The 55,103-nt window shown below is 69.7% G+C and carries 54 protein-coding genes and 3 pseudogenes (1 of these 57 cut by a window edge); 37 read left to right on the top strand and 20 right to left on the bottom strand.

Annotated elements, in window-relative coordinates; all coding sequences use genetic code 11:
• Window positions 1-41: 41 nt before the first annotated feature.
• The gene (locus ACFWXQ_RS05470; protein ID WP_383950207.1) at window positions 42-707 is read right to left on the bottom strand and encodes a TetR/AcrR family transcriptional regulator; all 666 of its coding nucleotides are present in this window, start codon (window positions 705-707) and stop codon (window positions 42-44) included.
• Between the two features lie 109 nt (window positions 708-816).
• Here ACFWXQ_RS05470 and ACFWXQ_RS05465 point away from each other — a divergent pair, with 109 nt between their 5' ends.
• The gene (locus ACFWXQ_RS05465) at window positions 817-1,764 is read left to right on the top strand and encodes an SDR family NAD(P)-dependent oxidoreductase (protein WP_383950204.1); all 948 of its coding nucleotides are present in this window, start codon (window positions 817-819) and stop codon (window positions 1,762-1,764) included.
• Window positions 1,765-2,234: 470 nt separating this feature from the next.
• Here the strand turns inward: ACFWXQ_RS05465 and ACFWXQ_RS05460 are convergent, their stop codons facing one another.
• Window positions 2,235-3,137, bottom strand: a complete 903-nt coding sequence (locus tag ACFWXQ_RS05460) for an endonuclease/exonuclease/phosphatase family protein (protein ID WP_383950202.1) — start codon at window positions 3,135-3,137, stop codon at window positions 2,235-2,237.
• Between the two features lie 342 nt (window positions 3,138-3,479).
• Here ACFWXQ_RS05460 and ACFWXQ_RS05455 point away from each other — a divergent pair, with 342 nt between their 5' ends.
• The 5 genes from ACFWXQ_RS05455 to ACFWXQ_RS05435 all read left to right on the top strand — a co-directional run bounded on the left by ACFWXQ_RS05455 (window position 3,480) and on the right by ACFWXQ_RS05435 (window position 8,321).
• The gene (locus tag ACFWXQ_RS05455; RefSeq protein ID WP_383950199.1) at window positions 3,480-3,734 is read left to right on the top strand and encodes a hypothetical protein; all 255 of its coding nucleotides are present in this window, start codon (window positions 3,480-3,482) and stop codon (window positions 3,732-3,734) included.
• The gene (locus ACFWXQ_RS05450; protein ID WP_383950196.1) at window positions 3,731-6,001 is read left to right on the top strand and encodes a heavy metal translocating P-type ATPase; all 2,271 of its coding nucleotides are present in this window, start codon (window positions 3,731-3,733) and stop codon (window positions 5,999-6,001) included. The genes ACFWXQ_RS05455 and ACFWXQ_RS05450 overlap by 4 nt, the downstream gene beginning before the upstream one ends.
• Before the next feature lie 32 nt (window positions 6,002-6,033).
• The gene (locus ACFWXQ_RS05445; RefSeq protein WP_383950194.1) at window positions 6,034-6,576 is read left to right on the top strand and encodes a copper chaperone PCu(A)C; all 543 of its coding nucleotides are present in this window, start codon (window positions 6,034-6,036) and stop codon (window positions 6,574-6,576) included.
• Between the two features lie 150 nt (window positions 6,577-6,726).
• Window positions 6,727-7,449 (top strand): hypothetical protein, encoded by a 723-nt coding sequence (locus ACFWXQ_RS05440; RefSeq protein WP_383950191.1) that lies wholly within the window; start codon window positions 6,727-6,729, stop codon window positions 7,447-7,449.
• 218 nt (window positions 7,450-7,667) lie between these two features.
• Window positions 7,668-8,321 (top strand): sigma-70 family RNA polymerase sigma factor, encoded by a 654-nt coding sequence (locus ACFWXQ_RS05435; protein WP_383957295.1) that lies wholly within the window; start codon window positions 7,668-7,670, stop codon window positions 8,319-8,321.
• A 79-nt stretch (window positions 8,322-8,400) separates the two neighbouring features.
• Here the strand turns inward: ACFWXQ_RS05435 and ACFWXQ_RS05430 are convergent, their stop codons facing one another.
• Window positions 8,401-8,871 (bottom strand): copper chaperone PCu(A)C, encoded by a 471-nt coding sequence (locus ACFWXQ_RS05430; protein WP_383957294.1) that lies wholly within the window; start codon window positions 8,869-8,871, stop codon window positions 8,401-8,403.
• A gap of 310 nt (window positions 8,872-9,181) precedes the next feature.
• Between ACFWXQ_RS05430 and ACFWXQ_RS05425 the strand changes: the two genes are divergently transcribed.
• From ACFWXQ_RS05425 to ACFWXQ_RS05360, 14 genes are all read left to right on the top strand, one after another.
• Entirely contained in the window at window positions 9,182-9,400 is a 219-nt protein-coding gene (locus ACFWXQ_RS05425; RefSeq protein WP_383957292.1) for a hypothetical protein, read from the top strand.
• 297 nt (window positions 9,401-9,697) lie between these two features.
• Window positions 9,698-10,435: a DJ-1/PfpI family protein gene (locus ACFWXQ_RS05420; RefSeq protein WP_386267594.1), complete on the top strand. Its 738-nt coding sequence runs from the start codon at window positions 9,698-9,700 to the stop codon at window positions 10,433-10,435.
• Between the two features lie 59 nt (window positions 10,436-10,494).
• The gene (locus ACFWXQ_RS05415) at window positions 10,495-11,247 is read left to right on the top strand and encodes an aspartyl/asparaginyl beta-hydroxylase domain-containing protein (protein WP_386267592.1); all 753 of its coding nucleotides are present in this window, start codon (window positions 10,495-10,497) and stop codon (window positions 11,245-11,247) included.
• A gap of 224 nt (window positions 11,248-11,471) precedes the next feature.
• Window positions 11,472-12,890, top strand: a complete 1,419-nt coding sequence (locus ACFWXQ_RS05410; RefSeq protein WP_383957405.1) for an MFS transporter — start codon at window positions 11,472-11,474, stop codon at window positions 12,888-12,890.
• A 128-nt stretch (window positions 12,891-13,018) separates the two neighbouring features.
• Window positions 13,019-14,092, top strand: a complete 1,074-nt coding sequence (locus ACFWXQ_RS05405; protein WP_386267590.1) for a beta-ketoacyl-ACP synthase III — start codon at window positions 13,019-13,021, stop codon at window positions 14,090-14,092.
• Window positions 14,089-14,328, top strand: coding sequence for an acyl carrier protein (locus tag ACFWXQ_RS05400; RefSeq protein WP_383947501.1), 240 nt, complete (start codon window positions 14,089-14,091; stop codon window positions 14,326-14,328). Before ACFWXQ_RS05405 ends, ACFWXQ_RS05400 begins: the two co-directional genes overlap by 4 nt.
• A 56-nt stretch (window positions 14,329-14,384) precedes the next feature.
• The gene (locus tag ACFWXQ_RS05395) at window positions 14,385-15,275 is read left to right on the top strand and encodes a TauD/TfdA dioxygenase family protein (RefSeq protein WP_383947512.1); all 891 of its coding nucleotides are present in this window, start codon (window positions 14,385-14,387) and stop codon (window positions 15,273-15,275) included.
• Entirely contained in the window at window positions 15,272-15,769 is a 498-nt protein-coding gene (locus tag ACFWXQ_RS05390) for an FcoT family thioesterase (RefSeq protein WP_383947499.1), read from the top strand. The genes ACFWXQ_RS05395 and ACFWXQ_RS05390 overlap by 4 nt, the downstream gene beginning before the upstream one ends.
• A gap of 18 nt (window positions 15,770-15,787) precedes the next feature.
• Window positions 15,788-17,323, top strand: a complete 1,536-nt coding sequence (locus tag ACFWXQ_RS05385; RefSeq protein ID WP_383947496.1) for a long-chain-fatty-acid--CoA ligase — start codon at window positions 15,788-15,790, stop codon at window positions 17,321-17,323.
• A 31-nt stretch (window positions 17,324-17,354) separates the two neighbouring features.
• On the top strand, window positions 17,355-17,612 hold the full coding sequence (locus ACFWXQ_RS05380) for a phosphopantetheine-binding protein (protein ID WP_383947493.1): 258 nt from the start codon (window positions 17,355-17,357) through the stop codon (window positions 17,610-17,612).
• Between the two features lie 25 nt (window positions 17,613-17,637).
• Window positions 17,638-21,972, top strand: coding sequence for an amino acid adenylation domain-containing protein (locus ACFWXQ_RS05375; protein ID WP_386267793.1), 4,335 nt, complete (start codon window positions 17,638-17,640; stop codon window positions 21,970-21,972).
• 90 nt (window positions 21,973-22,062) lie between these two features.
• The gene (locus ACFWXQ_RS05370; RefSeq protein WP_383947490.1) at window positions 22,063-23,106 is read left to right on the top strand and encodes an ABC transporter substrate-binding protein; all 1,044 of its coding nucleotides are present in this window, start codon (window positions 22,063-22,065) and stop codon (window positions 23,104-23,106) included.
• A gap of 74 nt (window positions 23,107-23,180) precedes the next feature.
• Window positions 23,181-24,155: a FecCD family ABC transporter permease gene (locus ACFWXQ_RS05365; protein WP_383947506.1), complete on the top strand. Its 975-nt coding sequence runs from the start codon at window positions 23,181-23,183 to the stop codon at window positions 24,153-24,155.
• A 46-nt stretch (window positions 24,156-24,201) separates the two neighbouring features.
• The gene (locus ACFWXQ_RS05360) at window positions 24,202-25,023 is read left to right on the top strand and encodes an ABC transporter ATP-binding protein (RefSeq protein WP_383947487.1); all 822 of its coding nucleotides are present in this window, start codon (window positions 24,202-24,204) and stop codon (window positions 25,021-25,023) included.
• 23 nt (window positions 25,024-25,046) lie between these two features.
• Here ACFWXQ_RS05360 and ACFWXQ_RS05355 read toward each other — a convergent pair whose 3' ends face one another.
• The 3 genes from ACFWXQ_RS05355 to ACFWXQ_RS05345 form a co-directional block, all read right to left on the bottom strand.
• Complete coding sequence (locus ACFWXQ_RS05355; protein ID WP_383947484.1) at window positions 25,047-25,670, bottom strand: DJ-1/PfpI family protein; 624 nt, start codon at window positions 25,668-25,670, stop codon at window positions 25,047-25,049.
• Window positions 25,663-25,881 (bottom strand): hypothetical protein, encoded by a 219-nt coding sequence (locus tag ACFWXQ_RS05350; RefSeq protein WP_383947481.1) that lies wholly within the window; start codon window positions 25,879-25,881, stop codon window positions 25,663-25,665. Before ACFWXQ_RS05350 ends, ACFWXQ_RS05355 begins: the two co-directional genes overlap by 8 nt.
• A 191-nt stretch (window positions 25,882-26,072) precedes the next feature.
• Window positions 26,073-26,480, bottom strand: a complete 408-nt coding sequence (locus ACFWXQ_RS05345) for a hypothetical protein (RefSeq protein ID WP_383947479.1) — start codon at window positions 26,478-26,480, stop codon at window positions 26,073-26,075.
• Between the two features lie 202 nt (window positions 26,481-26,682).
• On the opposite strand from ACFWXQ_RS05345, the gene ACFWXQ_RS05340 reads away from it, so the two are divergent.
• The gene (locus tag ACFWXQ_RS05340; RefSeq protein WP_383947476.1) at window positions 26,683-26,907 is read left to right on the top strand and encodes a heavy-metal-associated domain-containing protein; all 225 of its coding nucleotides are present in this window, start codon (window positions 26,683-26,685) and stop codon (window positions 26,905-26,907) included.
• A 222-nt stretch (window positions 26,908-27,129) separates the two neighbouring features.
• Here ACFWXQ_RS05340 and ACFWXQ_RS05335 read toward each other — a convergent pair whose 3' ends face one another.
• On the bottom strand, window positions 27,130-28,032 hold the full coding sequence (locus tag ACFWXQ_RS05335) for an MBL fold metallo-hydrolase (protein WP_383947474.1): 903 nt from the start codon (window positions 28,030-28,032) through the stop codon (window positions 27,130-27,132).
• Between the two features lie 217 nt (window positions 28,033-28,249).
• On the opposite strand from ACFWXQ_RS05335, the gene ACFWXQ_RS05330 reads away from it, so the two are divergent.
• Window positions 28,250-29,080, top strand: coding sequence for an aldo/keto reductase (locus tag ACFWXQ_RS05330; protein ID WP_383947471.1), 831 nt, complete (start codon window positions 28,250-28,252; stop codon window positions 29,078-29,080).
• A gap of 28 nt (window positions 29,081-29,108) precedes the next feature.
• Window positions 29,109-29,552, top strand: a complete 444-nt coding sequence (locus tag ACFWXQ_RS05325; protein WP_386267587.1) for a 4-oxalocrotonate tautomerase family protein — start codon at window positions 29,109-29,111, stop codon at window positions 29,550-29,552.
• 30 nt (window positions 29,553-29,582) lie between these two features.
• Here ACFWXQ_RS05325 and ACFWXQ_RS05320 read toward each other — a convergent pair whose 3' ends face one another.
• The 3 genes from ACFWXQ_RS05320 to ACFWXQ_RS05310 form a co-directional block, all read right to left on the bottom strand.
• Complete coding sequence (locus ACFWXQ_RS05320) at window positions 29,583-30,221, bottom strand: alpha/beta hydrolase (protein WP_383947466.1); 639 nt, start codon at window positions 30,219-30,221, stop codon at window positions 29,583-29,585.
• On the bottom strand, window positions 30,221-31,099 hold the full coding sequence (locus tag ACFWXQ_RS05315) for an alpha/beta fold hydrolase (RefSeq protein ID WP_383947463.1): 879 nt from the start codon (window positions 31,097-31,099) through the stop codon (window positions 30,221-30,223). The genes ACFWXQ_RS05320 and ACFWXQ_RS05315 overlap by 1 nt, the downstream gene beginning before the upstream one ends.
• 103 nt (window positions 31,100-31,202) lie before the next feature.
• Window positions 31,203-32,069 (bottom strand): alpha/beta fold hydrolase, encoded by an 867-nt coding sequence (locus tag ACFWXQ_RS05310; RefSeq protein ID WP_383947460.1) that lies wholly within the window; start codon window positions 32,067-32,069, stop codon window positions 31,203-31,205.
• A gap of 144 nt (window positions 32,070-32,213) precedes the next feature.
• On the opposite strand from ACFWXQ_RS05310, the gene ACFWXQ_RS05305 reads away from it, so the two are divergent.
• Complete coding sequence (locus ACFWXQ_RS05305; RefSeq protein ID WP_383947458.1) at window positions 32,214-35,033, top strand: AAA family ATPase; 2,820 nt, start codon at window positions 32,214-32,216, stop codon at window positions 35,031-35,033.
• On the opposite strand, the pseudogene ACFWXQ_RS05300 reads toward ACFWXQ_RS05305, so the two are convergent.
• Window positions 34,996-35,190: pseudogene (locus tag ACFWXQ_RS05300) on the bottom strand (hypothetical protein); the annotation flags it as partial. The gene ACFWXQ_RS05305 and the pseudogene ACFWXQ_RS05300 sit on opposite strands and share 38 nt — an antisense overlap.
• Window positions 35,191-35,293: 103 nt before the next feature.
• On the opposite strand from ACFWXQ_RS05300, the gene ACFWXQ_RS05295 reads away from it, so the two are divergent.
• The 8 genes from ACFWXQ_RS05295 (at window position 35,294) to ACFWXQ_RS05260 (ending at window position 42,241) form a co-directional block, all read left to right on the top strand.
• Window positions 35,294-35,917 (top strand): HAD family hydrolase, encoded by a 624-nt coding sequence (locus tag ACFWXQ_RS05295; protein ID WP_383947456.1) that lies wholly within the window; start codon window positions 35,294-35,296, stop codon window positions 35,915-35,917.
• On the top strand, window positions 35,910-36,929 hold the full coding sequence (locus ACFWXQ_RS05290) for a LacI family DNA-binding transcriptional regulator (protein WP_383947453.1): 1,020 nt from the start codon (window positions 35,910-35,912) through the stop codon (window positions 36,927-36,929). The genes ACFWXQ_RS05295 and ACFWXQ_RS05290 overlap by 8 nt, the downstream gene beginning before the upstream one ends.
• Before the next feature lie 166 nt (window positions 36,930-37,095).
• Window positions 37,096-37,935: a carbohydrate ABC transporter permease gene (locus ACFWXQ_RS05285; protein ID WP_383947451.1), complete on the top strand. Its 840-nt coding sequence runs from the start codon at window positions 37,096-37,098 to the stop codon at window positions 37,933-37,935.
• 1 nt (window position 37,936) lies between these two features.
• A complete protein-coding gene (locus ACFWXQ_RS05280; protein WP_383947448.1) occupies window positions 37,937-38,764 on the top strand; it encodes a carbohydrate ABC transporter permease in 828 nt (275 codons plus the stop codon).
• Between the two features lie 130 nt (window positions 38,765-38,894).
• Window positions 38,895-40,286, top strand: coding sequence for an extracellular solute-binding protein (locus tag ACFWXQ_RS05275; RefSeq protein WP_383947445.1), 1,392 nt, complete (start codon window positions 38,895-38,897; stop codon window positions 40,284-40,286).
• Entirely contained in the window at window positions 40,283-40,939 is a 657-nt protein-coding gene (locus ACFWXQ_RS05270; protein ID WP_386267585.1) for a 2'-5' RNA ligase family protein, read from the top strand. Before ACFWXQ_RS05275 ends, ACFWXQ_RS05270 begins: the two co-directional genes overlap by 4 nt.
• A 224-nt stretch (window positions 40,940-41,163) precedes the next feature.
• Complete coding sequence (locus ACFWXQ_RS05265) at window positions 41,164-41,355, top strand: hypothetical protein (protein ID WP_383950290.1); 192 nt, start codon at window positions 41,164-41,166, stop codon at window positions 41,353-41,355.
• 409 nt (window positions 41,356-41,764) lie between these two features.
• A complete protein-coding gene (locus ACFWXQ_RS05260) occupies window positions 41,765-42,241 on the top strand; it encodes an RICIN domain-containing protein (protein WP_384084460.1) in 477 nt (158 codons plus the stop codon).
• A 402-nt stretch (window positions 42,242-42,643) separates the two neighbouring features.
• On the opposite strand, the gene ACFWXQ_RS05255 is transcribed toward ACFWXQ_RS05260, so the two are convergent.
• The 6 genes and pseudogenes from ACFWXQ_RS05255 to ACFWXQ_RS05230 all read right to left on the bottom strand — a co-directional run bounded on the left by ACFWXQ_RS05255 (window position 42,644) and on the right by ACFWXQ_RS05230 (window position 47,495).
• Entirely contained in the window at window positions 42,644-42,775 is a 132-nt protein-coding gene (locus tag ACFWXQ_RS05255) for a hypothetical protein (protein WP_383950293.1), read from the bottom strand.
• A 183-nt stretch (window positions 42,776-42,958) separates the two neighbouring features.
• The gene (locus ACFWXQ_RS05250) at window positions 42,959-43,705 is read right to left on the bottom strand and encodes a dienelactone hydrolase family protein (RefSeq protein WP_383950296.1); all 747 of its coding nucleotides are present in this window, start codon (window positions 43,703-43,705) and stop codon (window positions 42,959-42,961) included.
• 522 nt (window positions 43,706-44,227) lie between these two features.
• Window positions 44,228-45,631 (bottom strand): erythromycin esterase family protein, encoded by a 1,404-nt coding sequence (locus tag ACFWXQ_RS05245; RefSeq protein WP_383950298.1) that lies wholly within the window; start codon window positions 45,629-45,631, stop codon window positions 44,228-44,230.
• A gap of 414 nt (window positions 45,632-46,045) precedes the next feature.
• A pseudogene (locus ACFWXQ_RS05240) lies at window positions 46,046-46,144 on the bottom strand (AraC family transcriptional regulator); the annotation flags it as partial.
• Between the two features lie 12 nt (window positions 46,145-46,156).
• Window positions 46,157-47,026 carry a DNA-binding protein gene (locus tag ACFWXQ_RS05235; RefSeq protein ID WP_383950301.1) on the bottom strand — a complete coding sequence of 290 codons (870 nt, stop codon included), beginning with the start codon at window positions 47,024-47,026 and terminating at the stop codon, window positions 46,157-46,159.
• 337 nt (window positions 47,027-47,363) lie between these two features.
• Entirely contained in the window at window positions 47,364-47,495 is a 132-nt protein-coding gene (locus tag ACFWXQ_RS05230) for a hypothetical protein (protein WP_383950304.1), read from the bottom strand.
• 267 nt (window positions 47,496-47,762) lie between these two features.
• Here ACFWXQ_RS05230 and ACFWXQ_RS05225 point away from each other — a divergent pair, with 267 nt between their 5' ends.
• The 3 genes from ACFWXQ_RS05225 (at window position 47,763) to ACFWXQ_RS05215 (ending at window position 48,722) form a co-directional block, all read left to right on the top strand.
• Window positions 47,763-48,008: a hypothetical protein gene (locus ACFWXQ_RS05225; RefSeq protein WP_383950307.1), complete on the top strand. Its 246-nt coding sequence runs from the start codon at window positions 47,763-47,765 to the stop codon at window positions 48,006-48,008.
• Window positions 48,005-48,346, top strand: coding sequence for a hypothetical protein (locus ACFWXQ_RS05220; protein WP_383950310.1), 342 nt, complete (start codon window positions 48,005-48,007; stop codon window positions 48,344-48,346). Before ACFWXQ_RS05225 ends, ACFWXQ_RS05220 begins: the two co-directional genes overlap by 4 nt.
• An 82-nt stretch (window positions 48,347-48,428) precedes the next feature.
• Window positions 48,429-48,722, top strand: a complete 294-nt coding sequence (locus ACFWXQ_RS05215; protein WP_383950312.1) for a hypothetical protein — start codon at window positions 48,429-48,431, stop codon at window positions 48,720-48,722.
• 27 nt (window positions 48,723-48,749) lie between these two features.
• Here the strand turns inward: ACFWXQ_RS05215 and ACFWXQ_RS05210 are convergent.
• Together ACFWXQ_RS05210 and ACFWXQ_RS05205 are read right to left on the bottom strand one after the other, a co-directional pair.
• A pseudogene (locus ACFWXQ_RS05210) lies at window positions 48,750-49,957 on the bottom strand (IS110 family transposase).
• A 483-nt stretch (window positions 49,958-50,440) separates the two neighbouring features.
• Window positions 50,441-52,060 carry an amidohydrolase gene (locus ACFWXQ_RS05205; protein ID WP_383950315.1) on the bottom strand — a complete coding sequence of 540 codons (1,620 nt, stop codon included), beginning with the start codon at window positions 52,058-52,060 and terminating at the stop codon, window positions 50,441-50,443.
• Between the two features lie 136 nt (window positions 52,061-52,196).
• On the opposite strand from ACFWXQ_RS05205, the gene ACFWXQ_RS05200 reads away from it, so the two are divergent.
• Entirely contained in the window at window positions 52,197-53,174 is a 978-nt protein-coding gene (locus ACFWXQ_RS05200) for an Lrp/AsnC family transcriptional regulator (protein WP_383950335.1), read from the top strand.
• A 1,197-nt stretch (window positions 53,175-54,371) separates the two neighbouring features.
• Here the strand turns inward: ACFWXQ_RS05200 and ACFWXQ_RS05195 are convergent.
• Window positions 54,372-54,827, bottom strand: a complete 456-nt coding sequence (locus tag ACFWXQ_RS05195) for a peptidase inhibitor family I36 protein (protein ID WP_383950318.1) — start codon at window positions 54,825-54,827, stop codon at window positions 54,372-54,374.
• A gap of 181 nt (window positions 54,828-55,008) precedes the next feature.
• On the opposite strand from ACFWXQ_RS05195, the gene ACFWXQ_RS05190 reads away from it, so the two are divergent.
• Window positions 55,009-55,103: the 5' portion of an XRE family transcriptional regulator gene (locus ACFWXQ_RS05190; protein WP_383950321.1), read on the top strand. 3,745 nt of this gene lie beyond the right edge of the window; the window shows 95 of its 3,840 coding nt (coding positions 1-95); it begins with the start codon at window positions 55,009-55,011; the stop codon falls past the right edge of the window.

Raw genomic sequence — 55,103 nt, 5'->3', positions numbered from 1 at the left:
GCGGCTCTGTACACCTCGGGGCCTGTCCAGTGCAGCGCAGGTCAGCTGCGGGGCAGCACGCCCAGGAGGGTTGCGGTCAGGGCCAGCTTCAAGGAGTCCTTCAGCTCGAAGTGGAAGCGGGCCAGTTCGGGCTCGGCCTGGTAGGCCGCCTGCAGGCTGGGCGGGGGTGTGCTGTACGCCGACAGCGCGCCGGCCATGACCATGGTTTGCAGGCTGAACAGTGTTGCGTTCTCGCCCAGCTCCGGCAGGTACTTCTGGATCAGGGCGGTCATGGTTGTCAGGCGGTCCAGGGAGGCGCGCTTGTAGCGTGCTACGACCTCGACGGAGACGTTGTGTTCCAGGACGCCGCCCTGTGCGCCGAAGAGGTCGCACAGCACCACTCGGCCGGAGAGTGAGCCGCTGAGGATCTCGGCCACCGCTGCCGCTCGCTCGGCCATGGGCAGGTTTTCGTCGACGCCGGCGGCCAACTCGCCTGCCAGTTCCGTCAGCCACTCCTGCAGGAAGTGGTCCAGCAGTTCCAGCAGCACCGCCTCGCGGGACTCGAAGTAGCGCAGCACGTTCGGCTTCGCCAGGCCTACCCGGCGGCTGAGCTCGTTCAGGGTGACCGCGGCCACGGGCATCTCGTCGAGCATCGCCGACGCCGTGTCGAGGATCGCCCGTCGGCGGATCTCCCGCTGCTCTTCGGTTCGCGCCCGCTGGAACGTCACGATCGCCACCCTAACTTAGGTACCTGCGGTACGTTGACAATGTACCGAGAGTACTTTAATGTCGTCGACACAAGATACCTTCGGTACGTTAGTTAGTCGGGAGCTTGACATGATCAAGAAGTGGACGACGGCGAACATTCCGGACCAGCGCGGGCGGGTGGCCGTGGTGACCGGGGCCAACACCGGACTGGGGTACGAGACCGCCAAGGCGCTCGCCGAGCGCGGGGCGTCCGTGGTGCTCGCCGTGCGCAACGTCGAGAAGGGCGAGCAGGCCGCGGCCCGCATGACCGGCGATGTGACCGTGCAGGCGCTGGACCTGACCTCGCTCGACTCCGTCCGGACCGCGGCGGCGGCGCTGCGGTCCCGGCTCGACCGGCTCGACCTGCTGATCAACAACGCCGGCGTGATGTACACCCCGAAGCAGACCACCCGGGACGGCTTCGAGATGCAGTTCGGCACCAACCACCTCGGCCACTTCGCGCTCACCGGACTGCTGCTGGACCTGATGCTGCCGGTGCCCGGCTCGCGCGTGGTGACGGTCAGCAGCACCGGCCACCGCATCCGGGCCGCGATCCACTTCGACGACCTGCAGTGGGAGCGGTCGTACAGCCGGGTCGCCGCCTACGGTCAGTCCAAGCTGGCCAACCTGATGTTCACGTACGAGCTGCAGCGCCGGCTCGCCACGCACGGCACCACCGTCGCGATGGCCGCGCACCCCGGCCTGTCCAGCACCGAACTCGCCCGCAACAGCCCCGCGGCCCTGCGGCTTCCGCTCACCTGGCTCGCACCGCTGATCACCCAGACGCCGGCGATGGGCGCGCTGCCGACCCTGCGCGCCGCCACCGACCCCGCCGCGCTCGGTGGCCAGTACTACGGTCCCGGCGGACGCAACGAGGTCAAGGGCCACCCCCGGCTGGTCACCTCCAGCCCGCAGTCGTACGAGGCAGCTGTCCAGCAGCGGCTGTGGGCTGTCTCCGAAGACCTCACCGGGGTGACGTTCCCCGTCGTTCAGTCCAAGCAGAACTCGCTTCCCTCCGGATCGGCCACCACGATGTAGCCCGCGACGGCAGAAGGCGCTGGACCAGGGTGGTGAGCCGACGCGCCAAGGTCGGGCGGGGCACGTTCGTCTCCGCGGCCAGGCGGTCGTTGCTCCACGGCGCGGCGGGTTTCGAGTGCAGCGCCGGCAGGGCGGGGCGGTCACCGGGTCGCCCAGTGCGCTGGGCCAGACTCCGCTGGTGGTCTCGGTCATCCAGGAGCGGATCATGTAGACGAGGAGGAGGTCGAGCAGATTCGGAAACGCCACGCAGGAGCCGGGCCGTATCGCGTCCAACTCACCGGCGAGCAGGAACCCGGCATCCGCGACCTGCACTGGCATCCCGCCGACCGCGACGACCGTGCCCGCGCCGAACACGACGCCCTGGTCTGATACAGGTTGGCCGGCGCGCCCCGCGCTGGATCACCCCAAACCGGCCCGACGGTGTGGGCTGTCGCGGGAGCCTCGACCCAACCGTGCCGGCGTGAGCCGACTCATCCCAGGGTCAACGCGGCTTGCACTGGCAGGTGATCGCTCGGGAACTGGCCGTCCTTCGAGAATGTGTTGATCTGCGCCCAGTGTGTGGTCACCCCGGGGCTGGTGAGTATCCAGTCGATGCGTCTGCCGCCGGGCACCGCCGGCTGGAAGTTGTTGAAGGTCTTGTACAGCGGGCCGCGCGCGCCCGCCGTGTCCCAGGTGTCCACGAGTCCGGCGGCGAGCATTGTGTCGTAGACGGCGTTGCCGTGGGCCGCGGCGTTGAAGTCGCCGGTCACCACGACCGGTAAGGAGCGGTCGAACCCGGCGATCGTCTTACTGATCAGGTCGGCGGAGCGTTCGCGGGCGTACTGGCTCACATGGTCCAGGTGGGTGTTGAGGACGTAGAACTCCCGGCCGCCGTCGCTCAGATCGCTGAAACGGACCCACGTCACCATGCGCGGGAAGTAGGCCCCCCAGGTGTTGGAGGCGATCGCATCCGGCGTGTCGGAGAGCCAGAAGTGGTCGAACCCGACCGGAGCCAGCCGTCGGGTGTCGTAGAAGACCGCCATGAACTCGTCCTTGCGGCCGCCCCCGCTCCCGGTGCCGAGCCAGTCGTAGTGCGGACCGATGTCCTTCTCTATCTTCCGCAGCTGCCGATAGAGACCCTCCTGGGTGCCGATGACGTGAGGTCTCTCCCGTCGCAGCAACTCCCGCATCACCGGGCGGCGCACGGGCCAGCGGTGGACGCCTGTCGCGCTCGCGAAGCGCACGTTGTACGTCATCACGTTCAGAGCCGGCACATACTCGTCGGCCTCGGCAGGCGGCGTAGACCTCGCCGTGGCGAGCAGTGGCACGGCAATGGCGGCGGCCGCCCCGGCCCTCAGGCCCTGGCGGCGCGTCACACGTCCCTCGTTCGGCACGCGATCTCCTCCCCTTGGGAGTCAGGATGAAGGTGCGCACTGAAGTACGGAAGAAGACAGTGCGACAGCAGTGACCATGACGGATCACACAATCGGCTCCGACGTTGACCCCCTCAACGGAGAGCAAGTTGAGCGTCTTTTGACCCCTGCTGCCGCCGTACAGGCGTCGCATGGATCTTCGGCGCGCTGGGCTGTCTTCCGGCGTGGCGTATGGCACGGACGTCTCTCGTGTGACGCGCGCCACCCAAATGCTCCGGAACTGGGCCGCCGGTCGGTCCGACTACTGGGTTGGTACGGCGCGATCCGAGTGACGCCGTACGACGTGACCTGGAGACGCGGTTGATGGACGAGTCCCGGCAAGCTTCCTTCTTGGGTGTGGGTGCGGTCCTGCGGAAAGTGGCACCCCCGCCCGCGCTCTGCGGCTTCCTCTTGCTGCTGGCCCTGATTTTCGCTGCGTCCTACGCCACCGGGGTCGCCAGCGGCCCTGTCGCGCCGGGTATGCACGGCACCAGCGACACCCCCGGCGGCGGGACCGGCGGGAGCGGGGACATGGGGGAGATGGGCGACATGGACATGCGCGGGGGAGGCAACGGATGAGCGCCGAGCCGGTGGTCGCCCTGGTGACGACCGATCTGGCCGTCGGCGGCATGACCTGTGCGGCCTGCGTGAACCGGGTCGAGAAGAAGCTCGCCAAGTTGGACGGGGTCACGGCGACCGTCAATCTGGCCACTGGGCGGGCCCGGGTGAGCCATCCGTCGCAGATCAGCGCCGAGGAACTGGTCGCGACGGTCGAGAAGGCCGGCTACACGGCCGCCCTGCCCGAGCCGCCGAAGCAGCAGCGGCGTGAGGACGGGGAGGGGGAGGGGGACGCGGAGTCCGACGAGGCTCGGCAGGAGCGCGATCGTCTGCTGACCACGGCGCTGCTCGCGGTGCCGGTGCTCGTGTTGTCCATGGTGCCCGATCTCCAGTTCCGCAACTGGCAGTGGCTGTGCTTCGTGCTCACCGCGCCCGTCGCCGTGTGGAGTTCCTGGCCCTTCCACACGCGGGCCGTACGAGGGCTGCGGCACTCCGCGGCGACCATGGACACCCTCGTGTCGCTGGGTGTGGTGGCGTCCTTCTCCTGGTCGGCGTACGCCCTGTTCCTCGGGGGAGCGGGCGATCCCGGGATGCGGATGCCGTTCACGCTCGTGCCGAGCGCCTCGGACGGCGTCGCGCACATCTACCTCGAAGCGGCCGTGGGAGTACCGCTGTTCGTGCTGGCCGGACGGTTCCTGGAAGCACGGGCCCGGCGCGGGACCGGGGAGGCGCTGCGGTCGCTCGCCCAACTCGCCGCCAAGAAGGTCTCCGTACGGGAGGGCGGTGCCGAACGGCTGATCCCCATCGAGGAGTTGAGGGCCGGGCAGGTCTTCGTCGTGCGGCCGGGAGAGCGGGTCGCCACCGACGGGGAGGTGACGGAGGGCAGTTCCGCCGTGGACCTGTCCCTGGTCACCGGCGAGAGTGAGCCGGTCGAGGTCGGTCCGGGCTCCGCGGTGGTCGGCGGGGCCGTCAACTCCGGCGGGCTGCTGCTCGTACGGGCCACCGCGGTCGGCGCCGACACACAGCTCGCCCGTATCACGCGGCTGGTGACGGAGGCTCAGGCCGGCAAGGCGCGGGCGCAGCGGCTGGCCGACTCCGTCGCCGGTGTCTTCGTGCCTGTCGTGCTGGCGCTGGCCGTCACGGCACTCGGGTTCTGGCTCGGCGCAGGAGCCGATCCGCAGGCGGCGATCACGGCCTGTGTGGCCGTCCTGGTCGTGGCCTGCCCGTGTGCGCTGGGCCTCGCGACCCCGACCGCGTTGATGGCCGCGACCGGACGGGGTGCCCAACTGGGTGTCCTTGTCACCGGACCGCAGGCCCTGGAGGGGCTTCAGCACATCGACGCCGTCGTCCTCGACAAGACCGGCACGCTCACCTCCGGCCATATGAGCGTCGCCCGGGTCACAGCCGTACCGGACGGGCTCGGCCGGGACACGGTGCTGCGGCTGGCCGGTGCCGTCGAGCAGGGCTCCGAACACCCGCTGGGGCGGGCCGTCTCCGCGTACGCCAGGCGGGAGTTGCGCGAGGAGCGGCTGCCGGACGTGAGCGGGTTCAGTACCCTGCCGGGGCGGGGAGTGCGTGGCCGGGTGGAGGGGCGGCTGGTCGAAGTCCTCGCCCCGGACGACGAGTTGCCCGCAGCGCTCGCGGAGGCCCTGCCGGTGGCCGAGGCCGCCGCCCACACGCCCGTACTGGTGCGCGTGGACGGCACGGCAGAGGCCCTGATCGAGATCGGTGACGTCGTACGGCCCGGCAGCTACCGGGCTGTCGAATGGCTTCGGAGCCTCGGTGTGCGGTCCGTGCTCGCCACCGGCGACCGCGAGGCGCCCGCCCGGGCCGTCGCGGACGCGTTGGGCATCGACGAGGTGCACGCCCGCCGCACGCCCGAGGACAAGGCCGACCTCGTACTGGATCTGCAGGAACAGGGCTATCGGGTTGCGGTTGTCGGCGACGGCGTGAACGATGCCGCCGCGCTGGCCGGGGCCGACTTGGGCATCGCCATGGGCACCGGCACCGACGTCGCCATCGGGGCCGCTGACGTCACGCTGGTGCGCGGTGACATCGAAGCCCTCGCGGACGCGGTCAGGCTCGCCCGGCGCACACTGGGCACGATCCGGGTCAACCTCGTCTGGGCCTTCGGCTACAACGTCGTCACCGTGCCGCTCGCCATGGTGGGCCTGCTCAACCCGATGGTCGCCGCCGCGGCCATGTCGGCCAGTTCGGTGCTCGTCGTGGCCAACAGCCTGCGGCTGCGCGCCTGGCAGCCCTCGCCCGTCCGGAGACCGACGCGATGACCGACGCGATGACCAATCCAATGACCGACCCGATGACTGGTCCAACGACCCGTCCGACGACCGAAGGCACCTGGCGGCCCTCCCGCCGTCGGCTCACCGACACCCTGCTCGCCGCGCTAGTGCCCGTGGCGGCGTGTGTCCTTGCCCTCGGCGGTCTGAGCATGTGGGCCGCCTACGGCAACGCGGGCAGCCCGGCCCGGATCACGGTCACCGAGGGCCGGGTTTTCCTGCCCTCCGGCGACACCCCGGAGACGGCGGCCTTCTTCCGGATCACCAACAACGGGGGCTCGGCGGACCGGCTGCTGAAGGTGACCTCCACCGCGGTCGACGGTGCGACCTCCCTCAGCCGTCACCGGATGACCGGCACGAGTTCGGCCTCTTCGCAGACGGTGGACTCGGTGGCCGTCCCGGCAGGTGCCAGTGTCGCCATGTCCCCGTTCGGCCTCGACGTGATCGTGCCGGCCGATCCGGACTGGCAGTTCGGAGATCTCGTCACGTTCACGCTGCACTTCGAGCGCAGCGGAGCCGTGAAGTATCCCGCGGTCGTCGTCCGCCCGGGCCAGGACGGAACGTGACCTCCCCACTCTCAGAAGTCGGCGGGGGCACCCATCGAGTTCCGGCGCATCGGTGTGTCCTGTATCACTGATTTGCGGTTGAGTGGCAGGCCAGGGTGTTGTGCGTACCACCTGTGACGAGCGAGGCCCGGATGCAAGGATGAGGCCGTCATGACTGCAGGGTGGGGTGTTCGCACGGTTCGGGCCGCGGTGTTCGCGGCCGTCTGCGTGCTGCTCGCGGCCCTCGGTCACGTACTGATGTCGGACTCCGCAGTGCCCTCGTGGACGATGTCCGCCGGCTTCGTCGCCACGAGTGCCGTCGGCTGGACTCTGGCGGGCCGTGAACGCGGCCTCCCTCTGGTGGTCTCCGCCGTCGTCCTCACCCAGGGTGCCCTCCACTCGGCCTTCTCGCTGGCCCAGTCGGCGGTATCGGGATCATCCGGTACGGACTCCGTGGCGCACCACGTGGGTGCCACGAGCGTCATGTCCACGGGCTCCACGGGCTCCACGGGCTCCATGGGTTCCATGTCCATGGACGCAATGGACATGGGCTCCATGGACATGGGCCCTTCGGCGCATGCGGGGCACTTGGGCCACATGGCTCACGACATGGGTGGCACGTCGTCGCTCGGCATGCTGGCCGCCCACACTCTGGCCGCCCTGCTGAGCGGTCTGTGGCTGGCCCACGGCGAGCGGGCCGCGTTCCGTGTCCTGCGGGCCGTCGCGGGATGGCTGGCCGCTCCGCTGCGGCTGCCGACAGCGCTGGCTCTTCCCGCCCCGCCGCTCCGGCCGCGCCCGCGGCCGGCGAGCGAGCGTTCGGAGCGGGTGCCGAGGCTGCTGCTCGCCCACACGATCATTTCTCGGGGGCCTCCGGCCGGGATCGCTGTCGCCTGAGACAGCTGGTTCCCCGAGGCCACCCTCATGCGCCGTACCGTCGGCGCCAGAACAGGGGACAGGGCCTTCGGGCACGGGTCGTTCACGTCGTACGGCCCCATCCCACTTCCCTCCCGTTCCGGGATGTCTCCTCAGCGGCGCACCGCGCCCGGAGTGCCCGTGCGCGGTCGCTCGCGCCGCCGTGCCGGATCCCGGACAACCCGAGAAGGACACAACAGGTGATCACTCCTGTCCTGCCCGCCTCGCGCACGACGCGCGACGCGGGGCACCAAGTGACGTCCGAGTACGGCGCAAAGTCATCGCGTGACGACTCGGCCACCGCCTGGGCGCTGGCCGCCCGCGGTGGAGACCCCGACGCCGTCGACCGGTTCGTGCGGGCCCTGCATCCCGACGTCGTCCGCTACATCACCCGCCTCTCCTCCGATCGCCAACTCGCCGACGACCTGACGCAGGACACGTTCCTGCGGGCGCTCGGCAGCCTGCACCGGTTCGAGGGGCGTTCGTCGGCGCGTACATGGCTGCTGTCCATCGCGCGCCGCACGGTGGTCGACAGCCTGCGGTACGCCGCGACCCGGCCACGGCTGAGTGGCACGGACGACTGGGCAGCACGGGCCGAGCAGGCCCAGCCCAGCGGTCTGCTCGGCTTCGACGACGGTGTGGTGCTGCTCGACCTGCTGGACACGCTGCCTCCCGAGCGCCGCCAGGCGTTCGTTCTCACCCAGTTGGCAGGGCTGCCCTACGAGGAGGCCGCCGAGGCCATCGGCTGTCCCGTCGGGACGATCCGCTCGCGGGTGGCACGGGCCAGGGCGACCCTCGTCGAACTCCTCGCCGAGGCCGACCAGTCGGCCGTCCCGGCCACCGCGGCCGCCTGACGGAAGGGGTGCCGGTGTCACCGCTCACCCGGGACACCGGCACCCCTCCCGCTCTCCGGCCGCCACTGGCTGCCGGGTCTCACCGCGCACCCTCGGTCACCGTCGCCCGGACGACCACCCTCCCGCTCTGACGGAACCACAGGGTGTACGGGACCGTCTGCCCGGCCTTGAGGACAGGCGGGTCCAGGATCACGACGCCGAGCCCGCCCGGGGCCATGCGTACCGTGCCTCCCGCCGGAACGTCGACAGCCCATACGGGATCCGTACGCCCGGTCCCGGTGCGGCGCACCGTACGGCGGAGCACGCTGATGCCCAGCTCCGTCGAGTCCGCGTACAGCAGCGTGTCCTTCGTCGAGCCGGTGTTGCGGACCTCGAAGTAGGCGGCGGTGGAATCCGAGCCCGCGGGTACCGCGATGACGCGCGCGTCGACGACCGTGATCCTGGGCGGCGGATCGCCTGCCGCGCCGGTCGCGGTGTAGGCCACCAGCAGGGCCAGCGCACCGCAGGAGGCAGCCACCGGCGCCGCGACGGCCCGCAAGGCGTTTGCCAAGGGCGTGTTCCGCGTCCGGCGCATCACACGCATCAGGCTTCTCGGCTCCATGTGTCAGTGGTCGTGGCGCGGGCCCGGCTGGTTCCCGGCTCTTGCCGAGGCGACCGGTTCCCTCCGGTGGTGGCGGGGAAGGACGCTTCCGAAGCCCGGAACGAACGCGGTCGCGGAACTGCGCGGACCGTGGTGGGGAGGGGGCAACATGCTGGGGCACGCGCGGGAGTCGAAGGCAGGGACACCGCGGAGTTGGCCGTGGGAGCAGGAGGCCGTTCGAGCCGAGCATCGCCGGCCACGGATCGACGGTGCCTGGCCCTTGGGCGCAGCCACCCTGATGGTGTTGGCGGGCGGTTACGCCTGGCTGGGCTCCGTGGTGGCCGGCCTGCCCGGAGCCCTGTTGGGCTGCGCCGCGGGACTGCTGCTGAGCGGGCTGCTCCATCTCCTGGTGGAGTCGGCGGTCTCGGGTCCGCGGCCGTCGCACCGCGGAGGCCGCGGCGTGGTGAGCGTCCGTCCGCGCTTCCGCAGGCGCGGCTGAAGCAAGAAGCTGCCCGAACACGGGAACTCCACGATCCGTCGGCACGACTACTTGTTCGTGGTGCCGACCCTGGGAGAGGGCAACCTCGGAGTACGCCGGCGTCGGCGACCGTGTGACGCCGCTGCCGCCTTCCCTCAAGTGCCGCCGCAGCAAAGGAAATTGGCCCGAGGACACGGGAACTCGAGCCCGTCGGCGACCGACTACTGGTTCGACAGCGCGGCTCGACACCGCTGACCACCACGTGAGGTCGTCGACGGGTCGGGGCGCGGAACTTCGGGCGAAGGTGGTTCGGCACACGTGGAGCGAAGACGTCTGTTGCAGTCCTCGGCGGTGGCGGTCGGTGCTCTCTCGACGACCCGGCTCGCGGCCGGTGCAGCCCACGCGGCAGCCCCTGGGGGCTCTCGCGGTGGCAGAGGTGAAGCACCACTGCGCGTCCACGTCGTCACCTTCGACGGAGTGGAAGAGCTGGACGTCTTCGGCCCGTTCGAGGTCTTCTCCGTGGCCGCCCGGGCCCATCCGGTGACGGTGAAGCTGGTGACCGGCGGGGAGGCGGCCGAGGTGACCTACAGCTTCGGCACGAAGGTGGCGGCAGCGGCCTGGTCCCCGCACGACGCCGATCTGGTCGTCGTACCCGGCGGTGGCTTCGGCCGGCGAGACGGCCCCGGTGTCTGGGCGGAAATCGGCAAAGGAGAGCTGCCGTCGGCCCTGCACGCGGCGCATGAAGCCGGAGTGACGGTCCTCGGCATCTGCACGGGAGTGATCGTGCTGTCCGCCGCCGGTCTGACCGCGGGCCGGACGTGTACCACGCACCACCTGGCCAGGAGCTATCTCGCCCAACAGGGAGCCCGGGTCGTGGATCAGAGAGTCGTCGACGACGGTGACCTGGTGACGGCCGGAGGAGTCTCCTCCGGTATCGACGGCGCCCTGTGGCTGCTGGAACGTGAGTTGGGAAGCGCCGCCGCCACCTACACGGAGTCGATCGTGGAGTTCGAGCGCCGGGGCACGGTGCTCCGGACGCCGGCCGCCACCCCGTGATCGCCAGGCCGCGACCGCATCCCCGACCTGACCCCGGCCGCTGAGCTCCGGAGAACCGTATGACACCAGAGATAGAGAACGCCTTCGCAGCGATCAGAGCCGAGTTCGGTGCGCAATCGATCACGCGGGTCGAGCAGATGCTGGAGCCGGGCGGCAGCGAACGGCATCCGCTGCAGAAGGGAGCCAAGTGGATCATGCCGGGGCTCTCCGCCACTCCCTGGCACGATCCCTACGCCTACGCCGAACTGGCCCCCGTCGTCCATGAACTGGAGGCGAGTCATCAGGCGATCAAGAAAGAGCTCAATGACGCATGGGCGGCGCGCCGGGAGGCGTTCTCGGACTACGAGCACTATCTGACCCGCCAGGAGAACTGGCAGGCCCTCTACCTCTTCCGCAAAGGAAGCCTCGTCGAGGATTCGGCCGCCACGACTCCCACCGCCTATCAGGTATTGAAAGACGTGGCCGTCGACACGGAGAAGCTATGTCCTCTCCTGGAATGCCATTTTTCCACGCTGTTGCCGGGCGCTGCCATTGAACCCCACTGCGACCTGTGGAACTTCAGCATCAACCTGCATCTCGCCGTGGACATCCCTGACGGGTGCAGCATCACGGTTGCCGGAGAGACGCGCTCCTGGAAAGAGGGGAAGTGCCTGCTCTTCGACTACTCCTTCGAGCATGAAGCACGCAATGACGGTACTCGCCCGCGGACCTGCCTGCTCATCGACCTCTGGCATCCGGAGACCACTGTTCCTGAACGCCGGGCGCTGGTCGCCCTGATGAACGAGATTCGTCGGCTCATGGGGGAGGGCTGACGCGGGTGAAGTAACGCGGTAAATCCCTGGTTCTTCTCGACCGGCAGTTTTCGACTGCCGGGTTCCAGTGCTGCCCTGATATTCCGTGAATGCGCAATGCCACAGGAGAAGTTGGCCATTCACAAGCCGGATCCGTGCTGCTACCGTGACTGAAAATGATCGACCTGCTGGAATTCTCCCTGCGGGAATTCCGGGTATTTCCATCCTGAGGGGGGTGATCGATGATGTCCGCGAACGCGAAACAGCCGGTGAAGACGCCGCTCCGAAAGCCACTTGGACTTCCCCTGGTTGTTCTGGCGTTGGGGCAGCTCGTCATCTCGCTCGACTACAACATCGTGTATGTTGCGCTGCCCGACATCGGTGCCGGGCTTGGCTTTTCCGACCACGACCTGCAGTGGGTGGTGAGCGCCTACGTCGTCGCCACGGGAGGCTTCCTGCTACTGGGCGGCCGGGCCGCGGACCTGCTCGGCCGGCGCCGGATGTTCGTCCTCGCGGCACTGCTGTACGCGGGGTCGTCCCTCGTGGGCGGCCTGTCGGAGACCCCCGGCATGCTGATCGCCGTCAGGGCGGTTCAGGGCATCGGCGGCTCCCTGCTGTTCCCGGCGACGCTGTCCCTGATCAGCACCATGTACGACGAAGGGCCCGACCGTAACCGCGCGTTGGCGGTCTGGGGAGCGGCGGGAGCCGGCGGGCTGTGCTTCGGATCCCTGCTCGGCGGGGTCCTGGTGGAAGCCTTCGGCTGGTCATCGGTGTTCTTCGTCAACGTGCCCGTGGCCGGAGCTCTCGCGGTTGCCGGGTGGTCGCTCTTCCCGGCGGACGGACCGTGGGACCGTTCGCGGCGCTTTGACGTGGCGGGCGCGCTGACCGCGACGGGCGGGATCACGCTCCTGGTGTTCCTTCTGGTACAGGCTCCCGCGGAGGGCTGGGACACTCCCTCGGCCCTGGTGAGCGCGGTGCTGTCCGTCGGGTTGCTGGCGCTCTTCGCCGTCGTGGAGAGGCGATCCCGCGATCCGCTCGTACCGGCACGGCTGTTCGCCCACCGCGGCCTGCTCGTGGCCATGGGGGTGACCGCTCTGTTCGGTGCCACGTTCAGCTCGGTGCCGTACTTCCTGACGCTGTACTTCCAGACCGTCCATGGCTACAGCCCGGTCGCGACCGGGCTCGCCTTCCTCGTACCCGCCGTGGTGGTCGCCGTCGGCACGCAGGTCGGCGAACGGGCCGTGTCCGCCTTCGGTATGCGCCGCATGCTGGTGGGCGGGATGGCGCTCGGCGCAGCCGGAGCCGCGGCCCTCGGTCTGGGACTCACCTCGGACGGCTCATATCCCGCGCTGTTGCCGGGGATCGTGCTGCTGGGTCTCGGGCAGGGAGCCGCGTGGACCGGGATGTGGATCGCCGCGTCCGCCGGAGTGGCCCCCGGTGACCAGGGCATCGCCTCGGGACTGGCGTCGACCACCCTTCAGGTGGGCGGCGCGGTGGGCCTCGCCGTCCTGGTCGCCGTCGCCGGCGGCGTGGGGCAGAACGTCTCCGGCCCCGGTCTCCTCGACGGCATCCGTACCGCGGTCTTCGCGATCGCGGCCGGTATCGGCTGCTGTGCGCTCGCGCTGCTCGCCCTCCGCAGGACGACCGGGACCAGCGGTCCCTAGGCCCTTCTTTCCTTCCTTCCCTCCTTCCTGCCGTTCCCTGCCGTTCCTGTCCTCCCGACTCCCGTTCTCGACCTCCGTTCCAGCGCCCGGGCTGCCCGGTGCCGTCCTCCGTCATGCCAGGAGAACCCATGTCCTCTACCGCCGCCGGTCCCTCCGCTCCTCCGGCCGCCGTCCTGTGCGGGCTGGCCGGATGGGTGCCGTCCCGCGTGGTGACCAACGAGCACCTCGCGCGACGGCTGGACACCGACGACGCATGGATCCGCACCCGGACCGGGATCCGCCGGCGGCACGTCGTCGACCCCGGACAGGCGACCTCCGACCTGGCTGTCGAAGCAGGCCGCCGGGCACTCGCCTCCGCCGCGACCGACACGGTCGACGCCGTCGTCGTCGCCACCGCGACCCCGGACCACACCTGCCCGGCCACGGCGCCCGTGGTCGCCGCGCGACTCGGTCTCACGGGGGCGGCCGCCTTCGACATCAGCGCGGTGTGCACCGGATTCGTCTACGGACTCGCCTCGGCCGCCGGACTGATCGCGGCCGGCGTGGCCGAACGCGTCCTGCTCATCGGCGCGGAGACCTACTCCACGATCGTGGACCCGCTGGACCGGGCCAACGCGATCATCTTCGGAGACGGCGCCGGAGCCGTCGTCCTGCGTGCCGGTCATCCCGACGAGCCGGGCGCGGTCGGTCACTTCGACCTCGGCAGCGACGGCGACCACGATGACCTGATCATGGTCGCGGCCGGCGGCTCCCGGCAGCGCTCCCGACCGGGCGAACCCAGCCGCCAGGACCGGCACTTCGCCATGCGCGGCAAGGAGGTCTACCGCCACGCGGTGACACGCATGGCCGAGTCGGCGCGCGCCACGCTGTCCCGGGCCGGCTGGAAGATCGACGACGTCGACCACTTCGTACCCCACCAGGCCAACCTGCGGATCCTGCACTCGGTGGCCGACGACCTCGGTCTCCCACGGGAGCGCTGTGCGACCCATGTCGAGTCGGTCGGCAACACGGGCGCCGCGTCCATCCCGCTCGCCCTGGCCGACGCGGCCGCCGGTCACGTGGTGCGACCTGGCGACCGGCTGCTGCTGACCGCCTTCGGAGGCGGCCTCACCTGGGGCTCCTGCCTCCTGACCTGGCCCGCGCTGCCCGCGCCGGCCCATCCGCACGACCCCTGTGACCAAGGAGAACGGACGACTTCATGAGCACCACCTACGAGCAATTGGCCGGCATCCTCGCGAGGCTGCACGACGCTCCCGCGGACCGGATCCGCCCGGAGGCCACCCTCGGTGAACTGGACGTCGACTCGCTGACGACGGTCGAGATCAGCATCCGCATCGAGCGCGACCTCGGTGTGAAGGTCGGCGACGACGAACTCCATCCCGACCTCACGCTCGGCGACCTCGCCGGACTCGTCGACGCCCGGCAAACGGCCGCCTGACCCCTCCTCCGCACTCCTCCTCCCCACTCCTCGAAAGGCAGCACCCCATGCAGACCATGCAGATCAAGGAACAGCCCGGTACCGCGATCGGCGCGACGGTCGAGGGATTCGACCACGCCACCGCCTCGGCCGCCGACATCCTCGCCCTCAAGAACACCATCTACACGAAGAAGATCGCGGTCCTGAAGGGCCAGGACCTCTCTCCTCAGGAGTTCCTGGAACTCGGCAAGCGACTCGGCCGCCCGGAGACCTACTACGAGCCGATGTACCAGCACCCGGAGGTCACCGAGATATTCGTCTCCTCCAACGTGCCGGAGAACGGAAAGCAGATAGGCGTGCCCAAGACCGGAAAGTTCTGGCATGCCGACTACCAGTTCATGCCGGACCCGTTCGGTATCACCCTGATCTACCCTCAGGTCGTTCCGGATAAGAACCGCGGTACGTACTTCATAGACATGGGACGGGCGTACGACGGGCTGCCCGAGGATCTCAAGAAGGAAATCGACGGAACGTACTGCAGGCACTCCGTGCGCAAGTACTTCAAGATCCGGCCCCACGACGTCTACCGTCCCATCTCCGAGATCATCGAGGAGGTCGAGCGGAAGACCCCGGCCGTCGTCCAGCCGACCACGTTCACCCACCCCATGACCGGCGAGACGGTCCTCTACATCAGCGAGGGCTTCACCGTCGGCATCGAGGACCAGGACGGGCAGCCGCTCGACGAGGAGCTGCTCAAGCGGCTGTTCGACGCCACCGGCCAGCTCGACGAGACCTTCGAACACGGCAACATCCACCTGCAGAGCTTCGAGCGGGGCGACCTGCTGGTCTGGGACAACCGCAGCCTCATCCACCGCGCCCGGCACACGACCACACCCGAGTCGACCGTCTCCTACCGCGTCACGGTGCACGACGAGCGCAAGCTGCACGACGGGATCAAGGCGGTATGACGGACGAAGCCCTGCTGGCCCAGGTGCTGACGCCGTACAAGGAGCACTGCAAGTACCTGCGTTCGGCTGTCGTGACCGAAAGGGACGGTCGTGCATTCGCCCGCTGCGAGTTCGAGATATCCGAGTCGTGCTACATCGACGACACCGGCCATCTGAATTCCGTCGAGGTGAACATCTGCTACAACCAGATGATGTATTTTCTCGTCGCCAAGACCGTGCAGGACGGTCTTGGTTCGGGATTCGCCGACTGGACGCTGGACGACTTCTTCAAACACCAGCTCCCGGACATTCTCATCGCCCGTTTCTCCTCGAATTTCCGGCGACCGGTCAACCCCCGTGCATTCTCCGGGGAGATGGAATTCCGGTCCGTCACCCGTCGCACCCCGCCCGACGCCAGTCCGTTCCTGTACGCCGACACCGCTTTCCGCTACTGGGACGCGGCATCCGGCCGCTGCGACGGCGAGGCGGCCCTCGCGTTCGTCAACGTCCCCTGACCATCGAAGGGTTCGCCCATGAAGACGCTCGCCCAGACCACCGGTCACCATGCCGAGCGCCAACCGGACCTCCCGGCCGTGCTCTGCGAGGGCCGCACACTGACGTACGACCAACTGCACCGCGAGAGCAACCGCGTCGCCCACGCCCTCCAGGCCGCCGGACTCGTGCCCGGCGACCGGGTCGCGTACCTCGGCAAGGAGTCCGAGCACTACTACGAGATCCTCTTCGGCTGCGCCAAGAGCGGCACCGTCCTGGTCCCCGTCAACTGGCGGCTCACCGCGCCCGAGGTCAGCCACATCCTGCAGGACTCCGGTACCCGACTGCTCTTCCTGGAGGACGAGTTCGGGCCGATCGTCGAGAAGATGCCGACCGAGCCACCCGAGACGGTCGTCGCGCTCGGAGAGTCCTTCGCGGCCTGGAAAGCATCCCACCCCGACACCGACCCGAAGCCGCACGACGTCACCTCCGACACCCCGGTCGCCCAGCTCTACACGAGCGGCACGACCGGACTGCCCAAGGGCGTCGTCCTCGCCCACCGCAGCTTCTTCGCGATCCGCGACGCCCTGGCGAGCGAGGGACTGGACTGGATCGACTGGCGAGCCGGTGACATCGCCCTGATCGGCATACCCGGCTTCCACATCGGCGGCCTGTGGTGGGCCACGCAGAACTTCAACGCCGGAACCACCGTCGTCGCGATGCGCGCCTTCGCCGCCGCCCAGGCCGTCGACCTCATCCGCGACCTCGGCATCACCACCGCCTGCGTGGTGCCCGCCATGCTCCGCATGATGCTGACCGAACCGGGCGTCAGCGCAAAGGACTTCACCACTCTCCGCAAGACGGTCTACGGCGGCTCCCCGATCTCCGAGGCCCTGCTGGAGGAGAGTCTCGCCGTCCTCGACTGCGAGTTCGCCCAGATCTACGGCCTCACCGAGACCGGCAACACCGCGGTCTGTCTGCCCCCGGCCGCCCATGTCCCCGGCGGTCCCCTCATGCAGGCGGCGGGACACCCGTATCCGGGTGTGCGCAGCAAGGTGATCGACGGCGAGGGGCGTGAACTGCCGCCGGGCGCGGTCGGCGAGGTCTGCCTGGCAACGCCCGCCCGCATGGTCGAGTACTGGGGGCTGCCCGACAAGACCGCCGAGACCCTCGTCGACGGCTGGATCCACACCGGTGACGCCGGTTACGTCGACGAGGACGGCTACATCTTCATCCGCGACCGCATCAAGGACGCGATCCTCGTCGCCGGCGAGAACGTCTACCCGGCCGAGATCGAGAACGTCCTGGAAGGCCACCCCGGCGTCGCCGAGGCCGTGGTCGTCGGTGCCCCGGACGAACGCTGGGGCGAGTACGTGCACGCCTTCGTCGTACTCGCGCCCGAGCAACGGCCCAGCCCCCGCGACCTGCACACGTTCCTCGTCCCGCAGCTCGCCGGCTTCAAGCTGCCCGCCCGCTACGAGTTCATCGACAGAGTCCCGCGCAACCCCAGCGGCAAGATCCTCTGCCGCGAACTGCGCGACCGCTTCTGGGGCGACTCGGCCCGCAAGGTCAACTGACCTGACACCAGGACTTATCGAGAGAGACGACATGCCTGTTCCCCTCACGCTGGAGGGCTTCCGCGCGGACCTGGCGGAGTTCCTCTACCAGCAGCCCGACGAAGTCGACCTCGAAGAGAACCCCCTCTACGCGGGGCTGGACTCCCTGCGCATCGTCACCCTCCTCGAACGATGGCGGGAGACCGGCGTGGAGGTGACCTTCATCGAACTCGCCGAGTGCACCTCGTTCGACCAGTGGTGGCAGCTGCTCTCCGCACGCCAGGGGGGAGCGGATCATGCCACCGCATGACGACTCGAAGCACGGCATGGGAGACATGGCTGAGCGGCATCCCCTGCTGGCCGCCCAGGAAGGCATCTGGACCGGCCAGCAGCTCGATGCGGACAGCCCCGCCTACAACACGGCCGAGTACGTACTCATCGACGGACCTGTGGACCCGGCCACCTTCGACGCGGCCCTGCACCAAGTGGTCGCGGAGACGGAGGCCCTGAACGTCACCTTTGTCGCCGACCACAAAGGCCGGCCCTGGCAGACGGATGCCCCGGCCGTCGACTGGCGCCTGCACACGGCCGACCTCACCGAAGAGCCCCACCCCCACACGGCGGCCCTGGCCTGGATGGACCAGGACATGGCCCGCCCCGTCGACCTCGCACGCGGCCCTCTCTTCGGCCACGCCCTGCTGCGGATCGCCCCGGAGCAGTACCTCTGGTACCACCGGGTGCACCACATCGCCCTCGACGGATTCGGCCTGTCGCTGGTCGCCCACCGGGTCGCCGAGGTCTACACGGCCCGGGCGACGGGCGAGCCGGCGGGCGACAGTGGCTTCGGCACCCTGGCCTCGGTACGGGACGAGGAACGCGCCTACCGGGAGTCGGCCCGCTTCGTCAAGGACCGCGCCTACTGGGCCGATCGGTTCGCGGACCGACCACCTGTGGCGACACCCGCCGGCCGTACGGCCCTGCCCGTGCGCACCTTCCACCGACAGGTGGTGGACCTCGACGCGGCGCAGACGGAAACCCTGCGTGCCGTGGCCCGCGACCTCAAGGTCACCTGGTCCGAGGTCCTGCTGGCCGTGACAGCGGCTCAACTGCACCACGCGACCGGCGCACCGGAGATCGTCCTCAGCCTGCCCGCGATGGGACGACTCGGCTCCGTATCGCTGCGGGTTCCCTGCATGGTGCGCAACATCCTGCCCCTGCGCGTCGCGGTCACCCCATCGGACAGCCTGCGCGACCTCACGGCCAGGATCTCCCGCGAGCTCCGCGCCGGACTGCCGCACCAGCGCTACCGCTACGAACAACTGCGACGCGACCTCAAACTCGTGGGCGGGCAACGCCGGTTGTCCGGCCCGGGCGTCAACATCATGCCCTTCGAGTACGACCTGCGCTTCGCCGGACACCACAGCACGGTCCACAACGTCTCCGCGGGGCCCGTCGACGACCTGTCGGTCAACGTCTACGACCGCTCCGAGGGCGCGGGCCTGCGTATCGCCGTGGATGCCAACCCCGACCTCTACGACGAGGCGGACGTCACCGCACTCCAGGGAGGACTGCTCGCCCTGCTGAGGGAGGCCGTCGCCGCCCCTGACCGGGCGCTCGACGAGCTGCGTACGCGCGAGGCCGTGCCCGTCCTGGACGGAGGGCCGCTGCCCGGCCCCGTGCGTCCGGTGCTCGACCTGATCGCCGAACATGCCGCCCGCAGCGGCGGATCCATCGCCGTCGAGCACGACGGGCGCAGCGTCACGTACGCGGAACTGCTCGGCGCGGCACGGGAACTTGCCCGCCGACTCGCCGGGCGAGGGGTCGGCCGCGGCGACCTGGTCACCGTCGCCCTGCCCCGCGGCATCGACGCGGTCACCGCCATCCTCGGCGTCCTGCTCTCCGGAGCCGCCTACAGCCCGCTCGACCCGACGGCGCCCCCGGCGCGGAGGAAGGAACTACTGGACGACGCCCGGCCCGCGCTCGTCCTGACGGCCGGCGCCCACGCCGGAGAGTACGCAGACCATGCCGTGCTCGCGCTGGGGGAACCGCACCCAGGGCCCGGCACCTCGCAGCCGACGGCGCCCGCGCCGGAGGACCTCGCATATGTCCTCCACACCTCTGGCTCCACCGGCCGCCCCAAAGGCGTCGAGATCGACCATCGCGCGCTCGCGCACTTCGTCGCCGGGGCCACGCACCGCTACGGCCCAGACCGTTCGGACCGCGTCCTGCAGTTCGCCCCTCTGCACTTCGACACCAGCGTCGAGGAGGTCTTCCTCACCCTGTGCGCGGGCGCCACACTCGTCGTTCGCAGTGACGACATGACCGACTCGGTCCCCGGGTTCCTGGACGCCTGCGCACGGCTGCGGATCAGCTTCCTCGACCTGCCCACGGCCTACTGGCACGAACTGGCCTACGCCGTCTCGACCGGCACCGCCGCGCTGCCCGCCGAGGTGCGCACCGTCGTCATCGGCGGCGAGGCGGCCCTCCCCGAGCGGGTCGACCGCTGGCGCAAAGCCGTCGGCACCTCCGTCCGGCTGCTGAACACCTACGGCCCGACCGAGGCCACCGTGGTCGCCACCGTCGCGGACCTCCACGACCCCACCCTCGCCCCGGGAGACGTCCCCATCGGGTTGCCGCTGCCCGGCACCCGCGCCGCGGTCGTCGACGGCGAACTCCACCTCCTGGGCGACAACTTGGCCGCCGGCTACCGGGGAGACCGAATACCGGACGCCTCCCGCTTCGCACCTCTCGATTCGCTAGCCGGAGCGCCCCGCGCCTACCGCACCGGCGACCTGGTGCGGATCGGTGACGACGGGCAGTTGCGCTATCTGGGCCGGTCGGACACCGAGTTCAAGATCAGCGGCCATCGCGTGCACCCTGCAGAGGTCGAGAGCGCACTCCTGTCCCACCCGGGAGTCCGCGACGCCGCCGTGATCGGACAGCTGCTGGACGACGGGACACGACGCCTGGTCGCCCACGTCGTCCCGGACGGGCCCGCACCGACCGTGGCCCTGATCAGGGACCACCTCCGGACGGCGCTGCCCGCTGCGATGGTCCCGTCGAGCTTCGAGTTCCTGGACCGTCTGCCCCGGACGAGCTCAGGAAAGATCGACAGGAACGCGCTCGCGGGGCCTGCGCCGGACCCCGCTGTCGCTCGGACAGCCGCGTCCGACACCGAGCTGCAAGGCACCATCGTCGGCATCTGGCAACAGGTGCTCCGCTCGGCCGCGGTCTCCGCGCGGGACGACGTCTTCGACCTGGGTGCCCAGTCGCTCCAGGCCATCCAGGTCGCCAACCGGCTCGGCGTCGAACTGCGCCGCGAGGTGAAGGTCGCCTGGCTCTTCCAATACCCGACGCCTGCCGAGTTGGCGAGATTCCTGGAGGAGCAGGAGCAGGAGCAGACCCGGGTCCAGGCGAGGTCGGCCGCCTCCGGCCTTCCGGCGGCCCTGCTCTCCGACACCGTTCTCGATCCGGACATTCGCCCCGGCGATGGCCCCCGGGCGGGCGGCAACCGGGACAGGATCCTGCTCACGGGCGCCACCGGCTTCGTCGGGGTGCACCTGCTGGCCGAACTCCTCACGAGCACCGACGCGGAGATCGTCTGCACCGTCCGTGCCGCGAACCCCGGAGAGGCCACCGCCCGCATCCAACAGGCCCTGGAAACACACCGCATAGACCTCCCGGACGCGGCACGGAAACGCATCACGGCGGTTCCCGCGGACCTCACCCGCCCCCGTCTCGGCCTCGGCGAGGCGCAATTCGCCGAACTCGCCCGCACCTGCGGCGCGATCGTCCACAACGGCGCGACCGTCAGCATCATGCGTGAGTACGCCACTCTCCGTGCCGCCAACACCGAGTCCACCAAAGACCTGTTGCGCATGGCGGCCGCGCGCTCGATCCCCTTGCACTTCGTCTCGACCCTGTCCGTCGCCCCGCCCCTCGGCCTCGCTCCTGAGGTGCCGGAGGCGTTCCTCATACCTCACCCCGGACTCCGGCACGGCTACCAGCAGTCGAAGTGGGCCGCCGAACGACTGCTGGAACAGGCCGCAGAGCGGGGCCTGCCCGTCACCGTGCACCGACTCGGCCGGATCGTCGGCCCGCACACCACCGGTTACGTGAACGAGCGGGACTTCCTGTGGAGCGTGCTGCGCGCCGGGGTCCCCGCCGGCATCGTCCCCGACCTCTTCGACGAGGAGACCTGGACACCGGTCGACCACGTCGCCAAGGCCGTCGTACACCTCTGCCTCGGGCAACGCCCGCCAACCGCCACGGTCTTCAACCACGCCGCTACCGCCCCGGTGCGGCTGAGTGACGTCTACGGCTGGCTGGGGGAGTACGGCTATCCGCTGCGACGCATGCCCTTGGCGCAGTGGCGCGCCGAACTGCCACGCTCCTCCGTCTTCGGTGACGCCGATGTCACCGGCGTGGCGGCGACCACGCTTGCCTTCTTCGACTCCTGGGACGCGGACACCGACGAGGCGCCCGGGCCTGAACTGCGCCTGGGGCGGGTCCGCGCCGACAACGTCGCAACCGGCCTGCACGGCAGCGGCATCGACTGCCCGCCCGTCGACCGGGACCTCGTCTTCCGCTACCTCGACCACTGCGTCGCCACCGGAGCGCTGCCCGCCCCAGTCGGGAAACAGGGCCATCTCGCAATCCCCGCAAAGTAGTTGGATCTCTCCGGGAACTTCCGGGCCGCACCCCCCGACTACTGCATCAGAACCCGTCGCCTTACGAACATCCCGCAGCAAGGAGCCAGCATGACGAAGAAACCGCCGGTCGCCATAGCCCTGGCCGGCGCACTCTGTCTGCTCACTGCGGCCTGCGCCGACTCCTCGACCGACAAGAACGATGCCACCGGCGGCAACGCGTCCGCGGCCGCCGCGAAGTCCGGCTACCCGGTGACCCTCAAGAACTGCGGAACTGAAGAGAAGTTCACCAAGGCACCCAGCCGAGTGGTCACCATGAACGGCGCCTCGGTCGCCGAGGTCTCCACACTGCTCGCCCTCGGCCTCGGCGACAAGATCGTCGCCAACCAGCAGACCTACGGGATGTCCGAGGTCCCCGGCCGAGCCAAGGCCATCAAGGCCTTGCCCAACGGCGACGTCAAACTCAACGACGCCTACGACATCCCGCGCGAGGCGATGATCGGGCTCCGCCCCGACCTGGTGCTGTCCACGACTTCCTACGGCTTCGACGAGAAGAACGGCTTCGCCACCCGGGAGCAGCTCAAGGAGGTGGGCGCGGGCACCTACGTCTCCCCGCAGGGCTGCGACCAGGACACCTCCAAGATGACCATTGCCGACAGCTACACGCTGCTGCGCGACATGGGCAAGGTCTTCAACGTCAGCGACCGCGCCGAGAAACTGATCACCGCTTCGGAGAAGCACATCACCGACGTCGCCGACAAGGTGAAGGGCGAGAAGCAGCCCAAGGTCATGGTCCTGTTCTCCAACATGACCATGGGCGGCAACGACTTCAGCTCGGTCGTCGCCAAGGGCATCTACAACGACATCCTCGCCAAGGCCGGCGGCAGCAACGCCTTCGAGAACGCCTCCAAGACCTCCTTCGCCGACCTGAGCAAGGAGAAGGTGGCCGCCACCGACGTCGACGCGCTCGTCGTCATCGGCTACAACGACCCGAACCCGGCGGCCTACGCCAAGAAACTGCTGAAGGAGTTCCCCCAGTGGCCGGCCGCGAAGAACAACAAGTACGTGGCCCTCTCGGACTCGATGTACCTCGGCCCGAGCAACGACCTGGCCGTCGAGAAGATCGCCAAGGCGCTGCACCCCGACAAGTTCTGAGCCCGGGTCCGATCCCGAGCCGCCTGCGGCTGCCGCTCGCGGTCACCGGCATGCTCGTGGTTCTCGTCGCCGTCATGGTGGTGGCGGTGAGTATCGGCGCGGTCAACATCCCGGTGGGTGACGTGTGGAGAATCCTCCTGCACCACATCACCGGCCGGGGCGCCACCGATGACCCGGCCCTTGACCAGATCGTGTGGACCTTCCGAGCCCCCCGCGTCGCCCTGGCCGCCTTGGTCGGCGCGGGCCTCGCAGTAGTGGGCGCGGTGCTGCAGACCCTGGTCTCGAACCCGCTCGCCGACCCGATCGTGCTGGGCTTCTCGTACGGCGCCTCCCTGGGCGCCGTGCTGGTCATCACCCTCGGCGGTGCGGCGCTCGCCGGACTCGGCGGCCTCGGAGTGTCGGGCGCGGCGTTCGTCGGCGCCCTGGCGGCCGGCGCCCTGGTCTTCGCCCTGGGACAACGGCGGGGCCGACTTGCCCCCACCCGGCTGGTCCTGGCAGGCGTCGCCGTCGGCTATGTCCTTCTCTCGATGACCAGCTTCGTCCAGCTCCTGGCGACGCCCACCGAACTGCGGACCGTCATGTTCTGGATGCTCGGCAGCGTCGCAGGCGCCCAGTGGGACCAACTGCCCACCGTCACCGTGGTGGTCCTGGCAAGCACCGTCGTACTGACCCTGTTTGGACGGCGGCTCAACGCCCTGCTGGCCGGAGACGAGTCCGCCACCGCCCTCGGGGTGGACGTCAACCGGCTGCGCGCCATCCTGCTGGTCATCAGCGCGCTGCTCACCGGCACCGTCATCGCCGTCGCGGGCGGCGTCGGCTTCGTCGGCCTGATGATCCCGCACCTGGTCCGTCTCACCACCGGCGCCGACCACCGCAGACTGCTGCCCCTGACCGCACTCCTCGGCGCCATCTATCTCGTCCTCGTCGACTTGCTCTCCCGCACCCTCACCCGCCCCAACGAACTGCCACTGGGCATCCTCACCGCAATGCTCGGAGCCCCCTTCTTCCTGTGGCTGCTGCGCCGCAACAAGGGCCTGGACACCGTATGAAGCCGCAGCAAGGGCTTGGACACCGTACGAAGGGGCCGTACAGCGTATGAAACTGACCGTGGACCAGCTCCACATCACCCTGGACCGCAGGCCGATCCTCCGCGATGTGAACCTGGAGGCCGCCAAGGGCGACATCGTCGGGCTCGTGGGTCCCAACGGCAGCGGCAAGTCCACCCTCCTGCGAACGGTCTACCGCTCGCTGCGGCCGGCCGACGGCGTGGTGCGGGTGGGCGGCGACGACGTTTGGGAGCTGTCCTCCCGTACCGCCGCCCGCCGCACGGCGGCAGTGCTCCAGGACGCCGGCACCACCAGCGGCCTGACGGTGACCGAGATCGTCGCCCTCGGCCGTACGCCCCACCACGGCCTGATGGGCCGCGACGGGGCGGAGGACCACCAGGCGGTGGCCGAAGCGGTCGACCGCTGCGGCGTTGGACCCTTCGCGGACCGGGACTACGCAACCCTGTCCGGCGGCGAACGCCAGCGCGTCCTGCTGGCCCGGGCCCTCGCCCAGCGGCCGCAGCTCCTGGTCCTGGACGAACTCACCAACCACCTGGACATCCGCGCCCGGTTCGAGCTCCTGGACCTGATCCGCAGCACCGGGATCACCACCCTGGCGGTCCTGCACGACCTCGACCTCGCAGCCCGGCTCTGCGACCACCTCGTCGTGCTTCACGAGGGCGCGGTGGTGGCGGCGGGACCCGTACTGGAGGTCCTGACACCGGACCTCCTCCGCGACGTCTTCGGCGTACAGGGCAGCACGGAGCGGCACGCCGACGGCGTCGTCCGCATCACGTACGCGGCCCAGCCGCTCGCCCTCGACGCCCAGCCGCTTGCCGTCGACCGGGAGGCCGAGCCCGCCGACCGGTGACGTATCGTCACCAGCCGTGCGGATCAGCCTGTCCCACGCACCTCGTACTGGATACCGTCACGGGTCTGCTCGCTCGCCTCGGCCCCGTCCAACCGGTGGACCAGGTGCAACGCCATGTCGATGCCGGCCGAAACCCCGGCGGAGGTGATGATGTCGCCGTCGTCGACGTACCACTGACCGGCGCGTACGTCGATCGTGGGGTCGATCTTCGCGAGCTTGTCGAGGTAGCCCCGGTGGGTGGTGGCAGGCCGACCCGTCAGCAGGCCGGCTGCCGCGAGGACAAGCGAGCCGGTGCACACGCTCGCCAGGACGGTTCCCTGCTGGTGCAGTTCGCGCAGCCAGGCCAGGTGCGGTCCGTCCTTCGCCAGGGCGCGGGTGCCGTCGCCTCCGGGATGGACCAGCAGATCGAGCGGGGGAGCCGTGGCCAGTTCATGGTCCGCGACGAGGCCGAGTCCCTTGGCACACCGCACGACACCAGCGCTTTGCCCCACGGTCAGGACCCGCACCGGCCGGGACGCGATATGGGCGGCCCAGAACCCCAGAACCTCCCAAGGCCCGACGACGTCGAGTTCCTCGGCGTCCTCGAAGACGAGGACGCCGAGGGTCAGGGCATCGTCGTTCGCAGGCGCCCTACCGGAGTCAGACAAGTGCCGCGGTCAGCTGGTCCAGAGCGCCGGCCTTGGCCTGGGCGACGAGGTCGGCGAACTGCCCCTCGCTCATCTGCACCTGCTGCCCGAAGTCGTCGGTGATACGCACCCGCTTGTCCTCGGGTGCGTCCGGGTCCACGAAGAGTTGGGGACAACCGCAGTCGCACTCCCCACAGAAGGTCGCGATCGGTTCCGGGTTCACATCAGCCATCTGTGCCACCTCGTCGCTTCCGCCGTGCCGGACGGTCCGGCACGCCAAAGATGCCCGGTGCGCGGTCGACGCGAAACGGTCCCAACACATGAGAAGAACCACGCCAGTTGGCGGGAACTGGACGCGGCCGCCGAACGACTCCTGGAGTGGGCGGGGCGCGCGAAACGAACGCCTGTGCTGTCCGGTCCGGGTTACGACCGTACGGCGGCGAGTATCTCCCTGCACGCGTCTGCGGCACGTTCGGTCGCGTCGGCGCAGATGCGGCAGTGCTCGTGGTGCTGAGCGTGCTGTGAGCACGTGTCGTGGCTGCGGCGACAGGCGATCAGACATGCCTCGACCTGCGCGGTCAGGAGTGCCGGATCGTGGCTGCTGCCGCGGGTGAGGACCCGACGGGTGGCGGCGGTGACGTCGGCGCAGTCCAGGTCCTGGCTGATCGCGGCGCGCAGTTCGTCGGCGTCCTTCTCCGCGAGCATGCCGGCCGCGCACGCCGTGGTGGCCTCCTCGCAGTCGCCGAGCACGTCCACGGCCCGGGCGAGGACTTCGTGGCTGAGGGGGCTTGCGGTGGTGACGCTGTCGAGGAGTTCCCTTGTGCGGAGCATGGCGTCCCCCATGGAACGGTGCGGTGGGGCGGTGCTCCGACGACGCTAGTACTGCTCCCGAGGCGGCGGAAGACGCGGGGCCGGACGGGTCCGTGCCGCCGCCGACTGGCCGGGCGGCGGCAGCGGTGGTGAACACGGCGACGTCGCGTCGCGTATCCCATGCCACACCCTTCCTGGGAAGCAGTGGACAGGAGCCCCCGACATGGCTGAGAAGATCTACACCGTCTCCGGAATGAGCTGTGGTCACTGTGCGGCGAGCGTCACCGAAGAGGTGATGGCGGTGCCCGGAGTGACCGAGGTCGATGTCGACGTACCGGCCGGCCGTGTGGCCGTACGCGGGGAGTCGGTCAGCGACGACGCCGTGCGGGACGCGATCGGCGAGGCGGGATACGAAGTCACCGAAGCCACGCGGTCGACGGCGGCCTGAGCCGGGTCTTCGGAGGGCCTGCAGTTTCCCGGCCCGCCGTCGCAGCTGCGACGAGCTCAACTTCATGGCCGGCGCCCTGTGCAAGGAAAGCCGAGCATGCGCCCCTCGTTGCCTCGTCGAGGACTCAAGTCGCCCACCGTGGCTTGTGGTCGCTCGGCCCTCGATCTCGATGCTACGGGGGCCTGTTCACGTACTCGCAGGAGAAGCAGCTCTATGTCCGGGTCAGGTTCCGGTGCCGAGCAGGTCGTGGGCCGCGATCCACAATGTGTAGGGGTTCGCAAGGTCGGGCTGGGCAGCCGTCATGCGGTCGATGAGTTCGCCCGGTGCGGAGCTGCGTTCCAGCGCCGTCTCGAAATCGGCCAGGTAGCGGCGGCTTTCGTCGATCTGGCGACGGGCGTCGTCGTCGGGGGCCCCTGGATCGCGGTGGCCGGCGATCAGGGTGTCGGCCTCCAGCGCCGCCACGGCATCAAGCGCCCGCGCCCAGTCGGCCCGGGAGCCCGGTGTCGATCCCATCAGCCACATGTGCGTCCGGTTGTAGACGACGTCACCCGAGACGACCAGGCTCAGTTCCGGGACATGGACGACGCTGGAATGCACGGTGTCGGTGGTCCCGACCGGGATCACCGTGGCCGACGATTCTCCGACCGGGATCGTACGGCCGGCCAGCGGCTCGGGCGCGACGGGCTTGACCGTCAACTGGCCGGGGAAGAACCCGCCCCAGATCTGCATGTACCCCGCCGAGATCTGCTCCTCCATCGCGGAGATTGACCCGTCCAGGGCCACCGGCCTCGCCTGCGGGAACGCCGCCAGGATCTCCGGCAGCCCGAGGAAGTGGTCGGCGTGCGGATGGGTGATGTACACGTAGTCGAGCTCGCGGTCGTGGGACTTCACCCACGCCGCCAGCTCCTGGCCCTCCCGCTCGGTGATGAGGCAGTCGATCAGCACGGCACCGTCGTCATCGCTGATCAGCGTGGAGGTGGACGGCGGCCAGGTCGCCGGGCCCACCACCTCCTCGAATCCCGGTACCGCACTCGGGATCGGCTTGGGCGCCACCACGTACACGTCGAAGTCAAGGCTCATCGTCTTCTCCGGTTCTCCGGCATAGCTGACTCGGCCGGCCCTCATGGTCACTCCGGGGGACGGCGGCGGAGTATCAGCATGTTGACTGCACTGCACTGCACTGCACTGCACTGCACCGCACCGCACCGCACCGCACAGCTCCGCACCGCACCGCACCGCACAGCTCCGCGCAGCACTGCACCGCATCGCGAGCCCGAGCGGCAGCCGGTTGCAGTCATGTTGCTGATACCACCCCACGGCGCGTTGCCGGATGCTGGTGCTCATGAACCAGAACGCAGCCACATCCGGGGGCGGCACGCGCCTGCTGGCGGACGGCAACCAGGTGCCGGTCCTCGGCCTCGGCGTCTGGCAGGTGCCGGACGGGCGTGAGTGCGTCAACGCCGTGCGCTGGGCGCTCGACGCCGGTTACCTGCACATCGACACGGCTCAGGCGTACGGCAACGAGGAGAGCGTCGGCCGCGCCCTCCGCGACAGCGGCGTACCGCGTGACCAGGTGTTCATCACCACGAAGTTCCAGCCGCGGGGCAACGATCCGGTCGCTCAGGCGGAAGCCAGCCTTCGGCGTCTCGGCCTGGACCAGGTCGACCTCTACCTGGTCCACTGGCCCGAGGGCGGCCCGACCCGGGCCTGGGCAGGGATGGAACGTGCCAAGGAGCGGGGACTGGCCCGTTCCATCGGGGTCTCCAACTATGACGCGGCCGAACTCGAGGCCGTGATCGCCGCGGGGACGGTTCCGCCCGCCGTCAACCAGATCCTGTTCAACCCGCCGCACCGCAGGCAGGCGCTCCTGGCCGCCTGCGGCCGGTACGACGTCGCCGTCGAGGCCTACAGCCCGCTGGGCACCGGCCGGTACGTCGACGACACGACCGTGGCCGGGATCGCCCGCCGGACGGGCCGGACACCGGCCCAGGTGTTGCTGCGCTGGGGCCTGCAGCACGGTCTAGTGGTCGTGGCGAAGTCGACGCACCGCGACCGCATCCACGAGAACGCGCAGATCCACGACTTCACCCTGTCGGACGAGGACATGGCCGAACTCGACGCGCTCGACCGGACCGGCGGCACCGACCGCGCGCTCGAAGCCAAGTGGTGGTAGCACCCGAGCAGCATCCAAGGAGTACGCAATGCCCATGATCGACGTATACGCCACAGCGGGCACCTTCAAGGACGGGCACCGGCTCGCCAAGGACCTCGCCGCCACCCTGATGGCCATCGAGGAGGTTCCGGACATCCCGATGTTCCGCCGGAACACCGCGGCCTTCATCCACGAGTTGCCGGCGGGCGGGCTGTCGAACGTCGACGGCGCGTCCGACTACGTACGCGTGCAGGTGCTGACCAACGCGGGCGCTCTCGACCGCGACAAACAGCTCGCGGTGGTGAGCCGGTTCACCGGCATGGTCGCGGAGGCCGCCGGCGACCCGACGCTCGCGGACCGCACCTGGGTGCTGCTGACCGAGGCCGTGCCCGGTGGGTGGGGTCTTGGCGGTCATGCGAACACCAACGACGAACTTGTCGCCGCGGCGCGCGAGCAGATCGAGGAGCTGCGGGCGGCGGCCGGGGACGGGTGACGTACCGGGGACTGGTGATGCAGGCGACGGTCACGCCTGTTCGTGGATCCAGGCCTCCGCCAGCGCGGTCCATGTCGCGGTCTCCCCGGCGTTCCGGGCGAGGCCGAGGCTGTGCGGGCCGTGGGCGAACACGTGCGCGGTGTGCGGGACTTGGGCGGCCGCGAGTGCCGCGGCGAGGCGGTAGGTGTGTTCGGCGGGGACGTACGGGTCCTCCGCGGTGTGCCAGAGGAAGAACGGCGGCGACTGAGGCGTGACCAGCGCGTCCAGCGAGGTCGACCGGCGCAGTTCGGGGCCGGCGTCCTCGCCGAGCAGGATCAGCCGGGCCGGACGGTAGGTCTCGGTCTCCATCGAGGTGATGGCGTAACCGAGTACGGCGAAGTCCACGGCCTCCTCGGGCTCGCCGCCCGGGGCGAGGGCGGCCAGCCCGGCCAGATGACCTCCCGCGGAGAACCCGACGAGACCGATGCGCTGTGCGCCGGCGGCCCGTCGGCGGCGGATCTCGGCGCGCAGCGCGTCGAGCGGCTCCGGGTGCCGGGCGTGCAGCGGATAGCGGAACACGCTCGCCCGTACGCCGATGTCGCCGAGCCAGTCCACCACCGGCTCGGCCTCGTGCGGGGCGTGTTCGGCGTACCCGCCGCCGGGCAGGACGATCATGTGGGTGCCGGTCATCAAGGACCGCCGAGGAACGCGTCGACGTCCGCGGCGAATTCCGCGTGGTGCTGGAACAGGAACCCGTGCGCCGAGTCGGCGTAGATCTTCACGCGGGCCTGCGGGATCAGGCCCGCGAGCAGGTGGGAGTAGTGCGGCAGGATCATGGGGTCATTGTCGCCGTTCGCCACGAACACGGGCATCCGCAGGCAGCCGAGCCGCTGGAGCTTCGCGTGGTCGGGGATCCCCCACGTGCACACCGCGTCGTACTGCGCCTCGCGGGTCGCCCAGTCGGTCACAGTGTCCCGGTCATCGCTCCGGGCGCCGTAGATCCGCTGCAAGGTCTGCCGGCCGGCCCCCAGGCTTGCCGGGGATCCGGTGAAGAAGACGCTCAGGTATTCGGCGGGACTGGTTTCGGGGTTGCCGACAGCGCCGATGACCTCAGGGGCCCAGCCGTGCATGCCGTCGGCTCCCTGCGGCGCCGACGAGGCGAGGACCAGCCTTCTGACGAGCGCCGGCCTGGTCAGGGCGATCTGCTGCGCGACGAAGCTGCCGAGGGAGAATCCCAGTACATCGACGGGGCCCTGGCCGAGGCCCCCGGCCCCGATCGCCTCGATGAAGGCGATGGCGTCGTGTGCCATCCGGTCCACGGTGTTCGGGGTCGTTCCGGTGGAGCCGCCGACTCCGGCGTTGTCGAAGGCGACGACCCGCCGGGCCGGTGCCAGCCTGTCGATCAGCGCCGGATCCCAGTTGTCGAGGTTTCCACGGAAGTGCTGGAGAAGGACAAGCGGCACACCGGTGCCGTCGTCCGTCGGGCCGGTGTCGCGGTACGCGTAGTCGATGCCGTTCGCGGCCTTGACCCGCTCGTTCGGCAGACCTGAGTACGAGTTGTGCTCCATGACCCGAGCGAATCAGCCGCGGTGCGGCGGCGGAATCCGCATGTTGACTGCACCCGCCGGTCAACCAGGCTCTGCCGGCGTTCCCCGCCGCCCGACGTACACCTCACAGGGCCCGCAGAAAGCCGACGAGCAGCTGGTTGACCTGGGCGGCGTGCGTCCAGATGATCGCGTGCCCGCCGTCCGGAATCACCGCGAGGCGGGTGTCGGCCAGCAGCGCGGCCAGGCGGTTCCCGGTCGCGCCGGGCGGCATGACTCTGTCCTGAGCGCCCTGCACGATCAGGACGGGGACCGTGATGCGGGCGACGTCGTCCCGGAAGTCCTCCCGCATGGCGACCGCGCAGCCCAGGGCCGCGACCGCCGACACCCGGAGCGCCACGTGGAAGCTGTTCTGCCACGCCTGGTCGCTCACCCGGCTCCCGCCGAGCGGGTCGGTGTCGCGGTAGTCGGTGTTGTAGTAGTCGAGGTTGTAGTGCCGGTCCAGGTAAGTCTTGATCGCCGCGGGGCGGTCGGCGGACAGCTCGCCGACGAAGGCGTCGAGGACGCCGACGGCGATGCCCTCCGGATTGGCGTCCGACCGCGGCAGGAATGGCGGCAGAGGCGCCAGCAGCACCGCGCCGCGGACCCGCCGCTGCCCGTACGTTCCCAGGTACCGGGTCAGATCCCCGGTGCCGGAGCAGCAGCCGACGAGCACCGCGTCCCGCACGTCCAGGACTTCCAGCAGTACGTTCAGATCCGCGGCCAGCGTGTCGTAGTCGTAGCCCGTCGCCGGCCGGCCGGAGTCGCCGCCGCCGCGCCTGTCGTAGCTGATGACGCGGTACCCGGTCGTGAGCAGCGCCGCCTCCTGCTTCTCCCAAGAGCGCCCGTCGGCGAGATAGCCGTGGATCAGCACGACGGGCGGACCCGCGCCGTGGTCCTCGTAGTGGATCCGGATGTCACCGGTGTTCTCCCGGCCGACCACGACATACGGCATCACGAACCCGCGTTCGGTTGCGCGCCGGGGACATCGTGGAGGGCAACGCAGGGGACAGCGTCCATACACTCGACCCTGGGCCGCGCAGCGGCCGTCCGGTATCCGCAACCTGACTGCACACGAGGTGAGGGTGGCGTTCCCGCGATGACCCGCAAGGACACGAAGGACACGAGGGGTACGAAGGACACGAGGGACACGAAGGGCGCCCAGGCCACGACCGTGATCGGGCGGCGGGAGGAGCTGTCCCTGCTCCGGGAACTGATCGCCCCGCCCCACAAGGAAAGCCACGTTCTGCTGCTCCTGGGCGATCCGGGTCTGGGCAAGACCGTCCTGCTGGCCGAAGCCGCGCGCGAGGCCAGGGCGGCGGGGATGCGGGTGCTGGCGACCGCCGGCAGGGAGTCGGAGCAGGACCTGGCGTTCGCCGGGCTGCACCAGCTGCTGCGCCCTGCCCTTGACCGCGTGGCCCGCCTGCCGACCCGCCAGGCCGAAGCACTGCGCGGTGCGTTCGGGCTGTCCGAGGACCCCGCGCCGCCCGACGCCCTGCTCACCGGGATCGCCGTACTCACCCTGTTGTCCGAGCTGTCCGACGAGCAGCCGCTGCTGGTGGCGGCCGACGACGCGCAATGGCTGGACCGTGCCTCCCTCGACGCGCTCGCCTTCGCCGCCCGCCGCCTGGAATCGGAGCAACTCGTGCTGCTGGCCGGCGCCCGCGGCAACGTACCTCCCGCCGGTTTCGAGCGGGATCTGCCGCAGCTCCTGCTACGACCACTCACCCCGCCTGACGCGGGCCTGCTCCTGGACGCGCAACCGCGCCCGCCGCACGGCCGCCTGCGCGAACAGGTGCTGGCCCAGGCGATCGGCAACCCACTGGCACTGATCGAACTGGCCAGGGTGATCGCCGCGGATCCCGACGCGGGGCACCGGTGGACCGCCGAACCGCTGCCGCTGACCGGGCAGTTGACCGCCCTGATGGCTGCCCAGTACGGCACTCTGCCCCCGGCGACCCGGTCCGCGCTGCTGCTCGCCGCGGCTGCCGACAGCCCGGACCTGACCATGGCCGTACCCGGGCTGACCGCCGACGCGCTCGCCCCGGCGGAAGTGGTGGGCCTGATCCGGCTGGACACGCCGGGCCCGCGGTTCGCCCATCCGCTCACCCGGTCGGCCGTCTACCACGCCGCGCCCTTCGCCGAGCGGGCCGCGGCGCACCGGCAGGTCGCCGACGCGCTCCATGACCAGCCCGACCGCCACGCCTGGCACCTGGCGGCCGCCGCGCCGGCACCCGACGAGCACCTGGCCGCACTGCTCGAAGACAGCGCGGCCCAGGCACAGCGCCGTGGCGGCGCCGCAGCGGCGGCACGCGCCCTCGAACGCGCCGCCGAACTCAGCCCCGGCGAACTCGACAGGGCCCGGCGCCTGTTGGCCGCCGCCGAGCTCGCGCTGTCCGCAGGCCAGGCCGACTGGGTACGCGAACTGGCGGGCCAGGTCCTCACGTTGACCTGCGACCCGGACCTGCGCATCGCCGCCCGGCTGGACATCGGCTGGTCGCTGCTGTGGTCCAACCGCAACGCCGAAGCGTTCGACACACTCCTGTCCGTAGCAGCCGAGGCATCCCCGACGACACCGGCCATCGCGTGGCAGGCCGCCTGGATGGCCGCCACGGTCGCCCACCAGACCGGCCTCCCCGAAGTCTGCGCCAAGGCACGTGCCGCCCTCGACCTGCTCGACTCCCGGGAGGGGCCACTGCCGTCGGCAAAGGACCGGCCCGCCGACGAGTACCGGATCTGGATCCGGGCCTGCACGGACCCGTTCGGCGAACGAGCCGACCTCGTCCCGTTTCTCCGGCGCACAGCGGAAGGCCCCCTCTCGGACCCGGGTACGTTCGGCGCGGCGGCCTGGGTACTGGACGAGACCGAACTGGCGGTCAGGGTGCTGCGCGAAGCCCTCAGCCGGCTGCGCGCCCCGGGCGTCCGCGGTGCCAGCGGCGGGGTGCTGTCGGCACTGGAATGGGCCTGCGTCGACAGCGGGCGCTGGGACGACGCACTCGCCGCCGCCCGGGAGGCGGGCGACATCGCCGCCGCCTACAAGATGGAAACCGTCGCGGGTTCGGCCGACCTCACCACGGCCGTCGTGGCGGCCATGCGCGGCGAACACGACCAGGTGGCACCGCTGCTGGCCCGTGTGCGCGCCGCCGTGGACACCTCCGACTACCGCGGTTTCGCCGCCAGGATCTGGCAGACGGCAGGTCTCGCCGCGCTGGCCCAGGGCAACTACGTGACCGCGTACACGCAGTTCAGCCGGCTCTTCGCCGCCGACGGCACACCCCTGCACCATCACTTCTCGTACCTCGCCGTCGCTGACCTCGCCGCCGCGGCGGTGCGCGCCGAACGGCACCTCGAAGCGCGTACGTTGCTGGAGCGCGCGCTGGCCCGCGTGGATCCCGCGCCGGGCCCGCGCCTGGAACAACTCGCGGCCCGGGCGCGCGGACTGCTCGCCGAGCCCGACAGCGCCGAAGCCCACTTCGCCGGCCCCCTGGCCGATCCCACCGGAGACACGTGGCCGTTCGAACGGGCCCAGCTCCAACTGGACTACGGGGAATGGCTGCGTCGCCGGCGACGGATCAACGACGCAAAGCCCACCCTCATGACCGCCCTGGAAACGTTCCGCCGTCTGGGCGCGGCACCGTGGACCCGGCGCGCGGAAGCCGAGCTGCGTGCCTGCGGCGTAACTGTGCGATCCCCGCAGGGCGCCCCGGGCGCGCTGGACGGCCTCACCGCTCAACAGCGCGAGATCGTCATCCTCGCCGGACAGGGCCTGACCAACGCCGAGATCGCCGACCGCCTGTTCCTGTCCCCCCGCACCGTCGCCTCACACCTGTACCGCTCCTACCCCAAGCTCGGCATCGCCGGCCGCCACCAACTCCGCGACATCATCGACCGGCGGACCACACCACGGACCGACCACTAGCACGCCGACGCCTTGCCCTGAACAACAAACAACCCAGTACCTGGTCGGTGACGGGGGCGATGCATTCAGAGTCCCGGTCACGGTGCAAAAGGGTCAGCCCCAGCAGCTTGGCCTTGGCGGCCACCACGAGGCCGACCGCCCCGGCGCTGCGGTGCTGTCTCTGCATCTATGTCTGCGGGTGGACCGCCAGTACAAAAGAGGGACGTCGGGATGGGCTGCGCCCGCTCGTCGAGGCAGCAGCGGCCGCTATCATCCTGCATGTGGAACGTTCCCAAGAAATACCGCCGACCGTAGTCGTCTGGGATCTCGGCGGCGTCCTTGCGCCATCGGGCCGTGCTCTGGCCGCCCTCGCAGAGGCCCTCGACGTGCCCGAGTCCGAACTGGCCGACCCGTACTGGATGCACCGGGACGCCTACGACCTGGGCGCCGCTCCGGGAGCGTACTGGCAGCGGATCGCCGAGGCGCTGGGGCGTCCGCTCGACGCGGGGTGGGTCGAGCGCCTCGACCGGATCGACACCGACTGCTGGGCGACCCTCGATTCCGACGCCGAGACCCTGCTGGACCAACTTAGCGAGCGGGGAACGCCGTTGGGGGTTCTCTCCAATGCTCCGGGCTCACTCGCGCGGGCGATCCGCCGAGCGCCGTGGAGTGGTCGCTTCGAGACCCTGGTCTTCTCGTCGGACCTGGGCCTGATGAAACCGGACCCGCTCGTGTACCGGGCCGCCGACGAACGACTCGGCCGACCCGCGTCGGAGGTCGTGTTCTTCGACGACCGGCCCGAGAATGTCGTAGCGGCCCGCTCGCACGGCTGGCGCGCACATGTGTGGACCGGAGGCGAGGCAGCCGCGGCGGTGCTCGCCCGAGAGGGCGTGCTCGATGACTGACCGGCCGCGCAACCCGACGATCATAGATGTGGCCGGGCGGGCCGGGGTGTCCAAGTCGGTGGTGTCCCGCGTCGTCTCGGGGCGCGGCAGTGTGGGGGAGGAGACCCGGCAGCGGGTCCTCAAGGCCGCGCAGGAGTTGGGCTACGTGGTCAACGCCTCCGCCCGTGCCATGGTGGCCCACCGCACGTACACCTTCGGGGCGTTCGTGCGCGACGCGGCGACGCCTTTCTACGGTCATCTGCTCACCGCGATGCAGGAGCGCGCCGCTTTCCACGGCTACCGGGTGGTCACCGCGACCGGGTCCGGCCGGTTCGAGGTGAGCGACGAGTACCGGGCGTTGGAGACGCTCGCGATGCTGCGGGTCGAGGCGCTGATCGTGTGCAGTGGGCTGCTGCCGAGCGAGCAGATCCTGCCCTTCGCCGCGCGGTTGCCGACCGTGGTGGCGGGCCGCCCGGAGACCCATCCGAGCATCACCAGTGTGTACTGCGACGAGGATGAGGGCGGTGCCGCCCTGGCGGACCATCTCGTCGAGCTGGGGCACCGCGAGGTCGCGGTGGTCACGGTGCCGAGGAGTGTCTCCGTGACGCTGGGGCCTCGGACGGAGTCGATGGTCCGCCGCCTGCGGGAGCGTGGAGCGCGCGTGCTGGAGATCCCGGGACCGCATCGGGAGACGGCCGGCGCGTGGGCGACGGAGGTGCTGCGGCATCCCGGGATCACCGCGGTGATGGCGCCCAGCGACCGGCACGCGATCGCCCTGCTGGAACAACTCCGGTTCCGGGGCGTGGCCGTACCGGAAGAGCTGTCCGTCACCGGCTACGACGGCATCGGGGATCTGACGACCTCCTTGATCGGGCTGACCCACTGGCGTCAGCCGATCGATCTGATCGGCGGCGGGGCCGTCGATGCCCTCGTGCAACTGCTCGACGGTGAGCAGCCGCCCGACCATCACCGGGCGCTGCCCGGCACGCTGGTGACGGGCCGGACGACGGCACCCCCGCCGCCCCGCGGCTGACGGGCATTTTGCGGATTGTTCACCCGTCGGGTCCTTTGGAGGCCAGGCCTGGAGTGGGAACGTTCCACTCATGATTGGGAACGTTCCACTTCGCCGTCGACGCGGCAGACCAAGCGGATCGGCAGGGTCGTCCGGACGGGGTCCCGCCGCCCTGGCCGGTCCGCTGATGGTCCTGCCGTGCGTCGGACTCCTGCTCGTCTTCGCGTACTGGCCGGTCGTCCGAGGCGTCGCCCTGAGCCTGTACGACACCGATCTGCTCGGAGACCCCACCCGGTTCGTCGGCGTCGCGCACTACGTCGACGTGGTCGCCGACCCGGACCTGCGGCGGGCGCTGCTCGCCACCGGGACGATCGCCGCGCTCAGCGTGCTGCTCTCCGTGGGCGGCGCGCTCGCCGCCGCGCTCCCGCTGCGCCGGGCCGCCCGGAAGCCGCGCGCCGTGGTGTCGGTGCTGCTGTCCCTGCCGTTCGCCTACTCGGCGGCGGCGTCGGCGGCCGTGTTCGCGGGCCTGTTCGCGCCGGCGGTCGGCACGCTCAACCAGGTGCTGGCCCACCTCGGCGTCACCGGGCCGCAATGGCTGCAGTCACCGACGTGGGCCGTCATCAGCATCTCGATCGCCACCGCCTGGTACGAATTCGGGTTCGCCTTCCTCGTGCTGCTGGCCGCGCTGACCCAACTCGACCAGGAGGTCATCGAGGCCGCGGCGCTCGACGGCGCCTCGGGACTGCGGCTCGCCCGGTCGGTGATCATCCCCATGCTCCGGCCGAGCCTGGTGTTCCTCCTGGTCACCCAGACCATCAGCGGCCTGCAGATCTTCACCCAGGTACAGGTGCTCACCCGGGGCGGCCCCGCAGGCGCCACGTCCACGCTCGTCTACGAGTTGTACCAGCGCGCGTTCGGCGAGGCGCTGCCCCAGGTCGGCTCGGCCTCGACCCTGGCCATGGTCCTGCTGGCCCTGGTCCTGGCGATCACCGCGATCCAGTTCCGGGTGCTGCGGAGGTGGGCGTGACATGGCTGTGAAACGCCTTCAGGCCGGATCCGTACTGCGCTGGTCGTGGCTCGCCATCGTGGTCGTGCTCGTCACCTTCCCCGTCTACGTCACCCTCGTCACCGCCCTCCTCCCGCCGGGCGACGTCGCCGCAGGCCGACTCCTCCCGGCGCCGGGACGACTGACCCTGGACAACGTGCGCGAAGCGCTGGACTCCGCCCCGCTGGCCCGGCAGTACCTGGTCAGCGTGGCCGTCACCGTCCTCCAGGCGGCCGCCCAACTGGCCACCGCCGCACTGGCCGCCTACGCGCTCGTCTTTCCCCGCTGGCGCGGCCGGGGCATCGCCTTCGCGCTGGTCCTTGCCACCCTGGCGTTTCCCGGGGAGAGCCTGGTCATCCCCAACTTCGAGACCGCCACCGCGCTCGGGCTGCGTGACACCCTGCTCGGGATCGTCATCCCGTACCTGGCCGCCGGCTACGCGGTCTTCCTGCTCCGCCAGGCCTTCCTCGCGCTGCCGCGGGAGACCTGGGAGGCCGCCCGCCTGGACGGCTGCGGCGAACTGCGGGCCCTGCTGCACGTCGTACTGCCCATGGCACGACCGCAGTTGATCACCGCGGCGATGTGGTGCGCCCTGTCGGCGTGGAACGGCTACTTCTGGCCGCTGCTGATCACCGACTCTCCCGAGAGGCGGACCATCCAGGTCGGCCTCGCCCAACTCGTCGTCGATCAGGTCACCTCGCCTGCGGTGATCTACGCCGGGACCTTGCTCGTTCTGCTCCCGACCCTGCTGCTCGTCCTCTTCGGCCAGCGGTTCCTGGTGCGGGGGCTGGCGTCGCGGGTCACCACCTAAGCGCTTCTCCGCGATGCCGGCCGCGGGTTCGTCGTGGCTGGTCGCGCCCACGCGGCGGAGCCGCACATCGATACAGCCCCGCGCCCCTCAAGGGCGCGCTACACACACCCCGGAAAGGAAACAGTCCCCAATGTCCTCACGAAACAGAAATCTGCGCCTCTCCACCGCCTGCATGCTGACCGTTGGCGCCCTGACCCTTACCGCTTGTGGATCCGGCTCCGGCGAGAAGGCCACCGGAGCCGCGCCCGGACCGTCGGCCCTGGCCGCCGCGAAGGGGCCGGTGACCGTGACCCTGTGGCACGGGGTCGGCGCCCCGGCCGGCGACGCCCTCCAGAAGGAGATCGACGCGTTCAACAAGGCCAACAGAGGCAAGATCGTGGTGAAGGCCTCGTTCCAGGGCAGCTACACCGACGCCATCGCCAAGTACACCTCCGCGATCCGCGACGGCGGTACGCCGAGTGTCATGGTCTCCAACGACACCACCACCGGCTATCTGCGCGACGCCAAGCAGACGGTCTCCGCCCAGGCGATGGCCGCCGCCAACCCGAAGGACCTCGACCTCGACCAGCTCCGCCCGGCGGCGCGCAACTACTACACGGCCGACGGCGAGTTGCTCGCCGTACCGCTCAACACGTCCATGCCCCTGCTGTACGTCAACGACAAACTGCTGGACCAGGCGGGCGTGGACCGCTCGACCCTCGGCACGCTGGACGGTGTGGCAGCGGCGGCCCGCAAGATCCACGCCAAGGCTCCCGGTGTCAAGGGCATCGACATGCCCTTCTCCGGCTGGTGGTTCGAGCAGCTCACCGCCGCAGCCGGGGTCCCCTACTGCACGCCGGACAACGGCCGCAAGGGCGACGGAGCGACGGCGCTGACGCTGACGAGCGGGCCGCAGCGCGCCGCGATCGGCACCATGGCCAAGCTCTACACGGACGGCGTCGGGCTCGACACGGGCATCGACGGCAACGCAGCCCTGTCCGCCTTCACCGCGGGCAAGACGGCCATGATGCTCAACTCCAGCGGCGCCATCGGCGGCCTGACGGGGGCAGGCATGACGGACTACACCGCGCTGCCCTATCCCCTCTCGGGTTCGGCGTCCACCGCCGGGCCCGCGATCGGCGGCGCCGCGATGTGGGTGGACCAGGCCGGACACAGCAAGGCCGAGCAGGTGGCGAGCTGGAAACTGGTCAGCTACCTGGCGTCCGCCGGCGCACAGGAACGATTCGCCGAGGCATCCGGCTACGCCCCGATCAACACAGGCGTCGACAACTCGCCCGCCTGGAAGCAGTTCCTCGCGAAGAACGAGCCCTACGCCGTGCTCGACAAGCAGTTCGCCGACACCCCGTCCACGACGGCCACCTCCGGCTGCCTCACCGGCGCGATGACGGGCGTACGCGCCGAGGTCGAACCCGCGATGCAGCAGGCGTTCAGCGGCAAGACCTCCCTCGACGACGCCCTGAAGGCGGCGGAGAAGGCGGCGACCGCCAAGATCCAGAACTACCGAGAGCAGGCAGGCCAGTGACCGCGAACGTGACCGACCGATTCGCACAGGCTCCGGGGGACCCGTACCGCTACGGCGTCTACCTCCGCCCCGACCCCGCGACCTGCGCCGCCGTCACCGCCGTGACGTCGCAACTGCGGGCCCAGTACGGCATTGTCTCGGCAGGCGCGTTCCCGCCCCACGCGACCCTCGTGGGCAGCCGCCACATCACGAATCCCGTCGAGGAGATCGTGGCCGCCGTGACCCGGGGACTGTCCGATGCCTCCGCCTTCACCGTCCACAACGCCGGCGTCCGACGCCAGGGAGTGGGCCTGGTCTACGACGTCCACCACCTCGCCGACGGCCTCACCCCGAACCCCGACTTCGTGGACCTCGCCGCCCGCGTCGACAAGGCCGTCGCACCCCTGCAGACCCCCGCACCGAACCACGCCGAGCACCATTTCGACAGGGACACCTTCCGCGCGCACCTGTCGCTGGTCTCGCACGACATGTACGTACGCCCCGACCTGTCCGAAGAGGTCGAGGAGTACGTCACCGGACTCCCCGTACCCTTCCCGGAGAGCTTCCCCGGCGACAGGGTCACCCTCTACCGCACCCGCAGCGACGACTGGACGGGCCGCTGGTGGCAGACCCTCACGTGGGAGCACGTCCACACCTGGCGCCTGACGCGCTGAGGGGCTTCTTGCATCGGCCGTGCACAACGCCGCCCTGGCAGCCGGGTGCGCAGGGTTTCCGTTTCAGGGGCGCGAGGAGGATGGCCCCTTTCTTAGCCGGAGCTCGGGAAGCATCCTTCGGCCACAGCCGAAATGGTTGTGGTGAGCCCGACGTGAAAGCGAGGATGAGCGCCAGGGTGGCCTGACCTGGCCGCCCGGCTTCAGACACCAGGGGAAAGACCCTCATGCGCGCTGTTGCTCGTCTGTCCGCCGGCCTGCTGGCGGCTGTAGCACTCACCGTGGGCTTCGTATCCGGCGCCGGTGCAGCCGAGCCCGGCCGCACTGCGCCCGCCAAGCCGCTGCCCTGGGAGGCCTCCCACCTCCCCACCGGTGCCGGGGAGTTCACCACTCTCTGCTCCGGTGGCTGCCCTCAGTAGCGCCGCGCTGGTTGCTGTTGCGGCCAGGCCGACGGTGGCGTTCTTGGGACGCTCGGCAGAAAGCCAATGGAGCCCGGTCGTTGAGCGCGGCCGGTCACGCGCCGTCAGGCGAGCATGGCGCGGGCTGCCCCGCACTCGCCCGTTCGCGAGTGCCGGGTGGTCGGTCAGCGTGGGGTGAAATCCTCGACCGTTGGAGGGAGTTTTTCCCCGGTGTTTCCTCCCGGGGCAGAGCTTTGACGAGGTATCAGGGTCCGCGCCAACCTGGCCAGGACCCTGACAGTTCACCAAAGACGCATCGTGGGAGAAATACCAGAAGAAGCAGAAGACCGGTCCGAGTACGAGTTGATCAAGGTCAGGAGGAAAAAAGGTGGTTGGCTCCGTACGTAGAATTCTTGCCGTCGCGCTCGTCATGGCTGGTGCTGTATTCGGAATGTCCATTCCGGCGTCGGCGACTTCCGATTCCGTGATGGCCTCCTCGCACTTGCGAAATCGAGGCAACGGCTTATGTATGGACATCGGGTCCACCGCGCCCGGCACACTTGTGGGCATGAACCGGTGCCACGAGGAGCCCGGGTACACGAGTCAGCAGTGGGACTTTCTCTGGGACGACAACGCGGATGGCTACAACATCAGAAACGTCGCCAACTGGCTCTGCATGGACATCGGGTCCCGCGATCCCGGCACCCCTGTGGGCATGCACGAATGCCATGGCCTCACCGAGCCCGAATACCTGAGCCAGAAGTGGGAGTACATCGGCAACGGGAATCTACGCAACAGGGCGAGCGGTTTGTGCATGGACCTCGGGTCCTATGCCCTGGGCACCAAGGTGACCATGTCCTGGTGCCACCTCGAGCCCGGCTACCTGAGCCAGCACTGGGTCGGTTGAAGCAAAGGGGTGGGCCCGGTCGTGTTCATGTGATCGGCTCTGGGACTGGAATACTGGTACCCAACAGAGGTCACCGCAACAATCGCGAGTGACGCAATGTAGACGAGCCCGAGCCACCGCATCCTGTGCCGTAGGCGCCAACAGTGCGTATGACAAGGCAGTGCAGTACATCCCCTAACCGGCCGCTCGACCCGCACCTCTATGTGACCTGCGGGAGAAGTGGTGACACAGCTTCCCGCGGCACGGTGTCACGCTTGTGGGTGATGACAGCCGGCGGGTTTGGCGGGACGGTCGGCAGAAAGCCAGTGAAGCCCGGCCGTGTGAGCATGGCCGGGTTCGCGCCGTAAGGCGGCACTGCGCCGGCTGCCCCGCACTCGCCGGCCCCGCGCGCGGGGCCGGCCGTCAGCGTGGGGCGAAGGCGGCGACCGCCAGGACGCCGTCGTCGTCCATGTGCACCCGGTCGGCGAGTTGGGCGAGGAACTGCTCCGGCTCAAGGCCGGTACGGTCGGCAATCGCGCGCAGTCGGCGGCTCACATCGGCAGACAGTCACACCTGCGCCTTCAACTCATCGCGTGTCCTGCCGCTCCAGCCGCCACGCGGCACGACGGGCGAGGACCCCTTCCCGCTGCGCATCGTGCTCCCGCGCCCACGTATTGCCCTTCACGTCCAGCTCCGGGGAGTAGGCGGGTCAGCCCTCAGTGCCCGGGGCCAGCATGCTTACGTGGGTCGTGCCCCCAGATCCTCCGTCACGGGCAGGCACTCGGCGAGCAGGTCGACGACGTCGCGCCAGGCTCGCTGCGCGTGCCGTGGGTGGTAGCCGACGCCGGGGACCGTGGGGTGGGCGACCGGCGGGTGGTGGAAGGCGTGCATGGCGCCGCCGTAGACCGCGAGGCGCCAGTCGACGCCCGCGGCCTGCATCTCAGCGGTGAACGCGTTCCGTTGAGCGGGCGGCATGATCGGGTCTTCCGACCCGACCCCGGCCCACACCGGGCAGCGAATGCGCGCTGCCTCGCCCGGTCGGCCCGTGGTCAGCGCGTTGACAGTGCCGATCGCGCGCAGGTTGACGCCGTCGCGCCCGAGTTCCAGCCCGACGGCGCCGCCGGTGCCGTAACCGACGGCGGCGATCCGGTCGGGGTCGGTCCGCGGTTCGGTGCGCAACACGTCGAGCGCCGCATGGCCGATGCCTCGCATCCGGTCGGGATCAGCGAGCAGCGGCAGGCACCGGGCCAGCATCTCCTCGGGGTCGCCCAAATAGCGCCCGCCGTGAAGGTCGAAGGCCAGCGCTATATATCCCAGTTCGGCGAGAGCATCGGCCCGGCGGCGCTCGACGTCGCTGAGCCCCATGCCCTCTGGTCCGAGCAGCACCGCGGGCCGGCGGTCGACACCGGCCGGGAGCGCGAGGTACCCGATCATCGTCATACCGTCGGCCGGATACTCGACCGTACGCGTCGTAGTCGTCGTCATGAGACTGGACGGTAGTGATCGTCGAGCCCGGTCCAACTGATGTTCTGCCGCTGGCAGAACAGCGCGGGCATCCCTCTTGGGCGTCGGGTCGGCTGAACGAGGCCTTGCTCCTAGGCGGGCGCTGCATTCGGGACGCTGGTAGGGCGCGGGGAAATGGAAGAAGGCTGCTCCGCAGTCAGGTCGTGGGCGCCGTTCAGAGGCGGGGAGGGCCATGACGACCGCAGACTGTGCCGCCGCACCCCCCGCTGCGCTGTTGGCCGGGACGCCGCCCTGGTCACCGGTCTGGCCCGGATGCTCGACCTCGTTCTCCCGGCCAACCCGCACCACCGCCGGATTGGTGTGCGCCCCGACCGTCTCGCCCCTGATCGACACCCTCGCCGGCGCCGGACTCCGGGCGCTCGCGGCGATCGGGCGCGTTGATCCACCAGCGGATGGTCCTGGAAGAGAGGGTCTGGTTCGCGTGGCCAACACCGCCCGGGCGGCGATGTCACGGAGTGGTCGGCCCGGGCGGTGTGCTGGAAGTCAAAGACGAGGGGTGCCCAGGTGCTTGGTGGCTTCGACGTCGTGCAGGTGGATGAGGACGTCGTGTGCCTGGCCGAGCGCGGTCGTGTACTGGGTGGGATCGGGCCATCCGGCACCGATGTTCCAGGTGACGCGTTCCTTGTCCAGCCACGCGCGTGCGGGGTTGGGGGCAGTGCGCATGTCCAGGATGTAGTCCTGCTGGCGGGCCTTGTCGAGGGTGTGTTCGTTGGTGTCCGGCTTGGCGGCACCCACGCTGTAGGTCCGCATCACGTCGTCGTCGGTGCCGAAGGCCGCGAAGGAGCCCTTGTAGAAACTGAAGCCGACGCTGAGGTAGTCCGTGCCGAACGCGTCGCGCAGGAAGGCACCTTGGGTCTTCGGATACCGCACGTCGAAGGAGTCGTAGGACACGTGGGTGTTGTGTGCCGACAGCAGGACCCGGTCGCCGGTGTGCTTGTGCCACCAGGCCACGTTCTCGGCCATGACCTGGTCCCGGTACTTCATCATCTCCGGGATCTGGGCCTCGTCGGTGATGTCGAAGGAGAATCCCTCGGCCATCTGATGGATGGCCCTGGCGTGCTGCACCGTCCACGCGTGGTCCTGCTTGTCGGCACCGGCAGCAGGGCGCTGTTTCCGCAGCAGCTCGTACACCTTCCGGGTCCGCTCCGCCCGCTCTTCGCGCTCGGCCAGCGGTAGCTGAAGGTACTGCGCGTAGTAGGTGCCGGCATCGGTGGTCGGCGGCAGGCCGCGGTACAGCTCGGTGACGCGCTTCAGTAACTGCGGGTATTCGCGGGACACCTGGTCGACCACTCGCTCGTACAGCTCCGGCCCGGCGTAGCCCATGTCATTGCCCATGAACTGCACCGGGTCGTGCGGGTGCTTGAGGTTGTAGTCGCGCATCCACTCGATGAGGTCGATGTAGTCCTGGTTGTTCCAGATCCGGTACGACCCCTGGAACTCCTCACGCGCTATGTCCTTCAGGTTGCCCTTCCCGTCCAGCACGTAGTCGTTCAGCCGCACGCCGCTGCTCCAGGGAAGCTCCAGGGAGAAGGACCGAAAGCCCTTCTCCTCGACCAGATAGCGGAAGACCCGGTGCTTCATGCGGAAGAAGTCCTGTGAACCATGAGTGGCCTCGCCCAGCCCCACCACCTTGGCGTCCTTGACCATTCGGCCCAGCGCGTTCAGGTCCCGCAGGCTGCCTTCGGGGCTGGTGCTCTTCAACGTGTGGGCGCTGCGCTCGATGGCAGCGACCACACTCTCCGCATGCTGACCGGGGGCCGATGCCCTCGATACCGAGACCGAGGTGGGTGACTCATGCGCTGTGTCCCCGATGGCCGGGGTGGCAACCGCCACCGCACCGAGGGAGAGGAGGACCGAGGGAATGATTACTGCTCTGCGTCGCGTCATGGCTACAGATTCCCGTGGGCACGGTGTGCGTCACCAACCCATACTCTGCCCACCTGCGGATACCGCAGGCACTACCGTCGGGACACCCGGTACCACCATGTACGGCGGGGTCGTGCCGGCCCGGTGAGCGGGTTGCGGATGAGAGACCCGCTGATCGCACCGCGGAGACAGGCGACTTGGACTCGTCAGGTCAGTCCAATTCCCGCACGCACCCGACACAACGGAAGGCCGGCCTGGCGAAAGCCCGACCGGCCTCAAGTCACGAAAAGGTTTGCCCCTGATGTCGTGGAACCGGACCTTGTTCCAGTCGTCCCGCAGACGGACCGCTCCGCCGGCAGCGGAGGCAGAGGGTTCGCCCCGCCAATATCCTGGCGCGGGGCAACGGCCGCCGGGAACCGTTCAGTACTCGGTCGCTCAGGTCGGCCTGTTCGAGCGGGCGTACTCGGTGGGCGTCTGGCCGTACTGCTGCTTGAAAGCCCGGATGAAGTGGCTGCTGTCCGCGAACTGCCAGTGAGCGGCGAGTTCCTAGACGCTCAGCCGGCTGGACGGGACGGCGAGGGCGAGGCATGCCTCTTCCAGCCGCCGTCGGCGGATGTGGGCGGTCACCGACCCGCCCGTCGTGGCGAACGCCCGCTGCAACGTCCGTACGGAGACGTTGAGTTCACGCGCCAGCATCGCGGGCGAGAGCTCGGGGTCGGCGAGGTGGCTGTCGGCGAGGTCCTTCGCGGCCTGGGCGAGCGCGGGAGCCAGGAGGGGTTCCGTGTCGTCGAACCGGCGTGTCACCACCGCCTTGGCCAGTTCGATCAGGCAGCTGTGGGCGGCCAGCGCACCGGCCGGGCCGAGATCGGTGACGGTTGCGTGGACCATGTCCGCGTGGGCCGTCAGCAGGCGCATCTCGGCCGACTCCGCCGGCCCGGTGAGCATCCGGTTCCCGAGCAGTGGTCCGAGTATTGCGGCGGGCAGGATGAGGATCTTCAGCTTCGTGTGCGGCGGCGTCTCGAAGGGCACCTGCCTCCCGAAGCGCCCGAGGAGGAACTGCCCGGCCGGTACGGTGTGCTCACCGCGATCACGCAGGGCGCCCAAGGTCCATGTGCCGCGCCGCACAGCGTACATCGCCACCAGATCCTCGACGCCGCACGGGGCGCCCCCGGTCCGGAGGGCCGACGCGCCGTGGAGATCGCCGATCGCCACGTCACGCACCCTGGCGAAGCGTCCCTTGACCCGGAAGTCACCGGTTGTGGCCAGGCACAGGGACGGCATCTGGAAGCCACCGCCGAACTCTGCCTCCCACCCGCGCAGGAAGGCGTCGAATCCCTGCGGTGCCGCACCCGGCACGGTGGAGTCCAATAAGAACGCCCCACGCGACCCGTCGTCCGCCGCTCCGATGCCGGCCATCGCCTACACCTTCCATGCGCTGCTCGCACACTGTCGCGTGGCGCTCAGGTTCCGTCCAGATGCCGCTGTGGTCCAAGGATGGGCTGTGCCGGCTCCCCTCAGCATCGGCCGCAGGGGCAAACCCGGGTGTTCGGCCGGGCGTTCTTGCGGGCCGCGCGGTCACTGCGCGGCAGAGCGAGCGATCGGTCGGTATCGGCGGTGGTGGAGTCCGCAGCTTCGCGGCGGCGTGCTTCCTCGGCAGGGAGGGATCGGGCTCGCCTCGTCAGCTGCCCACGGTGGCCAGGCGATAGAACGCCTGCGTGGTGCGTGGGTGGGCCATCGCGTCCAGCAGATGGTGTCACTCGGGATCATCGGTGGCGGCGGAGTGCGCGTGGCCCCGGGCGGGGAGCCGCGGGGCGAGTTCGCTCTCGGGTGTCGCGATCACAGCGGTCAGGTCGGCCGAGGGATGCTGGAGGCGGTGGGGACGCACATGACGGTTGCCTTCCGAGTGGGCGAATCCATTCCCGTGGAAATGATGAGGCTGACCCGGGCAACGCGTCGGTGAAACTCCTGTCGGGCGGCGACCTGCGCGTCATGGTGCTGCTCGACAGGGTCGCCAGACTGCGGCACCAGGGTGCCACCACGGTGTCCGAGAGAACGTTCGTGCGAGGCGACTCGTGGATGACGCCCCCGAACCCGTCCGCGGAGTTCACCGGCCTGCTGCTTTTCCGCCGAGCCGGTCCATCTGGCCTCTGTCGTGGTGCGCCCGCAGTTGCTCGAGCGCGACTCCAAGGGGCGCCTGAGTGGTGACCCCGCCGATGGCACGGGCTGGGTCAACGACGCGGTGCAGGTGCGCGACCTGACGGTCATTCTGGCCCTCGACGCCCTGCTCCGCGCGCAGCGGGACGGCGCCGAGACCTGCTACGTGAACGCGGTCGCGCACAAACGCCCGCCGCTACCAACTGGCGGACCAAGCGGTGCGCGAGTGCGGACCGCAGAGTGATCGAGCCCCTGGCATGGGAACAAGTGGCCCTGGTCACGGGCTACATGAAGGAGAACCTGGCCGAACCCATTGGCCTGGAGGTATTGGCGGCGGTTACCGGGTACAGCCGCTACCACTTCCTCCGCCGCTCCAAGGCAGCCACGGGCCGCGACTCGTACCAATACCTGATGGGTTCACGGATCGACGTGGCCCTCCAACTGCTGGAGTCGCCGGGGGGCCTCTATGGTCTTGGTCAAGATTGCGGGCAACTTCGGCCCGCAGCTTCGATCTTTTTCCTGGGGCATGAAACTGTCTGGTCGTGCAGAGATGATGAGCGGGATGGAGGCGGCCTTGGCTGAGGCGTCGTCTCCTTCGTGGACGCAACGTGTCCGTGCTGGACGTGGCCTTGCTCCTTTCGCTGATGTTCCTGAGGCTGCGGAAGTGCTGGCAGGGCTGCTGCTGGATGTCGAGGACACGGCGGTAACCCGGCGGACGGCAGAAGCCCTGACCCAGGTGGGGACTGTGGCCGCCGTGAGGCTCATCGCGCTCGCGGTTGGCGAGGCTGACGGCGACCACGCTGACTGGCTGCAGACCGGGGTGCATGACGCGCTCGTAGGACCGGATGGTGTGCCAGACGTCGCAGCGGTCTGTGGGAAGCTCGCCCAGGACCAGGAAGAAGCTGTCCGGCGGGGTGCCGCGGAGATCTCCGCGTGGACAGACGACACAAGGTGTTGACTGGAGTCGATCCGCCTGTGGGCCGGTTCATGCAGCCGTCGCTTGGGGGACGCGGGGTTCGTAGAAGGTGCCGTCTCGGAGCATCGCGAACAGCACGTTGATCCGCTGTCGGGCCAGGCGGAGGAGTGCCTGGGTGTGGGTCTTCCCGCGGGCTCGGCAGCGGTCGTAGTAGGTGCGGGAGGTGGGGTCGTGCAGGGCGACGAACGCGGACAGGAACAACGCCCGTCTGAGCTGCCGGTTGCCGCCTCGGGGTGCGCGTTCGCCGTGGATCGAGGTCCCCGACGACTTGGTCGTCGGGGCGAGGCCGGCGTAGGAGGCCAGGTGGGCGGCGGTGGGGAAGCTGGTGCCGTCGCCGACGGTGGCCAGCAGCGTGGCGGCGGTCCTGACCGCGACCCCGGGGATCGAGGTCTGGACCGCGGAAAGAGGGTGGGCCTCCAGTAGCGGTCCGATCTGCGCTTCCAGGGCTCGTCGCTGTTCGTGGACGGCCGCGAGCGAACGGGCCAGAGACGGAATCACGACGTCGAGGGTGCCGGTGCCCGGGACCACGACGATCTGCTCGTCGAGTGCATCGAACACCTCGTCGATCAGCCGCTGGGCCATGCGCGGAGCCTCGGGCCGGATCACCTCAACCAGTCGGCGACGTCCGGCCTTTCGCAAGCTGGCTGGGGATCCGTAGCGTTCCAGCAGCCAGGTCACCGCAGGGTGGTCCAGACGCGGGCCGAGGACGCGTTCAAGGCTGGGGTGGAACTGGGTGAGCAGGCTGCGTATCCGGTTGGAGGTGCGGGTGGCCTCGGCAGCCAGGTCCTGGTCGAAGCCCACCAGCACGGTCAGCTCGGCGGTGATCTCGTCGGTCAGCTGAAGCGAGCGCAGGGTGTGTGGCATGGTGCGGGCGGCGTCCGCGATCACCGCGGCGTCCTTCACGTCGGTCTTCGCCTCGCCCGGATAGAGATCGGCGATCCGGCGCATGGACAAGCCGGGCAGGTAGGCGACCTTGCAGCCGGCCGCCCGGGCGACCGTCAGAGGGAGGGCTCCGATGGAGGCGGGCTGGTCCACGATCACCAGCACGGTGCCGAACTTCGCGGTCAGCTTGTCGAAGACGGCCCGCAGCTTCGGCTCACTGTTGGGCAGCTGCTTGTCGAAGACCTTCTTGCCGGCCGGAGTGAGTCCGTGCCGTGATGGGCGCTCTTGCCGACGTCCAGGCCGAGGAAGACGCCCACGGCGTCGATGTTGTCCAACCCATCCTCCCGAACGGGGTTCGCGCGGTGCTGGCCAGGGCGTTGGCGTCGTATGCGCGCATCCAGGTTGTGCAGACCTGCCGCCCGCAAGCGGCCGGGCATTGCGCCAGGCCAGGCGGTAGTCGGACCTCTCATCAGCGTCTCCAACGGCGCCTCCCGGGCCCGGTGACACCACTCCCCAGGTCATCCGTTCGACAGGAGGGAACAGTCATGCCGGGCCCGGAGGCCTGCGGCCCTCTTGCAGGACCGCGGAAAACATAACGGGGGGACCACTCGCTCGCATCCACGCCCTACCGCCGTACCCCGCGGCGTTGTCCACGGCCACCGTGGACTTGGGGGCGCTCATCCGCAGCCGGCGCAACGCCCGCTGCCCCTGGATGGCCCAGGCCCAGTTAGGCGTGATGATCGGGAGTCGGCACGACCACGACAGGGCCAGTCCCAACAGAGGGGATTGACTGGCCCTGTCGTGAGTAAGGGGCGTGTTTACCGGGTGCCGGTGGGTGTGACCAGAAGGCCGCCGACGAAGGTGTGCGTAGGGTTCAGGTCGCGCAGGGCGTCGCCGGGACAGTGGGCGGGGTCCCGGTCCCAAACGGTGAGGTCGGCGAGGCGGCCGGGGGTGAGGGTTCCGCGCAGGTGTTCTTCGCCGGTCAGCCGGGCGGCGTTGGTGGTGTGCAGGGTGAGGGCTTCGTCGTAGGTGATGGCGTGTTCGGGGCCCTTGACGCCGATAACGGTCTGCCGTGTGGTCATGCCCCAGATGGAGCGCATGGCGCCGAACTGGCCGACGGGGAAGTCGGATCCGGCGCTGACCTGGGCGCCCAGGTCGATCCAGCCGCGGGCGGGGAAGAGCCGGGCTACGCGTTCCGGGCCCCAGAAGCCCTCCTCCACCTCGGCGGTGTCGTGGAGCAGCGGCTGCTGGATGGTGACGGGGATGCCCAACGCGACGGCGCGGGCGCGCTGTTCGGGCCCGGCGAGGCCGCCGTGCTCCATCACCAGCGTGCCGGCGGGCAGACCGGGGTTGCGCTCAAGGACACGTTCGTAGACGTCCAGGAGGGTGCGGACCGCGCGGTCGCCGTAGGCGTGCGTGCCGACCCGCCAGCCGCGCCGGACCACCGCCTCGACCGCCTCGACCAGCGCATCCGGCTCCCAGATCAGCATCCCGGAGTACGAGTGGTCGCAGGCGTACGGCTCCTCGGTGGCCCCGGCCTCCAGTCCGCCGTCGAGGCCGAACTTCACACCCCACACCGACAGCCACGGGTCGGAGCTGTCACGCCACGCTTCCATGACGTCGAGCAGGTCCTCCACCTGGGCCGCGCTGGTCAGCCCGAGCGCCGAGATCAGGGCCCGCACCCGGGTGCTGAGCGCCCCCGCCTCACGGGCGGCCAGGAGCACCGCGTAGTCCTCGGGGGTCACCGCGCAGTCGCGCACGGTCCCGATACCCGTGGCGGCGTAGTCGCGGCTGGCCAGGCGCAGTCCCTCGATGCGCTCGGCCCGGTCCGGGGCCGGGACCAGGTGCTCCACCAGGTGCAGGGCGTTGTCGATCAGCCGGCCGTCCAGCTTGCCGTCGCTCCCTCGGCCGATGGTGCCACCCGGCGGTACGGGGGTGTCCTCGGTGATGCCCGCCAGACGGAGCGCGTAGGTGTTGACGATGTCGTTGTGGCCGCCGCGCTTGACCAGGACCGGGTGCCGGTCGGTGGCCTCATCGAGTTCGGCCGCGGTGGGCATGCGGCGCTCGGCCAGGTTGAGTTCCTGCCAGTTGGTGGTGGTGCGGATCCACTCGCCCTCGGGGGTGACCGCGGCCCGCTGCCGGATCAGGTCGAGAAACTCGGGGATGTTCCGGGCCCGGTGGACGGGGACGTCTTGGGCGCCCAGTGCCGCGAAGATCAGGTGGGTGTGGGTGTCGTCGAAGGCGGGCAGCACGGTGGCACCGGGCAGGTCGTGCACCTTCGTTCCCGCGCTCACCAGGTGGTCGAGGCCGTGCGGGTCGGCGGACACGGCGGCGATACGGTCGCCGCGCACGGTCAGTGCCCGCTGCGGGGCCTGACCAGGCACCAGGGTGTTCACCGCGCCGGCGCGGATCAGCAGATCGGCTCCATGTTCAGTCATCGTCTTCTCCCTCATCCTGAAGGTGTCGGGTCTCGAACGTGTCGTTCGGTGACGTGACTGTTGTAGGAGCCGTAGGGGGATTTAGCGCCAACCAGAGGCCATCTGCATAGGAAACACGCCAGATCTGCCGCCTATGATGCAGATCATGAGACACGTGCTCGATGAGACCGATCGGCGGATCGCGGCCGCGCTGGTCGCCTCGCCGCGCGCCTCCTGGCGCGAGGTGGCGCGCTGTCTGGGCCTGTCCGAGCGCACCGTCGTACGCCGTGTCGCCCTCCTCTACGCCGACGGCACCCTGCACGCGACCGTCGTACGCAACCCGGCGCGCTTCCCGCCCCTCGTCCCCGTCGCCCTGCGCATCCGCTGCCGCCCCAACAAGATCCGTCAGGTCGCGCAGGCGCTGGCCCGCCGCACCGACACCGTCTGGGTGGACATCCTCGGCGGAGGCGACGAGATCTCCACGGTCTTCTTCCTGGAGGGTCCGGAGGCCCGCAACAACCTGCTGCTGCGCGACCTGCCCGCCACCGACGCCGTCGGCTCCTGGACCACCCACACCCTGCTGCGCGTCTTCCCCACCGCGTTCCGCTGGACCGCCGGCCTCCTCTCACCCGCAGAACTGGCCGAACTGGCCCCCGATCGCGTGCAACCGACGACGTCGACACCGTCGTACACACAAGTCGACGTCGACATCGCGCTGATCGCCGGGCTGACCGAGGACGGCCGGGCCACCTACACGGACCTGGCCCGCCGCGCCGCCACCACCGCACTCACCGCCCGCCGACGACTCGAAGCCCTCGTGGATGCCCAGGTGCTGCGCCTGGCCACCGAACTTGATCTCGCACTCCTCGGCGCGCAGACCGAGGCATTGCTGTGGATCTCGGTACGGCCGGGTGCACTGCAGGAGACCGCGCAGACCCTGAGCGCCCACCCGCACGTCCGGTTCTGCGCCGCCACCACCGGGCCCGCCAACCTGGTCGTCGCTGTCGCCGCCGCGGACCTCGACGCCCTGTACACCTTCCTCACCGACACCGTCGGCCCCCTCGACGGGGTCACCGCCATCGACACCACCCCACTCCTGGCGACGGTCAAACGCACCGGCCTGATCCGACACTGACGAAGGCAACGATGTCCACGCATGCCGCGTGAACTGACCGTCCCATCGGCCACACCCGGTTGGGGATCCAAGACAGAGATCTCGCAACGGGCATTTGGCACTGGACAGCAGACACCAACAAACCCTGTCAATAACTTCGGTTCCGCGGCCGACAGCGGCGCAAGGCGGAGGGCCGTGCGCCGCTTCGGTGAGCATCGGCCGGCAAGGTCCACGTCACGGTCGATGCCTTCCACCCAGGCCATGCGGCACCCGAGTGAGACGTGTGCACCGCCCGTCGCAGATGGGTTTCCGCCCTGACCATGGGGCTGCGCACCCCCCGACCATGACGCGTACCACGGCTGGTCAGCGCGGGCTGTGGCATCACGGGGTCGAGCGGCGAGGGGTGACGTGTGGACGAAGTCAACCGAAATCTGACGAGCCGTCGGCGTTCTGATCAGGATCCAGCCGTTCCCCGGTTGACGGAGACGCTCTGGCGGCCCTGATGGATCCCGGTCTGCGGGCTGACTGAGCTGCCGTCCTTTGATGCAGAGAATCGAGCACCCTCGGAGCGGGCCGGGTTCGTACCGGTACATCGTTGAGGTTCTCCGGGACGCGGTGAATCCGATGCGGGCGCATTGCTTGTGTGCCGCGCTGGGGCTGTCGATCGACAAGAGCAAGGTGGGGAGCGCTTCCGGTCGAAGCTGAAACGGCTGGGCGAGCGGGAACGGCTGGCGGAGGAGGAACCGGGACCGTTCACGCCGCGTGAGGGTCTGGCGGCCGGGGACGCGCCGAAGCAGACCGGGTCTTCCGCCGTGCGCAGCCACGCTGGTGTGGCGTCGGGCTCTCGTCCCTAGCGTCGAAGGTGCCATCCGTTCGTCTGCCTGGAAGCGAGAGCCCGATGACCGCGGGCTACGCGGCCCCAGCGGCGGCTGAGCCCTTTGACCGAGCCGCTCCTTTCCTCGCTTGTCTCATCGATTTCCTCTCCCGTCCCGAAGCTCTGCTCCTGCGCCATGAACGGGTGGAGGGAGGCGTCGACACCGAGCCCGCGGACGCCGCGGGCGGCGACGTGTCCGAAGGCTCGGTGTCGATGTGCACGGTGTCGTCCAACCGATCACCGCCAGGTCGTCGGCGTGGGCGCCTCGGACGAGTGCCCGGCCGACCGGGATCAAGCGGTTGCCGACGCACGCGGCCCGCGCGTGGACGACCAGGTGCGGCGAGCTACAGGTAGGCCATTCCGTCCGCCTTGTCGCTGTTCACCCAGCCGCTGGCGACCCAGGTGCCGGGGTTGAGGCTGCCGATGGGGGTCCCGGTACTGCCGTAGATGTTGAGGAAAGTGATCGGGACGGAGAGGGTGTTGTTGAACGCCGAATAGACACGGTCCTGCCACACGGTGCCGAACCACGTCACCCCATCACCGCGTGAAATGCTGCCGGTGTAACCCCTGCCGCTACCGGTGAAGTTCGTGCCCGTCCAGATGCACACGTAGTGCACCGGACAGGCACTGCGACCTTGACCCACGCTGATCACGCGGTCCCAGCCGGCCGGTTGGGCTTCGTCGCCTACTATCGCGTGCCGCTGGGTTTCGGTCGTGTCCGCCGTGTCCGCCTGCGCGGACGGGGCAGCGACCAAGGCCGCACCCAGAACGATGGTGATCGCTCCGAGCTGAGCCGTCATTTTCCGTAGGACAGACATTTCCGTGCCTCCGCAATCCGTTGCGTCCAGCCGGGAATCGGCCGCTCTTGTTGTAGCCGCTCTCACGTTGTTCGCTTTCGAGGCACTGGTGTCGAACAAACAACTCGTGAAAAATATGACGAAGCAGTCACACTGTGGCCTGGGGGAACCGGGAGGTGCGGCGATGCCGCGCAGAGAGCGACCGCTGGATGTGGGGGACGGTCCGTTACCGGAGTTCGCCGCGGGCCTGCGGCAGCTGCGGCAGAAGGCGGGTAGTCC

The organism is Streptomyces sp. NPDC058697 (genome assembly GCF_042715345.1).
In the GTDB taxonomy this organism is placed as follows: domain Bacteria; phylum Actinomycetota; class Actinomycetes; order Streptomycetales; family Streptomycetaceae; genus Streptomyces; species Streptomyces liliifuscus.
The sequence above is the reverse complement of the archived record's forward strand: the minus strand, read 5'-3'. Positions and strand labels throughout refer to the sequence as shown.

Excerpts from the sequence above, each read along its gene's own strand:
- ACFWXQ_RS05465 (WP_383950204.1), top strand. The coding sequence starts at position 817 with ATGATCAAGAAGTGGACGACGGCGAACATTCCGGACCAGCGCGGGCGG.
- ACFWXQ_RS05455 (WP_383950199.1), top strand. The coding sequence starts at position 3,480 with ATGGACGAGTCCCGGCAAGCTTCCTTCTTGGGTGTGGGTGCGGTCCTG.
- ACFWXQ_RS05450 (WP_383950196.1), top strand. The coding sequence starts at position 3,731 with ATGAGCGCCGAGCCGGTGGTCGCCCTGGTGACGACCGATCTGGCCGTC.
- ACFWXQ_RS05445 (WP_383950194.1), top strand. The coding sequence starts at position 6,034 with ATGACTGGTCCAACGACCCGTCCGACGACCGAAGGCACCTGGCGGCCC.
- ACFWXQ_RS05440 (WP_383950191.1), top strand. The coding sequence starts at position 6,727 with ATGACTGCAGGGTGGGGTGTTCGCACGGTTCGGGCCGCGGTGTTCGCG.
- ACFWXQ_RS05415 (WP_386267592.1), top strand. The coding sequence starts at position 10,495 with ATGACACCAGAGATAGAGAACGCCTTCGCAGCGATCAGAGCCGAGTTC.
- ACFWXQ_RS05410 (WP_383957405.1), top strand. The coding sequence starts at position 11,472 with ATGTCCGCGAACGCGAAACAGCCGGTGAAGACGCCGCTCCGAAAGCCA.
- ACFWXQ_RS05405 (WP_386267590.1), top strand. The coding sequence starts at position 13,019 with ATGTCCTCTACCGCCGCCGGTCCCTCCGCTCCTCCGGCCGCCGTCCTG.
- ACFWXQ_RS05400 (WP_383947501.1), top strand. The coding sequence starts at position 14,089 with ATGAGCACCACCTACGAGCAATTGGCCGGCATCCTCGCGAGGCTGCAC.
- ACFWXQ_RS05395 (WP_383947512.1), top strand. The coding sequence starts at position 14,385 with ATGCAGATCAAGGAACAGCCCGGTACCGCGATCGGCGCGACGGTCGAG.
- ACFWXQ_RS05390 (WP_383947499.1), top strand. The coding sequence starts at position 15,272 with ATGACGGACGAAGCCCTGCTGGCCCAGGTGCTGACGCCGTACAAGGAG.
- ACFWXQ_RS05385 (WP_383947496.1), top strand. The coding sequence starts at position 15,788 with ATGAAGACGCTCGCCCAGACCACCGGTCACCATGCCGAGCGCCAACCG.
- ACFWXQ_RS05380 (WP_383947493.1), top strand. The coding sequence starts at position 17,355 with ATGCCTGTTCCCCTCACGCTGGAGGGCTTCCGCGCGGACCTGGCGGAG.
- ACFWXQ_RS05375 (WP_386267793.1), top strand. The coding sequence starts at position 17,638 with ATGGCTGAGCGGCATCCCCTGCTGGCCGCCCAGGAAGGCATCTGGACC.
- ACFWXQ_RS05370 (WP_383947490.1), top strand. The coding sequence starts at position 22,063 with ATGACGAAGAAACCGCCGGTCGCCATAGCCCTGGCCGGCGCACTCTGT.
- ACFWXQ_RS05365 (WP_383947506.1), top strand. The coding sequence starts at position 23,181 with ATGGTGGTGGCGGTGAGTATCGGCGCGGTCAACATCCCGGTGGGTGAC.
- ACFWXQ_RS05360 (WP_383947487.1), top strand. The coding sequence starts at position 24,202 with ATGAAACTGACCGTGGACCAGCTCCACATCACCCTGGACCGCAGGCCG.
- ACFWXQ_RS05350 (WP_383947481.1), bottom strand. The coding sequence starts at position 25,881 with ATGGCTGATGTGAACCCGGAACCGATCGCGACCTTCTGTGGGGAGTGC.
- ACFWXQ_RS05345 (WP_383947479.1), bottom strand. The coding sequence starts at position 26,480 with ATGCTCCGCACAAGGGAACTCCTCGACAGCGTCACCACCGCAAGCCCC.
- ACFWXQ_RS05340 (WP_383947476.1), top strand. The coding sequence starts at position 26,683 with ATGGCTGAGAAGATCTACACCGTCTCCGGAATGAGCTGTGGTCACTGT.
- ACFWXQ_RS05335 (WP_383947474.1), bottom strand. The coding sequence starts at position 28,032 with ATGAGGGCCGGCCGAGTCAGCTATGCCGGAGAACCGGAGAAGACGATG.
- ACFWXQ_RS05330 (WP_383947471.1), top strand. The coding sequence starts at position 28,250 with ATGAACCAGAACGCAGCCACATCCGGGGGCGGCACGCGCCTGCTGGCG.
- ACFWXQ_RS05325 (WP_386267587.1), top strand. The coding sequence starts at position 29,109 with ATGCCCATGATCGACGTATACGCCACAGCGGGCACCTTCAAGGACGGG.
- ACFWXQ_RS05320 (WP_383947466.1), bottom strand. The coding sequence starts at position 30,221 with ATGACCGGCACCCACATGATCGTCCTGCCCGGCGGCGGGTACGCCGAA.
- ACFWXQ_RS05315 (WP_383947463.1), bottom strand. The coding sequence starts at position 31,099 with ATGGAGCACAACTCGTACTCAGGTCTGCCGAACGAGCGGGTCAAGGCC.
- ACFWXQ_RS05310 (WP_383947460.1), bottom strand. The coding sequence starts at position 32,069 with ATGCCGTATGTCGTGGTCGGCCGGGAGAACACCGGTGACATCCGGATC.
- ACFWXQ_RS05305 (WP_383947458.1), top strand. The coding sequence starts at position 32,214 with ATGACCCGCAAGGACACGAAGGACACGAGGGGTACGAAGGACACGAGG.
- ACFWXQ_RS05290 (WP_383947453.1), top strand. The coding sequence starts at position 35,910 with ATGACTGACCGGCCGCGCAACCCGACGATCATAGATGTGGCCGGGCGG.
- ACFWXQ_RS05285 (WP_383947451.1), top strand. The coding sequence starts at position 37,096 with ATGGTCCTGCCGTGCGTCGGACTCCTGCTCGTCTTCGCGTACTGGCCG.
- ACFWXQ_RS05280 (WP_383947448.1), top strand. The coding sequence starts at position 37,937 with ATGGCTGTGAAACGCCTTCAGGCCGGATCCGTACTGCGCTGGTCGTGG.
- ACFWXQ_RS05275 (WP_383947445.1), top strand. The coding sequence starts at position 38,895 with ATGTCCTCACGAAACAGAAATCTGCGCCTCTCCACCGCCTGCATGCTG.
- ACFWXQ_RS05265 (WP_383950290.1), top strand. The coding sequence starts at position 41,164 with ATGCGCGCTGTTGCTCGTCTGTCCGCCGGCCTGCTGGCGGCTGTAGCA.
- ACFWXQ_RS05260 (WP_384084460.1), top strand. The coding sequence starts at position 41,765 with ATGGCTGGTGCTGTATTCGGAATGTCCATTCCGGCGTCGGCGACTTCC.
- ACFWXQ_RS05250 (WP_383950296.1), bottom strand. The coding sequence starts at position 43,705 with ATGACGACGACTACGACGCGTACGGTCGAGTATCCGGCCGACGGTATG.
- ACFWXQ_RS05245 (WP_383950298.1), bottom strand. The coding sequence starts at position 45,631 with ATGACGCGACGCAGAGCAGTAATCATTCCCTCGGTCCTCCTCTCCCTC.
- ACFWXQ_RS05235 (WP_383950301.1), bottom strand. The coding sequence starts at position 47,026 with ATGGCCGGCATCGGAGCGGCGGACGACGGGTCGCGTGGGGCGTTCTTA.
- ACFWXQ_RS05205 (WP_383950315.1), bottom strand. The coding sequence starts at position 52,060 with ATGACTGAACATGGAGCCGATCTGCTGATCCGCGCCGGCGCGGTGAAC.
- ACFWXQ_RS05200 (WP_383950335.1), top strand. The coding sequence starts at position 52,197 with ATGCAGATCATGAGACACGTGCTCGATGAGACCGATCGGCGGATCGCG.
- ACFWXQ_RS05195 (WP_383950318.1), bottom strand. The coding sequence starts at position 54,827 with ATGACGGCTCAGCTCGGAGCGATCACCATCGTTCTGGGTGCGGCCTTG.